The sequence below is a fragment of the Phenylobacterium sp. genome (assembly GCF_037189685.1).
In the GTDB taxonomy this organism is placed as follows: Bacteria; Pseudomonadota; Alphaproteobacteria; order Caulobacterales; family Caulobacteraceae; genus Phenylobacterium.
This window is the reverse complement of record NZ_JBBCIT010000029.1, coordinates 111,514-167,349: the sequence shown is the minus strand read 5'-3', so window position 1 is coordinate 167,349 and position 55,836 is coordinate 111,514. Positions and strand designations below refer to the sequence as shown.

52 protein-coding genes and 2 tRNA genes (2 of these 54 cut by a window edge) are annotated in these 55,836 nt (G+C 70.0%); 32 read left to right on the top strand and 22 right to left on the bottom strand.

Annotation, left to right across the window (positions count from 1 at the left end; all coding sequences use genetic code 11):
- Positions 1-335: the 3' portion of a response regulator transcription factor gene (locus tag WG212_RS17705; protein WP_337188430.1), read on the top strand. The gene continues 298 nt to the left of window position 1, outside the view; only the last 335 of its 633 coding nucleotides appear in the window; its start codon lies beyond the left edge, outside the window; the stop codon is at positions 333-335.
- A 19-nt stretch (positions 336-354) separates the two neighbouring features.
- Here WG212_RS17705 and WG212_RS17700 read toward each other — a convergent pair whose 3' ends face one another.
- Together WG212_RS17700 and WG212_RS17695 are read right to left on the bottom strand one after the other, a co-directional pair.
- Positions 355-768: a group III truncated hemoglobin gene (locus WG212_RS17700; protein ID WP_337188429.1), complete on the bottom strand. Its 414-nt coding sequence runs from the start codon at positions 766-768 to the stop codon at positions 355-357.
- Complete coding sequence (locus WG212_RS17695) at positions 768-1,460, bottom strand: alternative oxidase (protein ID WP_337188428.1); 693 nt, start codon at positions 1,458-1,460, stop codon at positions 768-770. Before WG212_RS17695 ends, WG212_RS17700 begins: the two co-directional genes overlap by 1 nt.
- Positions 1,461-1,704: 244 nt before the next feature.
- Between WG212_RS17695 and WG212_RS17690 the strand changes: the two genes are divergently transcribed.
- The gene (locus WG212_RS17690; protein ID WP_337188427.1) at positions 1,705-2,670 is read left to right on the top strand and encodes an alpha/beta hydrolase; all 966 of its coding nucleotides are present in this window, start codon (positions 1,705-1,707) and stop codon (positions 2,668-2,670) included.
- Positions 2,671-2,685: 15 nt separating this feature from the next.
- Here the strand turns inward: WG212_RS17690 and WG212_RS17685 are convergent, their stop codons facing one another.
- From WG212_RS17685 to WG212_RS17675, 3 genes are all read right to left on the bottom strand, one after another.
- Entirely contained in the window at positions 2,686-3,162 is a 477-nt protein-coding gene (locus WG212_RS17685) for a GNAT family N-acetyltransferase (protein ID WP_337188456.1), read from the bottom strand.
- 61 nt (positions 3,163-3,223) lie between these two features.
- Positions 3,224-6,460, bottom strand: a complete 3,237-nt coding sequence (locus tag WG212_RS17680; RefSeq protein WP_337188426.1) for an efflux RND transporter permease subunit — start codon at positions 6,458-6,460, stop codon at positions 3,224-3,226.
- A gap of 24 nt (positions 6,461-6,484) precedes the next feature.
- Positions 6,485-7,549, bottom strand: coding sequence for an efflux RND transporter periplasmic adaptor subunit (locus tag WG212_RS17675; protein WP_337188425.1), 1,065 nt, complete (start codon positions 7,547-7,549; stop codon positions 6,485-6,487).
- A 305-nt stretch (positions 7,550-7,854) separates the two neighbouring features.
- Between WG212_RS17675 and WG212_RS17670 the strand changes: the two genes are divergently transcribed.
- Positions 7,855-8,310 (top strand): VOC family protein, encoded by a 456-nt coding sequence (locus WG212_RS17670; protein WP_337188424.1) that lies wholly within the window; start codon positions 7,855-7,857, stop codon positions 8,308-8,310.
- Between the two features lie 2 nt (positions 8,311-8,312).
- Entirely contained in the window at positions 8,313-9,146 is an 834-nt protein-coding gene (locus tag WG212_RS17665) for an FkbM family methyltransferase (RefSeq protein WP_337188423.1), read from the top strand.
- A gap of 9 nt (positions 9,147-9,155) precedes the next feature.
- Here WG212_RS17665 and WG212_RS17660 read toward each other — a convergent pair whose 3' ends face one another.
- From WG212_RS17660 to WG212_RS17650, 3 genes are all read right to left on the bottom strand, one after another.
- Positions 9,156-10,163 carry a glutathione S-transferase family protein gene (locus tag WG212_RS17660; RefSeq protein WP_337188422.1) on the bottom strand — a complete coding sequence of 336 codons (1,008 nt, stop codon included), beginning with the start codon at positions 10,161-10,163 and terminating at the stop codon, positions 9,156-9,158.
- A gap of 69 nt (positions 10,164-10,232) precedes the next feature.
- A complete protein-coding gene (locus WG212_RS17655) occupies positions 10,233-12,566 on the bottom strand; it encodes a TonB-dependent receptor (protein WP_337188421.1) in 2,334 nt (777 codons plus the stop codon).
- 121 nt (positions 12,567-12,687) lie between these two features.
- Positions 12,688-14,094 carry a hypothetical protein gene (locus tag WG212_RS17650; protein ID WP_337188420.1) on the bottom strand — a complete coding sequence of 469 codons (1,407 nt, stop codon included), beginning with the start codon at positions 14,092-14,094 and terminating at the stop codon, positions 12,688-12,690.
- 112 nt (positions 14,095-14,206) lie between these two features.
- Here WG212_RS17650 and WG212_RS17645 point away from each other — a divergent pair, with 112 nt between their 5' ends.
- Complete coding sequence (locus WG212_RS17645; protein WP_337188419.1) at positions 14,207-14,836, top strand: TetR/AcrR family transcriptional regulator; 630 nt, start codon at positions 14,207-14,209, stop codon at positions 14,834-14,836.
- A gap of 39 nt (positions 14,837-14,875) precedes the next feature.
- Here the strand turns inward: WG212_RS17645 and WG212_RS17640 are convergent.
- A tRNA-Asn gene (locus WG212_RS17640) sits at positions 14,876-14,951 on the bottom strand.
- Between the two features lie 369 nt (positions 14,952-15,320).
- Between WG212_RS17640 and WG212_RS17635 the strand changes: the two genes are divergently transcribed.
- Positions 15,321-16,736 (top strand): Mur ligase family protein, encoded by a 1,416-nt coding sequence (locus WG212_RS17635; RefSeq protein WP_337188418.1) that lies wholly within the window; start codon positions 15,321-15,323, stop codon positions 16,734-16,736.
- A 140-nt stretch (positions 16,737-16,876) separates the two neighbouring features.
- On the opposite strand, the gene WG212_RS17630 is transcribed toward WG212_RS17635, so the two are convergent.
- On the bottom strand, positions 16,877-18,238 hold the full coding sequence (locus tag WG212_RS17630; protein ID WP_337188417.1) for an acyl-CoA dehydrogenase: 1,362 nt from the start codon (positions 18,236-18,238) through the stop codon (positions 16,877-16,879).
- Between the two features lie 128 nt (positions 18,239-18,366).
- Here WG212_RS17630 and WG212_RS17625 point away from each other — a divergent pair, with 128 nt between their 5' ends.
- On the top strand, positions 18,367-19,362 hold the full coding sequence (locus WG212_RS17625; protein WP_337188416.1) for a phosphotransferase family protein: 996 nt from the start codon (positions 18,367-18,369) through the stop codon (positions 19,360-19,362).
- Positions 19,359-19,718 carry a DUF6285 domain-containing protein gene (locus WG212_RS17620; protein ID WP_337188415.1) on the top strand — a complete coding sequence of 120 codons (360 nt, stop codon included), beginning with the start codon at positions 19,359-19,361 and terminating at the stop codon, positions 19,716-19,718. Before WG212_RS17625 ends, WG212_RS17620 begins: the two co-directional genes overlap by 4 nt.
- Here the strand turns inward: WG212_RS17620 and WG212_RS17615 are convergent.
- Positions 19,715-20,032 (bottom strand): hypothetical protein, encoded by a 318-nt coding sequence (locus tag WG212_RS17615; RefSeq protein ID WP_337188414.1) that lies wholly within the window; start codon positions 20,030-20,032, stop codon positions 19,715-19,717. The two genes, WG212_RS17620 and WG212_RS17615, sit on opposite strands and share 4 nt — an antisense overlap.
- A gap of 76 nt (positions 20,033-20,108) precedes the next feature.
- Here WG212_RS17615 and WG212_RS17610 point away from each other — a divergent pair, with 76 nt between their 5' ends.
- From WG212_RS17610 to WG212_RS17580, 7 genes are all read left to right on the top strand, one after another.
- Positions 20,109-21,095 (top strand): YafY family protein, encoded by a 987-nt coding sequence (locus WG212_RS17610; protein WP_337188413.1) that lies wholly within the window; start codon positions 20,109-20,111, stop codon positions 21,093-21,095.
- A gap of 45 nt (positions 21,096-21,140) precedes the next feature.
- Entirely contained in the window at positions 21,141-21,281 is a 141-nt protein-coding gene (locus WG212_RS17605) for a hypothetical protein (RefSeq protein ID WP_337188412.1), read from the top strand.
- Between the two features lie 59 nt (positions 21,282-21,340).
- Positions 21,341-21,613, top strand: coding sequence for an AbrB/MazE/SpoVT family DNA-binding domain-containing protein (locus tag WG212_RS17600; RefSeq protein WP_337188411.1), 273 nt, complete (start codon positions 21,341-21,343; stop codon positions 21,611-21,613).
- Positions 21,600-21,986 (top strand): type II toxin-antitoxin system VapC family toxin, encoded by a 387-nt coding sequence (locus WG212_RS17595; protein WP_337188410.1) that lies wholly within the window; start codon positions 21,600-21,602, stop codon positions 21,984-21,986. The genes WG212_RS17600 and WG212_RS17595 overlap by 14 nt, the downstream gene beginning before the upstream one ends.
- A gap of 91 nt (positions 21,987-22,077) precedes the next feature.
- Complete coding sequence (locus WG212_RS17590; protein ID WP_337188409.1) at positions 22,078-24,195, top strand: prolyl oligopeptidase family serine peptidase; 2,118 nt, start codon at positions 22,078-22,080, stop codon at positions 24,193-24,195.
- A 30-nt stretch (positions 24,196-24,225) separates the two neighbouring features.
- Positions 24,226-24,507 carry a BrnT family toxin gene (locus WG212_RS17585; RefSeq protein WP_337188408.1) on the top strand — a complete coding sequence of 94 codons (282 nt, stop codon included), beginning with the start codon at positions 24,226-24,228 and terminating at the stop codon, positions 24,505-24,507.
- The gene (locus WG212_RS17580; RefSeq protein WP_337188407.1) at positions 24,494-24,859 is read left to right on the top strand and encodes a helix-turn-helix domain-containing protein; all 366 of its coding nucleotides are present in this window, start codon (positions 24,494-24,496) and stop codon (positions 24,857-24,859) included. Before WG212_RS17585 ends, WG212_RS17580 begins: the two co-directional genes overlap by 14 nt.
- Positions 24,860-24,862: 3 nt before the next feature.
- On the opposite strand, the gene WG212_RS17575 is transcribed toward WG212_RS17580, so the two are convergent.
- The 3 genes from WG212_RS17575 to WG212_RS17565 form a co-directional block, all read right to left on the bottom strand.
- Positions 24,863-26,314 (bottom strand): VWA domain-containing protein, encoded by a 1,452-nt coding sequence (locus WG212_RS17575; RefSeq protein WP_337188406.1) that lies wholly within the window; start codon positions 26,312-26,314, stop codon positions 24,863-24,865.
- A 639-nt stretch (positions 26,315-26,953) separates the two neighbouring features.
- Positions 26,954-27,027 (bottom strand) — tRNA-Cys (locus WG212_RS17570).
- A 198-nt stretch (positions 27,028-27,225) separates the two neighbouring features.
- Positions 27,226-27,894 (bottom strand): calcium-binding protein, encoded by a 669-nt coding sequence (locus WG212_RS17565; protein WP_337188405.1) that lies wholly within the window; start codon positions 27,892-27,894, stop codon positions 27,226-27,228.
- Positions 27,895-28,081: 187 nt separating this feature from the next.
- On the opposite strand from WG212_RS17565, the gene WG212_RS17560 reads away from it, so the two are divergent.
- The 7 genes from WG212_RS17560 to WG212_RS17530 all read left to right on the top strand — a co-directional run bounded on the left by WG212_RS17560 (position 28,082) and on the right by WG212_RS17530 (position 35,239).
- Positions 28,082-28,645 (top strand): protein-L-isoaspartate O-methyltransferase, encoded by a 564-nt coding sequence (locus WG212_RS17560; RefSeq protein WP_337188404.1) that lies wholly within the window; start codon positions 28,082-28,084, stop codon positions 28,643-28,645.
- A gap of 174 nt (positions 28,646-28,819) precedes the next feature.
- Entirely contained in the window at positions 28,820-30,385 is a 1,566-nt protein-coding gene (locus WG212_RS17555; protein ID WP_337188403.1) for a TolC family outer membrane protein, read from the top strand.
- A gap of 82 nt (positions 30,386-30,467) precedes the next feature.
- Complete coding sequence (locus WG212_RS17550) at positions 30,468-31,055, top strand: DUF2497 domain-containing protein (protein ID WP_337188402.1); 588 nt, start codon at positions 30,468-30,470, stop codon at positions 31,053-31,055.
- A gap of 238 nt (positions 31,056-31,293) precedes the next feature.
- Positions 31,294-33,957, top strand: coding sequence for a valine--tRNA ligase (locus tag WG212_RS17545; RefSeq protein ID WP_337188401.1), 2,664 nt, complete (start codon positions 31,294-31,296; stop codon positions 33,955-33,957).
- Positions 33,958-34,074: 117 nt separating this feature from the next.
- Complete coding sequence (locus WG212_RS17540) at positions 34,075-34,491, top strand: DUF1801 domain-containing protein (protein WP_337188400.1); 417 nt, start codon at positions 34,075-34,077, stop codon at positions 34,489-34,491.
- A gap of 3 nt (positions 34,492-34,494) precedes the next feature.
- Positions 34,495-34,887, top strand: a complete 393-nt coding sequence (locus tag WG212_RS17535) for a DUF1801 domain-containing protein (protein ID WP_337188399.1) — start codon at positions 34,495-34,497, stop codon at positions 34,885-34,887.
- A gap of 79 nt (positions 34,888-34,966) precedes the next feature.
- Positions 34,967-35,239 (top strand): hypothetical protein, encoded by a 273-nt coding sequence (locus tag WG212_RS17530; protein ID WP_337188398.1) that lies wholly within the window; start codon positions 34,967-34,969, stop codon positions 35,237-35,239.
- 37 nt (positions 35,240-35,276) lie between these two features.
- Here the strand turns inward: WG212_RS17530 and WG212_RS17525 are convergent, their stop codons facing one another.
- Together WG212_RS17525 and coaD are read right to left on the bottom strand one after the other, a co-directional pair.
- Positions 35,277-36,050: a hypothetical protein gene (locus WG212_RS17525; RefSeq protein WP_337188397.1), complete on the bottom strand. Its 774-nt coding sequence runs from the start codon at positions 36,048-36,050 to the stop codon at positions 35,277-35,279.
- Positions 36,047-36,586 (bottom strand): pantetheine-phosphate adenylyltransferase, encoded by a 540-nt coding sequence (gene coaD, locus WG212_RS17520; protein WP_337188396.1) that lies wholly within the window; start codon positions 36,584-36,586, stop codon positions 36,047-36,049. Before coaD ends, WG212_RS17525 begins: the two co-directional genes overlap by 4 nt.
- Before the next feature lie 146 nt (positions 36,587-36,732).
- On the opposite strand from coaD, the gene WG212_RS17515 reads away from it, so the two are divergent.
- On the top strand, positions 36,733-38,166 hold the full coding sequence (locus WG212_RS17515; RefSeq protein WP_337188395.1) for a S41 family peptidase: 1,434 nt from the start codon (positions 36,733-36,735) through the stop codon (positions 38,164-38,166).
- Between the two features lie 33 nt (positions 38,167-38,199).
- Here WG212_RS17515 and WG212_RS17510 read toward each other — a convergent pair whose 3' ends face one another.
- A complete protein-coding gene (locus WG212_RS17510; protein ID WP_337188394.1) occupies positions 38,200-39,012 on the bottom strand; it encodes a PEPxxWA-CTERM sorting domain-containing protein in 813 nt (270 codons plus the stop codon).
- A 243-nt stretch (positions 39,013-39,255) separates the two neighbouring features.
- Here WG212_RS17510 and WG212_RS17505 point away from each other — a divergent pair, with 243 nt between their 5' ends.
- Positions 39,256-41,010 carry a class I adenylate-forming enzyme family protein gene (locus tag WG212_RS17505; protein ID WP_337188393.1) on the top strand — a complete coding sequence of 585 codons (1,755 nt, stop codon included), beginning with the start codon at positions 39,256-39,258 and terminating at the stop codon, positions 41,008-41,010.
- Positions 41,011-41,020: 10 nt separating this feature from the next.
- On the top strand, positions 41,021-41,755 hold the full coding sequence (locus WG212_RS17500; RefSeq protein WP_337188455.1) for a TlyA family RNA methyltransferase: 735 nt from the start codon (positions 41,021-41,023) through the stop codon (positions 41,753-41,755).
- A gap of 133 nt (positions 41,756-41,888) precedes the next feature.
- Here WG212_RS17500 and WG212_RS17495 read toward each other — a convergent pair whose 3' ends face one another.
- On the bottom strand, positions 41,889-42,521 hold the full coding sequence (locus WG212_RS17495) for a hypothetical protein (RefSeq protein WP_337188392.1): 633 nt from the start codon (positions 42,519-42,521) through the stop codon (positions 41,889-41,891).
- Between the two features lie 265 nt (positions 42,522-42,786).
- Between WG212_RS17495 and WG212_RS17490 the strand changes: the two genes are divergently transcribed.
- Positions 42,787-44,007 carry an RNA methyltransferase gene (locus WG212_RS17490; protein WP_337188454.1) on the top strand — a complete coding sequence of 407 codons (1,221 nt, stop codon included), beginning with the start codon at positions 42,787-42,789 and terminating at the stop codon, positions 44,005-44,007.
- Between the two features lie 24 nt (positions 44,008-44,031).
- Here the strand turns inward: WG212_RS17490 and WG212_RS17485 are convergent, their stop codons facing one another.
- Positions 44,032-45,108: a PA0069 family radical SAM protein gene (locus tag WG212_RS17485; protein ID WP_337188391.1), complete on the bottom strand. Its 1,077-nt coding sequence runs from the start codon at positions 45,106-45,108 to the stop codon at positions 44,032-44,034.
- A gap of 206 nt (positions 45,109-45,314) precedes the next feature.
- Here WG212_RS17485 and WG212_RS17480 point away from each other — a divergent pair, with 206 nt between their 5' ends.
- On the top strand, positions 45,315-45,674 hold the full coding sequence (locus WG212_RS17480; RefSeq protein WP_337188390.1) for an argininosuccinate lyase: 360 nt from the start codon (positions 45,315-45,317) through the stop codon (positions 45,672-45,674).
- A gap of 63 nt (positions 45,675-45,737) precedes the next feature.
- Positions 45,738-46,184 (top strand): cell wall biosynthesis glycosyltransferase, encoded by a 447-nt coding sequence (locus tag WG212_RS17475; protein WP_337188389.1) that lies wholly within the window; start codon positions 45,738-45,740, stop codon positions 46,182-46,184.
- Here the strand turns inward: WG212_RS17475 and WG212_RS17470 are convergent.
- Positions 46,092-47,708: a lytic transglycosylase domain-containing protein gene (locus tag WG212_RS17470; RefSeq protein WP_337188388.1), complete on the bottom strand. Its 1,617-nt coding sequence runs from the start codon at positions 47,706-47,708 to the stop codon at positions 46,092-46,094. The two genes, WG212_RS17475 and WG212_RS17470, sit on opposite strands and share 93 nt — an antisense overlap.
- 76 nt (positions 47,709-47,784) lie before the next feature.
- Positions 47,785-48,630 (bottom strand): uracil-DNA glycosylase, encoded by an 846-nt coding sequence (locus WG212_RS17465; protein ID WP_337188387.1) that lies wholly within the window; start codon positions 48,628-48,630, stop codon positions 47,785-47,787.
- Positions 48,631-48,715: 85 nt separating this feature from the next.
- Between WG212_RS17465 and WG212_RS17460 the strand changes: the two genes are divergently transcribed.
- The 4 genes from WG212_RS17460 to WG212_RS17445 all read left to right on the top strand — a co-directional run bounded on the left by WG212_RS17460 (position 48,716) and on the right by WG212_RS17445 (position 54,547).
- Positions 48,716-50,128: a M48 family metalloprotease gene (locus WG212_RS17460; RefSeq protein WP_337188386.1), complete on the top strand. Its 1,413-nt coding sequence runs from the start codon at positions 48,716-48,718 to the stop codon at positions 50,126-50,128.
- Positions 50,129-50,260: 132 nt separating this feature from the next.
- Positions 50,261-51,919 carry an electron transfer flavoprotein-ubiquinone oxidoreductase gene (locus WG212_RS17455; RefSeq protein WP_337188385.1) on the top strand — a complete coding sequence of 553 codons (1,659 nt, stop codon included), beginning with the start codon at positions 50,261-50,263 and terminating at the stop codon, positions 51,917-51,919.
- Positions 51,920-51,987: 68 nt separating this feature from the next.
- Complete coding sequence (locus tag WG212_RS17450; RefSeq protein WP_337188384.1) at positions 51,988-53,670, top strand: tetratricopeptide repeat protein; 1,683 nt, start codon at positions 51,988-51,990, stop codon at positions 53,668-53,670.
- 1 nt (position 53,671) lies between these two features.
- Positions 53,672-54,547 carry a 4-(cytidine 5'-diphospho)-2-C-methyl-D-erythritol kinase gene (locus WG212_RS17445; protein WP_337188383.1) on the top strand — a complete coding sequence of 292 codons (876 nt, stop codon included), beginning with the start codon at positions 53,672-53,674 and terminating at the stop codon, positions 54,545-54,547.
- A gap of 129 nt (positions 54,548-54,676) precedes the next feature.
- Here WG212_RS17445 and WG212_RS17440 read toward each other — a convergent pair whose 3' ends face one another.
- On the bottom strand, positions 54,677-55,836 hold the 3' portion of the coding sequence (locus WG212_RS17440) for an ammonium transporter (RefSeq protein WP_337188453.1). Its footprint extends 241 nt past the window's final position; 1,160 of the gene's 1,401 nt are visible here — the last part of the coding sequence; its start codon lies off the right edge, out of view; it ends in the stop codon at positions 54,677-54,679.

The window sequence follows — 55,836 nt, the reverse complement described above, 5'->3', positions numbered from 1 at the left end:
TCTGCCCCAAGACGTCTCGGAGCGCCGTCATCGAGGCGGCCGTGCGGCTCGTCCTGGCCGGGGGCCGCTACCTGCCGCCGGAGGTTCTCGCGCTGGCTGGCGCAAACTCACGCGGGACCCCAGCCGCCCGAAGGCGCCCGGATGTCCGGCTGACGGCGCGCCAGGACGAAATCCTGCGCCTGATGGCCGAGGGGGCCTCCAACAAGGACATCGCCCGCCTGCTCGATCTCTCGCCCGCCACGGTCAAGACGCACGCCGCGGCGGCGTTTGCGGCCCTGGGCGCCGCCAATCGCACGGAAGCCGTCATCCGGGCCCGAAGTCTCGGCCTGATCTGACCGCGCGGCCTGCCCGCCGTCAGATTCGCGGCAAGAGCTCGCCCCGCTGGACGGCCAGGCCCAGGCGCAGGCTGCGGCCGATCATGTGGGCCTTCTCGATGAACAGGTCGGCCGCCGCCGGCGGGCAGACCTCGAGCGCCGTCGCCTCGAACAGGTCCAGCCAGACGGCGAAGTGTTCGTCGCGGATGTCGGGTCGCCGCGCGTGCGCCGCCATGGGGGAACCCTTGAACCGGCCGGTCATCAGCAGCACCGACGACCAGAAGTCGCACAGCTTGGCCAGGTGCTCGTCCCAGTCGCCGATGGCGGAATTGAAGACGGGGCCGAGCACGGGATGGACCCGCACCCGGCCGTAGAAGGTGTGCACCTGCGTGCGGATCACCGCCTCGTCCACGCCGGCGGCGACGCCGGGGCCGACCCGCAGGTGAGGCTCCATCAGGCCGCCTCGCGCCAGTGGGGCTCCAGCGGCTCATGCGGCCACACGGCGGGGATCTTGGCCGCCGGCCGCACGCCGGCCAGCTCGTCGGCGAAGGCGTGGTTCACGTCGCGGTGGTGGGCCTCGTCGGCGCGGACCACCTCGACCACGTCGCGCAGGGTCGCGTCGGCCGGCAGGCTCCAGTACCGCCGGGCGATCGCGGGGGCGGCCACGTTGGGTGAGCGACCCTCGTCGATCTCGGCCAGATAGTGGGTGTAGCTGACCACCGCTTCTTCCTCGAAGTAGCCCACCACCCGGTGCGCCGTCCGCGGCGAGATCAGGTAGAGGCCGAAGAAGAACAGGTAGAACACCCACTGGGCCGCGACGACAACGAAGCGCTCGAAGGCCGTCGGCTTGGCCACCTCGATGAAGGTCATCAGGTGCATCCGCTCGTTCTCGGCCTCGTCCATCAGCGTCTTGATCCAGCCGCGGTCGTCTTCCATCCGGCGCAGGCACTTCAGGTGGTTGAGCGTGGCGCCCACCATGCCGGGCACCGCGGCGACGGTCTCGAGCACCACCGCGCGGTGGCCGTAGCGCCTGGCGAAGAAGGTGTCGGCGCAGAAGCGCAGCGCCTTGACGAAGCCGAACGCGACGCGATCGGACAGGCCGCGGGGCCGATGGGTGACGGTGAGGTCGATCGGAGGAGATGCCATGGCCAGTTCTCGTGATGTCGGCGTCGCCGCTCCATTGGTGGCGACAGCCCTGGACGTAGCCGGTCCCAGGGGTTCGCAGCTATCCGGGTCCGTCCCCTAGGTAGCGGTACGGAGGCTCGCAGCGCCGGCTCGAGAAGCGCCTTTCAAGGGGGCTGGTTCATAGGCAAGGTCGCCGTCCGCGAACCCCGGATCGGCGTGCGGGCCGGGGATGCACGAGAGAAGGCCAGAGGTGGGGAGGCGGGAGGTGGGCGATGTTCGCAGGGCACAGTCGGGCGGGGCCGGCTTCCGGGGGATCTTCGGGCTCCTGTCGCTCCTGTGCCTGGCGGCGGCCGTGACGACGGCCCACGCCCAGCCCCGCAGATGGGACATCGAGCCGCCGGCGCAGCCGCCGGGGGCGATCGTCCTGCGCGCGCCGCCCGCGCCCGCCGGCGCGCCGGCGGAGACGTGGACCATGTCGAGCCTCGACAACGTGCCCGTCGTCCAGAACGTCACGGTTCCGACGTTGACCCCGTTCCTGCCCGCCCCGGGGACCGCCACGGGCGCGGCGGTGATCATCGCGCCCGGCGGCGGCTTCGTCCTGCTGGCGATGGACCACGAGGGCTGGGCGGTGGCGCGCTGGTTGCAGTCGCAGGGCGTCGCGGCGTTCGTCCTCAAGTACCGGGTGCTGCCGACCGGGGCGGGCGCCGCCGGGCTCGACGAGGCGTTCGCCGGCTTCGCCGCCGCCGGTGCGGAGGGCCGCCTGCGCCGCCTCGCAGAGGGCGCGAAGATCGCCACCGAGGACGCGCAGGAGGCCATGCGCGTCGTCCGGGCCCGGGCGGGGGAATGGGGCGTCGATCCCGTCCGCGTCGGTTTCATGGGCTTCTCGGCGGGCGCCATCACCACGATGGGCCTGGTCTATGCCGGCGATCCGCAGACCCGGCCGGCGTTCATCGCGCCCGTCTACGGGGGGTTGGGCGCGCCTGCCGGGACGATCCCCGACCGACCGCCGCCCATGTGGGCGTCGATGGCCGCCGACGACCCGCTGTTCGGCCGGACCGATTTCGCCTTGATCCCCGCCTGGCAGGCCCGGGGCGGGGCCGTCGAGCTTCATCTCTACGAGACGGGCGGCCACGGCTATGGCTATCCCGGCCGCGAGGGCACCACGACGATGCAATGGCCGGCGGACTTTCTGGCCTGGATGCGCGCCCGCGGGTTCCTGGGGACGTGGTAGTCCGGAACCGACCGCTCAGAGCGCCTTGCCCATCCGGACCAGCGGCACCGGCGCCCCGCCGCGGGCGTCTTGGATGGCCTCGATGTCCTGGTATCCGCATTGGCTGTAGAGCGCGCGCCCGGACAGGGTCGCCATGAGTTCCACCCGCCGGAAGCCTTCGGCCCGCGCCGCCCGTTCGCACAGCGACAGGATGAGGCGGCCCACCCCGCGGCGCGCGAAATCGGGGTGGGTGTACATCGCCCGTACCCGTGCGGGTTCGATGGCCGGGTCCAGAAGGGCGGCGTCGCGCCCGGGCGTGTGGTCGCCGCCGTAGAGGGTGGCGCGCCGGCTCCAGCCGCCGCAGCCGGCGACGCGCGCGCCGTCCTCGACCACGAAATAGGTCCCGTCGGCGATGAGCTGGCGATCCAGGCCCATGATCGTGCGGCTGGCTTCGATCTGCTTCGGGTCGAGGAACCCCTGTTGCAGCTCGGCGATCGCCGCCTCCATCACCATGGCCAGGGCTGCGGCGTCTTCGGGTGTGGCCAGCCGATGCGTCAGCCCGTCGCTCAAGCCGTCACTCCGCTGCGCGGGGCAGGTCGTCGGAGTGGGGTGGCGTCCGCCGCGCCGCCGCCCGCCGCCGCCGCACCCACGGCAGATGGTCGCGCAGCCAGCCGAACCGGCGCGAGTAGACCTTGGGCGCGGCCAGCATGACGGGCGTGAGCACCAGCGTCAGCAGGGTGGCGAACGACAGGCCCCACACCACCGACGCCGAGAGCTGCACCCACCAGCCCGAGCCGGGCGCCTTGTATTCGATGTGACCCGTGTGGAAGTTGGGGTGGATCTGGAACATCAGCGGCAGCAGCCCCACCACCGTCACCAGGGTGGTCAGGAGCACCGGCCGGAACCGCTGGACGGCCGCCCGCATCGCCGCTTCGTCCGCCGCATAGCCCGCCTGCCGGAGGTGGTAGAAGGTGTCCACCAGCACGATGTTGTGGCCCACCACGACCCCGAAGAGGGCCACGACCCCCGTGCCCAGCATGATCACCGAGATGTACGGGAAGGTGCCGGCGAAGTTCACCTGGACGCCGAGCAGCACGCCCACGGTGGACAGGATCACCGCCGAGAGGGTCACGAACACCCCGTAGAAGCTGTTGAACTGGCACAGCAGGATCACGAACATCATGAACAGGGAAGCCAGCATCGCGGTGGCGAAGAACACCGCGGCCTCGGCGCCTTCCTCGTCGGCGCCGGTGAACTTCCAGGTCACCGCAGGATCGATCGGCGCCTGCTGAAGCCAAGGCCGGAGCTGGGCGATCTTCTGGTTCGCCGCGACGCCCTCGACCGCATTGGCCTGGAGGATGACGAGGCGCTGGCCGTCCCGGCGCTGGATCTGGGTCACCTGCTGGCCGGGCGCCTGCTTGATGAAGTAGCTGGCCGGCACGGGCCCCAGCGGCGTCGTGACCTTCAGCTCCTCCAGCGCGGCCACGTTGCGCGCGTCGGCGGTGAAGCGGACACGGATGTCCAGCTCGTCGTCGGCGTCGTCGGGCCGGAAGCGGCCCATCAGGACCCCGCCGGTCAGGAACTGGATGGTCTGGCCCACCGAGAGCACGTCGACGCCGTAGCGGCCGGCCGCCTCGCGGTCGACGATCAGGTTCCATTCGATGCCGGGCGAGGTGCGGTTGTCCTCCAGCTCCATGAGCTGCCGGTCCGACGCCAGCTTGTCGAACACCAGGTCGGCGGCCTGGTTCAGCGCGGCCGGATCGTTGCTGAGCAACTGGACCTGGACGTCCTTGCCCACCGGCGGCCCGTTCTGCGGCCCGCGCACCTCGATCTGAAGGCCGGGGATGTGCGTCACCCGCCGCCGGACCTCGTCTTCGATCGCCTTGCCCGTCAGGCCGAGGGCGGTGCGCTCCTCGAAGTCGAAGAAATCGACGCGGATGCGGCCCACGGTGTCGTTGGGCGCCGAGTTCGGCCCGCCGTTGGCGCTGAAGCCGCCGGCGCGGACGTAGAAGGACTCCACGCCCTTGATGCCGACCAGGCGCTCCTCCACCTGGCGCACCAGCCCGTCCTGCGCTTCGGGCGAGAGGTTGCCGCGGGCCTTCACATAGACCTGGGTGTACTCGGGGTCGTCCTCGAAGAAGAACTCGGTCCGATGCTTCGTCATGGCGAACGAGATGACGATCGCCAGCACGATGAGGCCGCCGGCCGCCATCGTACGGGTGGGGCGCTGGCCGAGGTAGCTGAGCGCCCGCGCGTACCAGCCCATGAAGCCGGACATCTCGCGCGGGTCCCCGTGCTCGGACTTCATGATCTCGGCGAGGTGCTCCTCGTCCACCGCGGTCTTCCGCGAGGCCAGCGAACCCAGCGCCGGGATGAAGAGCAGGGCCACGCAGATCGAGGCGCCCAGCACGAAGAACAGCGTCAGCGGCAGGTAGCTCATGAACTTGCCGGCGATCGAGTTCCAGAACATGAACGGCACGAAGGCGCACAGCGTGGTCAGGGTGCCGTTCACGACCGGCCAGAACATCCGCTTGCCGGCGGCGTTGAACGCCTCCTCCTTCGGCATGCCCTCGGCCATCTTGCGGTCGGCGTACTCGGTCACGACGATGCCGCCGTCCACGAGGATGCCCACGGCCAGGACCATGCCGAACATCACCATCATGTTCAGCGTCACACCCATGCCGTTGATCAGCAGGAAGGCGATGAGGAAGCAGAGGGGGATCGAGGTGCCGACGATCAGGCCCTGCCGGATGCCCAGGCTGGCCACGATGATCATCATCACCAGGATGGCGGCGATGATCAGGCCGCTCTCCAGAACCACCAGCGTGCGGGCGATGAACTCGCTCTCGTCGTAGATGTAGTCGAGGCGCACCGTCGACGGCCACCGCCGGGCGTCCTCCTCGGTCGCCTTGCGCACGGTCTCCACGGTGGCGAGCATGTTCGCGCCGCCGCGCTTGGTCACTTCCAGCACGAAGGCGGGATGGCCGTTGAACCGGCTGATGGAGGTGGGCTCCTTGAAGGTGCGCCGGACCTCGCCGATGTCGGCCACGGTCACCAGCCGGTCGCCGTTGCGCTTGATCGGCAGGGCCAGGATGTCGGCGGGCTCCTGGACGACGCCCGGCACCTTCACCGCGAACTGGCCCGAGCCCGACCGCAGGTTGCCGGCCGGGACGAGCTGGTTGTTGCGCCCGATCACCTGGGCCAGCTCGCTGGTGGTGACGTTGTAGGCCTCCATCCGCAAGGGATCGATGGCGACCTCGAGGACTTCCTCGCGCCCGCCGCTCATGAAGACTTCCAGGACGCCGTCGGTGCCCTCCAGGCGTTCCTTGAGCTGGCGGGCCACGCGGAACAGCTCGCGCTCGGGCGCGGCGCCTGAGATGACGATGCCGATGATCGGCTCGCCCGAGAAGTTCATCTCCTCGATGATCGGCTCTTCGGCGTCGGGCGGGAACTTGCCCCGCGCCATGTCGACCTTGGCGCGTACGTCCTCGAGCGCCTTGTCCTTGTTGAAGTCGGCCTCGAATTCCAGGGTCACGATCGCCGCGTTCTGACGCGCGACCGCGTTCATCGACTCGATGCCCTGGATGGTCTGGAGCTCCAGCTCCAGAGGCTTCACCAGCAGGCGCTCGGCGTCCTCGGGCGAGACGCCGGGGTAGGGGACCACCACCGAGATGTAGGGCAGGTCGATGTCGGGCTCGGATTCCCGAGGCATCGAGATGTAGGCGAAGAGGCCGAACAGCGCCGCGATCAGGGTGACCGCCAGCACGACCTTCCTTCGCTTGATGGCGCCGTCGATGAGCGGACCGATCATCTGCTGCTCCCCGGTGACGGCGCCCTAGCGGGCGGCCGTCACGCGAACCTTCTGCCCGTCGGCCACGAACGACTGCCCGACCGTGATGACGTTCGCCTGGCCGGTCAGGCCGCTGACCCACATCCCCTCCCGCGTCTCCTCCAGCACCGTCACCGGCGTGAAGGCCACGCGCCCGTCGGGCCGGACGTGGCGCAGCCCCTGGCGTCCGTCGGCGTCCAGCACCAGGGCCGACACCGGCACAAGGTGGGCGGCGCCCGCGCCCGCGCCCGCACGCAGCTCGGCGGAGAGGCCCGACCGCACCGTGTTGCCGGGGTTGGCCACCGCCACCTCCACCCGATAGGTCCGGGTCTGCGGATCGGCGTCGCGCGCGACATAGCGGATCTTGCCGGTCAGCACCTGGCCTGAAACCAGCCGCGCCTCGGCGGGCGCGCCCACCTGGAGCCTCACGGCCTGGGTTTCAGGGGCGTCCCCCACGACGATGAGGGGGTTCAGCTCGATCATCGTGCCGCACGGCTGGCCGGGCGACAGATAGGTCCCGATCTCGGCGTCGCGGCGGTCGAAGACGCCGGCGAACGGCGCCCGGATGTTCACCTGGCCCAGCGCGATCTCGGCCGCCCGCACCGAAGCGTTGGCGGCGTCGAGGTTGGCCTGCGCCTCCAGCACCTGGGTGGGCGAGCGGAAGCCCTTCTCGGCGAGCTGGGCGGCGGCCTCGCGCTGGAGCTGGCGCGACTTCAACTGCGCGCGCGCCTGATCCAGGCTGGCCTGGCGCGCGTCGACCGACAGCCGGCACAGCACCTGGCCCTCGCGGACGAAGCTGCCTTCCGGCGTCGGCGTCGCGGCCACCACGCCCGCGGTCTCGGAGCGAACGACGACGGCGCGCGCCGCCTCGGTGCGGCCGCGCATCAGCACCTGCACGGGCCGCATCGCCTCGGGTGTCATCCGGGTCTGCACGGTGGGCAGGGGATCGGCCTTGGCCTCGGCCCGTTCGCCCCCATGATTCAGCGGTCGGAAGATCAGGCTGCCGACGAAGTAGATCATCAGCACGCCGATCACCGCGAGGATGAAAATGTGCTGAGACTTCAGGCGCATGACACGTTTTCCCCCGTACCCGGAACCAGACCCGGCTCCGTAGCCGGCGACGTACGCTGTGGTCTCCACCATGCGCGGGCGCCGTCGTTTCGCGGCTTGGCCCGGTTGTGATGCCGCCGTTCTGTCAGCGCAAATGAAATTGCGGTCACGTGGCGGGAGGGGTCTAATCGGAACATCGGCAGATTCAGTCGCAGGTCTCGGTGGAGTCTCGCCGGGGCGGTGGCCCGCATCGGCGTCATTTTACGCGGTAAAGAGGCCTGCGCCAGCTCAACGCCATACCCGATGATCGAAGGACGCCCACTGTCGTGAGATACCTCCACACCATGGTCCGCGTGACCGACCTCGCCGAATCACTCGCGTTCTATTGTGACAGGCTGGGGCTTAAGGAAGTCTCGCGGATCGAGAACGAGGCCGGCCGCTTCACGCTTGTGTTCCTCTGCGCCCCGGACGACGAGGCCGTCGCCCGCGAGGCTGGCCCCCTCGAAAGCAGGGCGCCGATGGTCGAACTCACCTACAACTGGGATCCCGAGCCATACCAGGGCGGGCGCAATTTCGGCCACCTGGCCTACGCCGTCGACGACATCTATGCCGTTTGCCAGCGGCTGAAGGACGCGGGGGTGGTGATCAACCGGCCGCCGCGCGACGGTCGCATGGCCTTCGTCCGCTCTCCGGACAACATCTCGGTGGAACTGCTCCAGGCCGGCGGTGCCCTGCCGCCGGCCGAACCCTGGGCGTCGATGCCGAATGTGGGGACGTGGTGACGGTGTCGGACGTTCCGCTCGAGATCGCGCGAGCCTACGACCTCGAGTTCCGGTTCCCGGCCGGTGACACCGCCGTGGGCGCTTCGCTGCGCGACTATGGCGAGTTCGCCCGCGTGATCCTGGATTTCCTCGTCGACCACGCCGGCGACGCGGGGACCCTGCTGGACGTCGGCGCCAACATCGGGGCGATCGCCCTGCCGTTCGCCAGCCGCCGGCCCGGCTGGAAGGTCCTGGCGATCGAGGCCCACGCGGAACTGGCCGACATCCTCGACGCCAATGCGAAGGCCAACGGCCTGGCGAACCTCTCGGTCGTGCGGGCGGCGGCCGGGGCCGAGACGGGCGTGGCCGAGTTTCCGGCCGTCTCCCTGATGGGTGAGCGCAACTTCGGGGACATCGGCTTCGACAGCGCGGCCGAGGCGATGCGGCCGGTGCCGATGGTCACGCTCGACGAGGTCTCGAACCGGGATGTCCGGCTCGTGAAGATCGACGTGGAGGGGTTCGAGCCGCAGGTTCTGGCCGGCGCGGCGGCCCTGATCGCGGCCCGGCGCGCCGTCTGGCTCGTGGAGGCCACGATCCAGCATCCGGAAGCGACGGCCGAGGTGATCCGAACCTTCCGGTCCGCCGGCTACGAGGTCTGCTGGTTCTTCGCGCCGTTCGCGACGCCGGCGAACGGCCGCGCGGCGCCGGCGACGCCAGGACGGGGCGATTCCAACATCGTCGCCCTGCCGCCCGGAACCGGCGAGCAGTGGGGCCTCACCCGGGTGGCGGACCCCGACCAGCAGCGTCCCGGCGGGATCGACGCCTATCCCTACCTGCTCCGCTATGGCTACGCCTAGGAGGGCCCGTCAGGCCGCCCGCAGGAACGGCAGGCAGCCGGTCCGATCGAGGAGCGGGTCGATCCGCGCGCGCGCGGCCTCGTCGAGCGCGGCGTAGGCCGAGCGGAGGGTCTCCAGGCATTTCACCTGATATCGGAACACGCCCTGGGAATAGGTCTCGCCCAGCGCGGTGAACGACATCGTCTCCGCCCCCTGCGAATAGGCTCGCGCGTTGGCCACGAGGAACGGCAGATAGACCTCGCCGGTGAGCTTCAGCATCTCTTCGACGCTGGCCGACACGGGTTTCACGGCCCATTCGCCGTCGATCCCGCCTATGTCGTCCATGTTCATCACCCAGCGGGCGGTATAGGGCGCCGTGGCGCGCAGGATGTCGGTCGGCGTCGGGTCGACGATGAACTGCGAGAGCTGGCCGTACAGCCCGAACTCGGCGCGCGACGGACGGCTGCCGAAGAAGAACCAGCTGTCGGTCACGTGCCGCTCCAGCGCCGCCAGCGTGCGCCGGCAGGTCTCCTCGACCAGATACTGGTTCGCCTCGGTGCAGCCGACCAGGGCGAGCCGGCCCACCTGCCGGTCGCGGAACTCGCGGGCGAAGGCGCGGATCTTCTCCAGGCCCTGTCCCTGATAGAGGTCGAAGCCCAGCCAGTGGCCCATCTGGTCCTGGTCGCGCGCCCGGAACCAGCGGTAGTGGAACATGGCCTTCGTCACCCACTCGTCCGCGAAGTCCTCGAGCAGATAGGCCAGGAACGCATCGCCCGGATCGTCGGGCACGATCGACCGCTCGCCGGGGTGCAGCCGCTCCAGGTCGTCGATCATCGGCGTGGAGTCGTTGTGATACGAGCCGTCCAGGTACTGGATCACCGGGATCACCGCGACCTTCAGGCCCGTGCGGCCGGCCAGGCGGCTGTTGCCGTCGCGGATCCAGACGTGCGGCAGCCGCCGGTAGCGCATGACCGCCCGCATCTTCATCGTATAGGGCGAACCCAGGCTTCCGTGGACGAGGTAGTGGCTCTGCGCCATGCGGGGGCTCCGGTCTGCGGTGAGGAGAGAAGACGAGGGGCCGGGCGATCCGCCCGGCCCCTTGCCGCGTCAGTAGCGGTAGGTGAGTTCCAGCCCGTAGGTCCGGGGCTCGGCGTAGTAGCCGTGGAAGCCTTCGGCGCCGGCCGTGCCGCCGGTGCTGACCATCGGCGCCAGGGGGATGCCGCCGATCCGCTGATAGTAGTGCTCGTCGGTCAGGTTCTTGACCCACAGCCGGCCGGACCAGCCGCGCGCCTCGGCCCCGAGCGACAGGCTGCCGTTCAGCAGGGTGACCGCCTTCTGCCGCGACCGCGGGTCGAGCGCGGCGTCCAGCAGCATCGAGCTGGTGTGCTGCACCTCCAGGCGGGCGTTGAACATCAGGTCGTCGGCGACCTGGCGGCTGTAGTCGCCCGCCACGTTGAACTTCCACTTGGGCGAACTGACGGGCGTCAGGCCGTTGAACGAGCACGTGTTGGGCTGGCTGCCGTTGGGCGTGCGGCCCGCGTAGCAGGGACCGATGGTGTAGTCGGTGAACTCGGCGTCCAGATAGGTGAGGCCGCCCGAGAACCGCAGGTTCGGCCCGACGACGGCCGCGAAGTCGCCCTCCAGCCCGCGCACCCGCCGCTCGCCGGCGTTGCCCGTCAGGAAGCCCGAGCGGGTGACCGGGTTCAGGATCGATTCCTGGAAGTCGCTCAGCACCATGTTGAACAGCGTCAGGTTCAGCCGCAGCCGCCGGTCGAGGAGCTGCGACTTCAGGCCGAGCTGGTAGTCGATCGAGGATTCAGGCTCGAACTGCACCGGCGCGGTCGGCGCCTGCCGGCGCGCGTTGAAGCCGCCCGCCTTGTAGCCGGTCGACACGCTGGCGAAGGCCATGATGTCGGGGGTCAGGTCGTACTGGGTGCTGAGCAGCCAGGTGAACTTCTCCTCGCTGCGCTCGACCGCCCCGATCGGGTTGGGGCCGAACAGGGCCTGGAAGGCGGCGTTGGTGCCCGGCGAGTTGGTGTGGTTGATGACGCCGTCCTTCTTCTCCCAGACGTAGCGGGCGCCCAGCGAGGCCCGCCAGCGGTCGGTGAAGTTGAGCCGCGCGGTGCCGAACAGCGCCGTGCTCCGCGTCTTCAGGTCGGCCTCCGAGCGCATCTGGTCGCCCTCGCGGAAGCGCTGCGGCCCGCCGGCCGCGGCGGGGAGGGGAAACAGCCGGTTGGCGTCCGGCCCGACCGTCACCGTCGACCAGAAGTCGTAGGTCTGCCGGTAGAGGTAGAGCCCGGCGATGTATTCGAAGAACCCGCCCGTGGGTGAACTCACCCGCAGTTCCTCGCTGAACGACTCGATCTCGCCGCGCTCGATCAGCTTGGCCACGTTCTGGGGCAGGGCGTCGGCCGAGTAGGGATCGGCCCCGCCGACGTTCACGTCCCAGGCGGTGATCGAGGTCAGGGTGTGGCCGGCGGGCAGCTCGAACTCGCCGGTGAGCGAGGCCCCGTACGAGATGGCCTTGTCGTTGGTCACGTCGTCGGCCTGGACGACGAAATCGCCACTCGTGAAGTTCTGGAACGTGTAGCCCAGGGCCGCGGTCTCGGCGAGGAAGCCGGGCGTGGCGACGCCGCCCGGGCCCGTCGGGTTGATCGCGTCCGCGACGCCGCCCTTCGACCGTACGATCGAATAGTGGCCGACCAGGTTGAACTTGAGGTCGTCGTTCGGCGTCCACATGGTGCGGAGCCGGGCGCCGCCGCCCTTCATGTCGTTCACGCGCCCGCCGGTGGCCAGGTTGCGGGCGAAGCCGTCGCGGTCACGCAGCCAGAACGAGGCGCGGGCCGACAGGTCCTCGCCCAGCGCGCCGCCGACATAGCCCTTGGCGTAGCGCTGCTGATAGTTGCCGAAGCCGGCGGTCACCATCGCCTCGGGCTTGGCCTGAGGCTCGCGGGTGATGATGTTGATCGCGCCCACCGGGGTGTTGCGGCCGTACAGCGTGCCCTGGGGTCCGCGCAGCACCTCGACCGCCTGGATGTCCACGAGGTCGCCCTGCAGCACGCTGAGACCGGGCAGATACACGCCGTCCAGGAAGACGCCGACGCTGTATTCGATGCCCGGGTTGTTGCCCGAGTTGCCGATCCCGCGCAGCGACACGGTGGTGTTGCGGGTGTTGTTGGTGCCTTCCATCCGCAGGGCGGGCACCATCGCGGTCAGCTCGCGGAAGTTGGTGACGTTGGCCGCCTCCAGGTCCCGTCCGCTCACCGCCGTGATCGACAGGGGCACGTCCTGCACGTTCTCGGCCCGCTTCTGCGCCGTGACCACCAGTTCCTCGAGCTGAGCCTCTCCTCCCGCCTGGGCCCAGGCGCCCGTGGCGAGGCCTCCGGCCGCCAGAGTTGTGGCCGCCAGCAGCCATCGACGACGTCCAGCGTCTCTTTGCATCTCGCATCCCTCCCGGATCATTCCGCTAATTAGAATCGGAACTACTGTTCTGGTTAGGGTGCGTATTCGGGATTGCGGGCGCTGGCAACCTGTTGATTCGCGGGAAGGGGGAGCGGCGCTCTCAGCCGGCGGTGACGTGGAGCCGCGCGATCGCGCCCAGCGGAGAGCTGGTATAGGCGTCGCGGTCGAAGCCGGGCGTGTACCACATCCCGCCCGACAGCATGCAGCCGGTGTCCGTTCGACCGCGCTCCGCCCCGGTCTCGACATCCACCACGACGGCGTCCCAACGGCCCGGCGTGGTGCAGTCGTCGACGAACAGTTCGCCGGTGTCGGCGTAGAGGGTGAGCTGGTTGGTGGTCCGCCACGGATGCTGCCAGAGCGGCCGCAGGTCGCCCGGCCCGTGATAGCGCCATGCCCCCAGCCGCCGGTTCGCGGTGTCGAACGCCACCAGGATGCGGCGGTCCTGGTCGTAGAGGGGCGGGGCGATGATGTTGCCCTGCGGCTGATCGAACAGCACGAAGGCGTCCCGGTCGGTGGCGTCGCGGAGCGAGACGCGGAACAGGCGCTGCGGAGCCGCATGGATCGGCGCACCGTTCGGATAGCGCTGCATCGTCGTTTGCCGCAAGGCTGGGCGCAGCGCCTCCGGCGCCTCCAGCGCCGCCGGGGGCAGCACCTCGACCGCCTGCGTTCCGATCGGGTGCGCGGCCAGCACCGCCCGGACCACGGCATTCTCGCCCATGTCCATGAACCAGGCGCAGTCGTCGCCCAGCGTGCTGTCCCAGGCGAAGGCCTGATCCTCGCCGGCGATGCGGTAGCCGGCGGCCCAGTCGGGGTCCAGCGAGAGCCGGCCGGCCCGGTAGATCAGCCGACGGATCTCGGTTCCGCTGGTGACATAGAGGTGGTCCTCCCCGTCCTGCGCGTCGGCCGAGAAGCGCCCGACGCTGTTCCACGGGAATTCGTAGCGGTCGATGATCTCCAGCTCCGGGCTCAACACCGTGAAGACCGAGCGCCTGGCGGGGTCGTTCTGGATGTCCTTGGCCACCAGGGCCCCGTCGCTCAGCACGAGGTGGCCGTTGTGGGCGTTGTCCACCGACAGCCGTCGCTCGGCCACGACCTCGAGGTCCGGCGTCAGCCGGTGGGCGTAGGCGCCGTTGACCACATAGATGTCGCCGTTGGCGTGGACGCAGGCCGCCCCGCACCAGTTGTGCCCGCCCGACGGCAGGTCGGGCGAACGTTTCAGGGGCTCCAGGCTCTCAGGGTCGAGCTGCTCCACCCAGCCGTACGACGTCCGGCTCTGGCCCGCCCGCGTTCCGCCCTGCAGGTACAGCTCGCCGGCGTCGCGCAGCACGAACATCACCGGCCAGCGGTCGTCGTCCAGACGCCGCGTACGTGCGGCCAGGGTCTCGCCGGCCTGCAGCCGCAGGCCTGGGGCCCGCGTCACCTTCTGCCGCCGCGGGCCGCCGCATTCGCCCGGCCAGGCCGAGGGATAGTAGCCGGGGGGCGGGGAGAGGTGGTCTCGCGCGGTCATGGTTCGCCTCCTGCGACGGCGGCCTTGCGGTTCGTCGCGGGCCGGGCGAGTCTAGGTCGTATAGCCTAATTCTGAGCGGGACAAGGCAGGCGGCGACGTGCAGGAAGGGGCGATGAAGACGAGGGCGCGCATTCTTGAAGTGGCCCGGCGGCTGTTCAACGAACAGGGCGAGGCGCACACGACCAACCAGCAGGTGGCCGCAGCCGCCGGCATCGCCGTGGGCAACCTCTGGTACCATTTCCGCACCCGCGACGACCTGCGCGCGGCCCTGTCGCTCGCGGCGGCCCGGGACTACCGCGCCGCCCTGGCCCAGGCCGACGGCCCGGCGCCGGCGACCGAGCGCTACGTCCGCTACACCCTGGGGACGATGCGGGCGATGTGGGACCACAGGTTCCTCACCGAGGACGCGGCGGCCCGGCGCGCCTCGGCCGGCTCCGGCCTCATGCGCGAGCAGTACGGTCGGCTACGCGCTCTTCTGGACGAGTTGGCGGGGGAGGGCGCGTTCGCCTCGGGTCCTGCAGATGTCGACGACCTGGCTCCGGCGCTGTGGATGGTCGTCCGCCATTGGCCCGATCATCTGCGGGAGATCGAGGGCGTGGCGGCGCCTACGCCCGGTCAATGGCGCAGGGGATTCGACCTGAAGCTGGCCATCCTGAATCGCATCATGACCCCGGCGTCCTTCGCCGAACTCCAGGCGTGCGTCGCGGCGCTCGACGTGGCCAGGCTAGACGCGACGTCGTGATGCGATTGTTCGTGGAAATCCGCCTTCGGGCGGTATCGGTGGCTCCCCGAGCAGGACTCGAACCTGCGACAAGCCGGTTAACAGCCGGCTGCTCTACCAACTGAGCTATCGGGGATCAGCACCGAGAGGGCGGGCGTATACGCCGCACCGGCGGCTTGCGCAAGGGTCGCGGGAACGTGTCGCAGGTCCCTTTTGCGGCCCTTCGCGCGGTCGGGGCCGCCTGCACGGAACCTCCATGAAAAAACGGCCCGACGCGGACGCCGGGCCGGAAAAAGTCGGTGATGGTGGGGTGTCTTCGAAGAAGACGTCCCCAGGGTCGAAGGTTGTGGTTAAGCGTGCGTAAATTTCCGCGGTCGGGCTGCAAGCTTTCCTTAAGCGCACGGCCCGGCTTGCCGCACAGGTGGGCCCGAAACCTTCGCGGGGCTGGACGAACATCGCCAATCGGCTGATCACCGGACGGCAGACTGTGGGACACGGACGGAAGATGCGCATCCATTTCACGGGGATCGCGGGCGCGGGCATGGCGGCGGCGGCGCTGATGATGCGCGAGGCGGGCCATGCGGTGTCGGGCTCGGACGCAGACGCCTTCCCGCCGATGTCCACCTACGTCGAGGGCCTGGGCTTTCCGGTGAGCTGGCGATTCGACCCGGCGAACCTGCCGCCCGATCTCGACCTCCTGGTTCTGGGCGCCAGCGCGAAGCTGGGCGGGGAGGAGAACGTCGAGGTGCGCGCCGCCCGCGCCCGCGGCGTGCGGGTCACCACCTTCCCCGAACTGGTGGGCGAGGCGACGGCCGTGCGCCGCAACACCGTGGTGGCCGGCTCGTTCGGCAAGTCCACCTGCGCGGCGCTGATGGCCCATGTTCTGCGCGAGAGCGGGCGCGACGCCGGCTGGATGATCGGCGCCATCTCGCCGTCTCTGCCCGACACCGGCCACTGGGGGACCGCGCGCGAGGTGATTCTCGAAGGCGACGAGTACATCGTCGGCCCGGAGGACCGCCGGTCGAAGTTCGTCCTCTATCATCCGCGCGACGTCCTGCTGACCTCGCTGGTCCACGACCACGTCAACGTCTTCCCGACCTTCGACGACTACGCCCGGCCCTTCGGCGAACTCCTGCGCCTCTTGCCGGCCGGCGGCCTGCTGGTGGCGCGCGATCATCCGGCTATCCGCGAGATCGCGCCCCAGGCCGCCTCGCGCATCGTCTGGTACGACACCCGGCCCTGCGACGGCTGGTTCAGCCAGGACGTCGTCTTCAGCGATGTCACACACTTCACGCTCGTCGGTCCCGGCGGCCGGCGCCTGCCTCTCGCCACCACCTTGCTGGGCGCCCACAACGTCGAGAACATCGTGGGCGTGGCCGCCTATCTGCTGGAGCGCGGCCTCGTGGACGCGGCGGCCCTGGCCCGCGCGGTGCTGAGTTTCGCCGGCATCCGCCGCCGCCTCGACCGGCTGACCGCCCGCTCGCGCGTGCCGCTCGTGGAGGGCTTCGGCTCGTCGTACGAGAAGGCCCATTCCGCCATCGCGGCCATGCGGCTGCACTATCCCGACCGGCCGCTCGTGGTGGTGTTCGAGCCGCACACCTTCTCCTGGCGCAACCGCGCGGCCCTGGCCTGGTACGACACGGTGTTCCAGGGCGCCGCGCGCGTCCTGCTCATCCCACCGCCCACACACGGCGCCGGTTCGCACCCGCAGTCGACCTTCGCCGAGATCCAGGATCGCATCGCCGCCGCCGGCGTCCCCGTCCAGGGCGTCGAGACCGCCGAGGCCGCCACCGCCGCCCTCAGCCGCCTCTCGGGCGACGAGGCCGTCCTGCTCCTCTCCTCCGGCCCGCTCCTGGGCCTGCCGGACTCGCTCCCGCCGCTCTTCGACAGGCTGTATGGGGCGCAGGAGGCGGCGGCCTGAACCCCTACCTGATCGTCATCCCCGGCTTGTCCGACCCATTGAGCTCCGAGTCCGGGTCGCCGCCGCATTCCTTCAGCGAGGCAAAGCCCGATGGGTCCCCCGGACAAGCCGGGGGATGACGACCAGGTGGGGGCGGCTCGCTACCGGATGCCCGTGTGCGCCGGGACCGGCTGGACGTAATCGCCCCGCTTGGCCGCCTTCTCGGCCTCGTTCATTTCGCGGAACTGCTCCCGCTTCGGGCCGAGGTAGCCGAACAGGTAGGCGGCCACCTTGCGCATCTGGATCTCCTCCGAGCCCTCGGTGATCCGGTAGCGGCGGTGGTGGCGGTAGATATGCTCGAAGGGCTTGTGGCGGGAATAGCCGATGCCGCCGTGGACCTGCATCGCCCGGTCGGCCGCCTCGCAGACCAGCCGGTTGCCCCAGTAGTTGCACATCGAGACCTTGTCCGAGATCGTGCGCTCGATCTCCTTGTGCTCCATGTGGTCCATCTGCCAGGCCGTCTTGCGGATCAGCAGGCGGAGCATCTCGCACTGGGTCTGGAGCTCCACCAGCGGGAACTGGATCGCCTGGTTGTCGGACAGGGGCTTGCCGAACGGCTTGCGGTTGCGCGCGTACTTCACGCTCTCGTCGATGCAGAACTGCGCCGCGCCCAGCGACGAGGCCGCCTGGCGGATGCGGTTCTGGTGGACGAAGCTCTGGCCGATCCCCAGCCCCCGGTCGATCTGGCCCCAGTAGCTGTCCTCGGGGATCCAGACGTCGGTGAAGCTGATCCGGGGGTGATCGGTCGGCATGTTGAACGTCCACAGGTACTCCTCGATCTTGAGGCCTGGGGAGTCGGCGGGGACGATGAAGCAGGTGATGCCCGTGGCGTCCCCGTCCTTGCCGCTGGTGCGGGCGAAGCACATCACGTGGGTGGCGACGTGCATGCCCGTCGTCCACATTTTTTCGCCGTTGATGAGCCAGCCCGGCTTGCCGTCCTTCTCGTGGGGGACCGCGCGGGTTTCCATCCAGGTGGCGTCGCTGCCGTGGTTGGGCTCGGTCAGGCCGAAGCCGGTGCGCATGCCGCCGTTCAGCAGCTTGTCCGCATAGCGGTCGTACTGCTCGTTGGTCGCGAACTCCTTGAACATCAGGATGAAGGGGTTGTTGCCGACGATCGAGTGCTCGGTCTGGAGATCGTTGAACAGGCCCAGGCCCTTGGCGGCCAGGTGCTCGCGGATGATGGCCATGGCGAGCTGGGAGCCGCCCTTGCCGCCCATCTCCACGGGCCAGGCGAAGCGCAGGTGCCCGGCCTCGTCGGCCAGCCTGCGGGCCTTGGCCAGCAGCGTCTCCCACTCCTTGCGGGGCAGGCCGTCGTTGTCCCAGTCGGTTCGGGCGTGCTCGCGGCGGTGATCGAAGAAGCGGTCGTTGTCGTCCGACCGCTGGAGCGGCAGGATCACGTCCTCGATGAACCGGTCAAGCTCGCCCAGGTAGTCCTGGATGTCCTTGGGGATGTCGAAGTCCATGGCCGTTTCTCCCAGCGCTCTCGTGGCGGTCTCGAGGCGGGATTGACGCTGGGGGACCGGTTTACAACCGCCCCGCGGGCCCGCCACATCAGGCCCAGTCTAGACCAGCAGGGAGGTTCCGCCGGGTCATGGAAGTCGATGTGCGGGCGGGCCTCGAGAAGCTCGCCGAACGTCTGGGCGGCGTGGGCGCGACATTGACGGGCGCCCAGCGGCTGTCTGGCGGAGCCAGCATGGAGACCTGGGCCTTCGGGATCGAGGGCGCGCGCGGCCGCGAGGACCTGATCCTGCGCCGGCGCAGCGTGCCGTTCGACGAAGAGACCGCACGGTCGATCAGCCTGGCCAGCGAGGCTGCGCTGATCCGGGCCACCGGCGCCAACGGCGCGCGCGTGCCCGACGTGCGCCACGTCTGCGATGCGGCCGACGGCCTGGGCGAGGCCTATGTCATGGTCCGCGTCGACGGCGAGACCCTGGGGCGGAAGATCACCAGCGACGCGCGCTTCGACGCCATCCGGCCGCAGCTCGCGCGTCAGTGCGGGGAATCCCTGGTGGCCATCCACCGCACGGCCCCCCCGCCGGGCGCAAGGCTCAAGTCCGTGGACGGCCTTCAGGAACTGGATCGCTACGAGGAGGTCTACCGGGCCACCGGGGCCGAGCGGCCGATCCTGGAACTGGCGTTCCAGTACCTGCGGCGCCACACGCCCGAGCCCGTCGCGCCTGTCCTGCTGCACGGCGACTTCCGGAACGGCAACATCATGTTCGACCCCGAGAAGGGAGTCGCCGCCATCCTCGACTGGGAACTGGCCCACCTGGGCGATCCGGCCGAGGACATGGGCTGGATCTGCACCAACTCCTGGCGCTTCGGACGGCCCGACCGCCCTGTCGGCGGCTTCGGAGGCTACGAGGACCTCCTGGCCGGCTACGCCTCGGCCGGCGGCCGGAAGATCGAGCTCTCGCGCGTGCGGTTCTGGCAGATGCTGGGCTCGCTGCGCTGGGGCGTCATGTGCCTCACCATGTACCTCTCCTGGCGCGACGGCATGGTGAAGTCGGTGGAGCGCCCCATGATCGGCCGCCGGGTCTCCGAGACCGAGGCGGACCTGGTCGCGCTGCTGGAGGAAGGCCTTTGATCACCCATCCCCGCACCGAGGAACTGGTCGAATCCGTCCGTCTCTGGATCGACGAGATCCGGCCCGCGCTCGACCCTCGCAACGCCTTCCTGGCCCGTGTGGCGGCGAACGCCCTGGCCACCGTCCACCGCGAACTGACCCAGGGGCCCGACGCGGAGGCCGACGCCGTGCGCCTCATGGCCGGCCTCCTCGACCGCGAGGGCGGGCATGCGGAACTGAACAGCGAGCTGTGCGACCGCATCCGGTCGGGGGACTTCACGGTCGAGACGCCGGGCCTCCTGGCCGCGCTGACGGTGATGGCGAAGAACCAGCTCGCCATTGACCAGCCGAACTACAAGGCCGAGGGCAGCCTCTAGGCCGCCTCCAGCACCCGGATGATCTCGCTCTCGCGCTCGTTCCAGAGGATGGCGACGCGACGGGCGCGGTCGGTGTGGCCCCCCAGGGCGCGCACCACCTCGGCGTCGGACAGGCGATCGTCGGAGAGCCGGAGCAGGCTCCGCTGGCCGCCCTGGTCCAGGGCCACATCGTGATAGCGCAGCACGGCGTCGACCACGGCGGCCGGCGGGGGCGGGGGGCGGACCGGCTGCGGCGCCTGGACCGGCCGGGTCGTGAAGCGGGCGGGGCTGAAGCGGTCACCGGCCTTGCGGCGGGGCTGGAAGCGGGATGCCATCGTTCGAACGCCTTGCAGGTTGTCGATGGTTCTGGTTTTGTCTGAGGGGTACGACAAAAACGGACGTAGGCTGGTCATGCGCCATGAAAAAAGTGCGCGGCTCCTCGAGCTGGCGCGGATGCTGGCGGGCACGGCCGAGGGCCTGACCCTGGACGAGATGAGCGCGAAGCTCGGCCTGGGCCGGCGCACGGTGGAGCGCATGCGCGACGCGCTCTGGGACGTCTTCCCCCAGATGGAGGTGCTGGAAGACCCGCCCGGCAAGCGGTTCCGCATCCCCTCCGGCCTCGACGGCCTCTTCCAGGCCCCGACGCCCGAGGAGATGGCGGCGCTCTCGGCCTCGGCCGAGGCGATGGACCGCCAGGGCGCCCACGCGCGCGCCACGGCCCTGCGGTCCCTGGAGCAGAAGGTGCTCTCCGCCACCCGCGCCTCGGCGCGGCGCCGCCTCGCGCCCGATCTTGAAGCCCTGCTCCAGGCCGAGACCATCGCCGTCCAGGCCGGCCCACGGCCGTTCGAGGAGGACACGGTGCTGGCCGCCGTGCGCGGGGCGCTGAAGGCGGTCTCCACGCTCCGCTTCCGCTACGAGGGCGGCTCCACGCCCGGCCGGGTGCGGGAGGTGGCGCCGCTGGGCATCCTGTTCGGCCGCTCCAACTACCTCGTGGCCGAGGAGGTCGGGGCGGGGACCGGCCCCCGGAACTGGCGCCTGGACCGCATCGCCGATCTCGAGATCACGGGCGTTCCGGCCCAGCGGCCCGAGGATTTCTCGCTGCAGGCCTACGCCGACGAGAGCTTCGGCATCTACCAGGACGACACCCACGACGTGGTCCTGCGCATCTTGCCCGAGGGTCGCGAGGACGCCCTGCGCTGGCGCTTCCATGCCCGGCAGAAGGTCGAGGACGAGCCGGACGGCTCTGTGGTGGTCCGCTTCCGCGCCAGCGGGATGCGCGAACTGGCCTGGCACCTCTTCACCTGGGGCGACAGGGTCAGGATCGTGGAGCCCAAGGCGCTGAAGGACATGATGGCGGCGGAAATCGACACGGCCTGGCGTGCCCACGTCCGATTCTGACGTACCCCCTGTTCAGGCTTGGTCCGTCCAACGACGGAGAGCCCGATGAACACCCTCGACTACGCCACCTTCTTCGAGACCCACGTCCGCCCGCGCCAGCGCCGCTGGGCGCTGTTCCGCGCGATTGGCGTCGCGGCCCTCATCCTGTCGCCGGTGCTGTCGCTTATGCTGCTGGGGCCAGGATAGGCGAGGTTGACGTGGCGGCGGCAAGTCATCATCTTACCTTGGTCTTACCGGAGTTCGCCATGGCCCAGTCTCGCCAGACCACCGTGCTGTCCACCAAGGGGCAGGTCATCCTGCCCAAGGCGATCCGCGAGCACCGCCGCTGGTCGCCGGGTACGCGGCTGGTCGTCGAGGAGACAGCCGACGGCGTCTTGCTGCGGCGCGAGCCGGTGCTGGAACCCACGACACTGGACCAAGTCTCGGGCATGCTGAAGTACAACGGGCCGCCGGTCACAGTGGAGGAAATGGACGAGGCCGTCGCCGAGATGTTCCGGCGCGAATATGATCGCGATTGACACCAATGTCGTCGTCCGTTTCCTGATCCGCGACGACGAGGCGCAGTGGGCCAGGGCGCATGCGCTGGTGCGGGACAATGAGGTGTTCGTAGCCTCGACCGTCGTCCTCGAGGCCGCCTGGGTCCTGAGGAGCGTCCATCGGTACTCTCGCGAGGAGATCGTTCGCGCGCTGGAGATGTTCAGCCGGTTGCCGCGCGTGCGCGTCCAGGAGCCGGAGAGGGTGGCCGCCGCCTTGCGGATGGCCGGGGAAGGCGCCGATCTTGCCGATGCGCTCCACCTGACGGCTGCGGAGGGCTGCGAGGCTTTCGTCACCTTCGACAGAAGGTTCGCCCGGCTTGTGGCAGGCGTCCAGCCGCCTGTGCGCCCGCTCTGACCAACTCCGCCGAACGCCGCTCGGCCAGCGGGTGGTGACGCCGGGCGCCGCGCGGGCTAGCAATCGCGCACATGCCTTCGAGAGGTACCTCATGCGCCTTGCCGCCGTTGCGACCGCGCTCGCCGGAGTATTGCTGATGGGCGCCGCGCCCCCCGATCCCAACGCCGACCCCAACGCCGACCACGACCCGTACGCCTGGATGGAGGAGATCGAGGGCGCCCGCGCCATCGAATGGGCCAAGGCCGAGAACGCCCGTTCCCTGCCGCAGCTCCAGGACGATCCCCGCTACGCCGGCCTCTACGCCGACGCCCTGAAGATCGCCACCGCCAAGGACCGCATCCCGGGCGTGAGCTTCTCGGGCGACGGCGGCCTCTGGGACTACTGGCAGGACGCCGACCACGTGCGCGGCGTCTGGCGCAAGACCTCCGTCGACAGCTACCGGGCCGGGACGCCGGAGTGGCGGACGATCCTGGACCTCGACGCCCTGGCCAGGTCCGAGCAGGCCAACTGGGTCTGGAAGGGCGCCCGCTGCCTGCCGCCGGACGACCGGCTCTGCCTCGTCAGCCTGTCGGACGGGGGCAAGGACGCCGTCGAGGTGCGCGAGTTCGACACTGTGACCGGCCAGTTCGTGGAAGGCGGCTTCCATCTGCCCGAAGGGAAACACCGCTTCGACTGGATCGACCGCGACACGCTGCTGGTGGTGACCGAGTGGGCGAAGGGCGAGGTCACGACCTCGGGCTACCCCTACATCGCCAAGCTGCTCAAGCGGGGCCGGCCGCTGTCCGAGGCGAAGCAGGTGTTCTCGGGCCAGAAGGCCGACGGGGGCTACGGCGTCCAGTCTATCGTCCTGCGTGACCCCGCCGGACGGATGCAGGCGGTCGTCATCATGCGGCCCTTGGACACCTTCAACGCCGAGTACTACCTGCTGGCCGGCGATCGCCCCCTGCGTCTGGACCTGCCGAAGAAGGTCTCGATCCAGGGCTATCTCGACGGTCGGGTGATCGTGAGCCTCGAGGAGGATTGGGCCGCCAGGAGGATGAGGGAAGGCGACCTCGTCGACTTCGATCTGGCCGCCGTCAAGAAGGCGCCCGGCGCGCTGAAGCCGGCGCTCGTCCTGCGGCCCAGCGAGTCGCAGGCGGTGGAGCAGGTGGCGACCACGAAGGGCCGCCTCGTGGTGGCCCTGCTCGACAACGTGAAGGGCCAGGTCCTGAGCTTCCGCCGCAACGGCGGCGCGTGGACGTCCCAGGCCCTGGACCTGCCCGAGGACTCGACCGTCTCCGTCGCTTCGGCGTCCGAGACCGACGACCGGCTGATCCTCAACATCGCCAGTTTCCTGACCCCCTCCAGCCAGTGGCTGGCCGATGCCGCCGGCGGCCAGGCCGAGCAGCTCCGCGCGCTCCCGGCCCGCTTCGACGCCTCGAGGTTCGTCACCGAGCAGCACTGGGCCACGTCGAAGGACGGCGTGAAGGTCCCGTACTTCGTGGTCCGGGCGAAGGACATCCAATACGACGGCTCGAACCCGACGCTGCTCTACGCCTACGGCGGCTTCCTGGTCAGCCAGACCCCGGCCTATGCGGCGACGGTCGGCAAGCTGTGGCTGGAGAAGGGCGGCGTCTACGTCGTGGCCAACATCCGCGGCGGCGGCGAGTTCGGCCCCCGCTGGCACAACGCCGGCCTGAAGCTGAACCGGATGCGGGTCTACGACGACTTCTTCGCGGTCTCCGAGGACCTGATCGCGCGCAAGATCACCAGCCCGAAGAAACTGGGGATCATGGGCGGCTCGAACGGCGGCCTCCTCATGGGCGTGGCGCTCACGAAGCGGCCCGAGCTCTACAACGCCGTGGTCATCCAGGTGCCGCTGTTCGACATGATCGGCTACGCCCATATCGGCGCCGGCTCGTCCTGGATCGGCGAGTACGGCGACCCGGCGGTCCCCGAGGAGCGGACCATGCTGATGAGCTACTCACCGTACCAGAACCTGAAGCCCGGCCAGCCCTATCCCAAGGTGTTCATCGAGACGTCCACCAAGGACGACCGCGTCCACCCCGCCCACGCCCGCAAGGCCGCCGCGCGGCTGAAGGAATACGGCTACGACTACCTCTACTACGAGAACATGGATGGCGGTCACGCCGCGGCCGCCAACCTGAACGAACGCGCCCTCCGCCAGGCTCTGGAGTTCACCTACCTCGCGCAACGGCTGATGGATTGACTGAAGTACGGGTATCCCGCATATAGAGCCGTGTTCACGCCGCGCCGCGTCGCCTGGCACGACGCCAACGCCGAAGCCCACCACGGCAAACACGGCGTTCTGTTCGCCTACGCTGCCCGGGTGTTCCGCGACCCCGCTCGTGTGGACCTTGATGTCTCGCGGCCAGAAGACGGCGAGGCGCGCCGCAAGTCGGTCGGCACGATCGAGGGGAAGTTGTTCGTGGTCGTCTACGCGCCGCAAGGCGAGACAGCCTGGATCATCTCGGCCCGCCGGGCCAACGCCAAGGAGACCCGCGCCTATGGCTACGGATAAGGCCACCAGCTTCGAACTCGAAGACCTTCCGGCGATCCCGGACAGGGCTCGGGCGCGGATGGACGCTCTGACGGACTCCGAGATCACCGCCGCGGCCGAAGCCGACCCGGACAATCCGCCGCTGACCCCGGCCGAGCTGGCCAAGCTGGAGCTGCGCGCCCTCGCGCGGCGCGCCCGGGCCCGGACCGGGCTCACCCAACGCGAGTTCGCGCGGGCCTACAGGATCAGTTTCGGCCGGCTGCGCGACATCGAGCAGGGCCGCTACCCGGGCGGCGATAGCGTGGTCGCCGCCTATCTGGCGGTCATCGCCCGGGAGCCCGAGGCCGTGCGGCGGGCCCTGTCTGAGGTCTAGCCTCTACTCGCCCGCCGTCCCCCGCTCGCCGGCCGCCCGCGCCAACTGCACGAACTCGGCGCGTTCGCCGTGGGGATCCTGGCCGCGGCTGCCCTGGGCCAGGGCGACCACGTCCGGCCAGCCGAAGCCGTCCGACACCCGCGGGTCGCGGCGCAGCTTCTGGCCGAAGGCGGCCACCGCCACCGCCCACCGGGTCGCTTCGGGCGCTGCGGCCAGCGTGGCCGATCCGTCGCCCGCCGTGACCGGCCGCTCCATCAGCTTCGATCGCGACTGGCCCGGCAGCTTGTAGCGGATCTTGAGATAAGCCAGTTCTCCCGCCGGGCCCGCCTTCGGCGCCGGTCGCCCGTAGCGCAACGGATCGGCCGAGCCCGGCGCGCCGGCCGGGGTGATCTCGTAGAGCGCCGTCACCGAGGCGCCGGCGCCCACCTCGCCCGCATCGACCTGGTCGTTGTTGAAGTCCTCGCGCGCCAGCATACGGGTCTCGTAGCCGATCAGCCGGTATTCCGAGACCTGGGCCGGGTTGAACTCGACCTGGATCTTCACGTCGTCGGCGATGGGGAACATCGTGCTGGTGAAGTCGGTGCGGAACAGCTTGCGCGCCTCCTGCAGGCTGTCGACATAGGCGGCCGTCCCGTTCCCGTTCTGCGCCAGCGCCTGCATCATGGCGTCGTTGTAGTTGCCGCGGCCGAAGCCGTAGACCGAGAGGTAGACGCCGGTCTTGCGCTGATCGGTCACGAAGTCCTTCAGCCGGGCGGGATCGGCGATGCCCACGTTGAAGTCGCCGTCCGTGACCAGGATCACCCGGTTCACCGCCTTGGCGTCGAAGTTCTGCCGCGCCAGGTCGTAGGCCAGCTTCAGCCCCTGGCCGCCCGCGGTCGAGCCGCCGGCCTGCAGGGCGTCCAGGGCGCATCGCACCTTGAGCTTGCTGCGCCCGTCCGTGGGCGCCAGCACCGCCCCTGCCGAGCCGGCATAGGCCACGATCGACACGCGATCCTGGGGCCGCATCTGGTCGACCAGCAGGTTCAGCGACTTCTGCGCCAGCGGCAGGCGGTCCGGGCCCCACATCGAGCCGGAGGTGTCGACCAGGAACACGAGGTTCAGCGCCGGCGCCTCGGCCCGCGGCAGGTCGAAGCCCTGGATGCCGATATGCAGGATCTGCTTCTGCGCAGACCAGGGCGAGGGGGCCAGCGCCACATAGGTGGAGAACGGGTTGGACCGGTCGGCGGGTCGCGCGTAGCCGTAGTCGAAGTAGTTGATCAACTCCTCCACCCGCACGGCGTCGGTGGGGGGCGTCGCGCCCTCGTTCAGGAACCGGCGGACGTTGGAATAGGCCGCGGTGTCCACATCGACCGAAAAGGTCGAGACCGGCTCCTGCGCCGTCTGGCGGATGGGGTTGGAAGCCGCTCCGGGGTACCGTTCGGTGTCGCGCGTCGGCAGGCGCGGGGCGACGGCCACGCCATCTCTCCGGGCCTGCGCGGTCACGACCAGGGACTCCTGAACGAGGGCGGGGGCGGTGGGAACGGGCGCGGGTGGCGGGGGAGGGGGCGCCGGCGTCCCCGGGGCGACGCGATGGCGCATGATGGGACTGCCCAGGCCCACGCTCCCCGGCCTGGACATAGGCGCCGCGCGGAAGCCCAGCGCTTCGCAGGCCTCGGCCGTCGGTGTCCCGTCGCCAGCCCGGTCGGGTCGGGCGACGGCGGCGGGCGGCGCCGAGGTCGCGGCTGTCAGGCAGGCCAGGACGGCGGCCCCGGCGCGGACGGCGGGACTTTGGCCGGCGCCTGTGCGGATCGGGGGCGTGCGAGCTTCACGCGTGCGAACTTCTGGCGGACGTTGCGGCATGGTGGGCGATCCTCCGGCGGGCGCCGTCACGAGCGCCCATGCGGCGGAGCTTCGCGCCGGGATCGTGGCTGTGAAATGGCGAACCCCCGACGATTGAATGACGATCGTAAAATTTCAGGATGGCCATTCCCGCGCCTCCCCACGCCGTGACGGCCGGAACCACGGCCTCGGCGCCACATCCACCCGACGGTGTCGGAACTCATTCCGACGGTTCTGGGGGACCGGGCGTCAGAGGCGATTGTCGAGGAGCAGCTTTGGAGGCCTGACCGGGAATCGAACCCGGGTTCACGGATTTGCAGTCCGGTGCGTCACCACTCCGCCATCAGGCCGCCACAAGCACTTAAGGCTTCAACCTTAAGATCGGACCGAAATGTCCAAAGAGGGTGCATAGCCGTTAGCCATCCCCCTACTCGCGGAGGGATGGCTAACAGAAGGCCTAACCTCCTGCAATGATCTTCTTGACGAGATGATTGATAATGTAAAATTCGAGTTAATCAGAATTATATCGTAGAATTTCTCGGTAAAATCTAGGTATGTATCCATCCAGAATCTAAAGAGGCGTATGATGTATTTAGAATAGTGAGCGCCGATCCGTCGCTCATTAGAACAATGGTATTTGATCCAACTTGAGATAATGTATATGATCCAGATTCTATTCGAACGCTATCACCTGAATTTCTATCAAAATCAGCTATAGTGTCGTTTCCAAATCCAAGAGAAAAGTTGAAAGTGTCAGCGCCGGTATTTCCATACAGAAGATCGTCGCCTGCATCTCCTGAAATGAAATCATTCCCGTCAGACCCAGATATGGTGTCGTTTCCTTGACCACCTCTAACGGTATCGTTTCCATTCCCTCCAATTACCTGATCGTTACCTGAATTTCCATGTACAAAATCATCTCCATCGCCACCAGAGACGGTATCATTTCCATCGCCTCCTGAGATGCTATCCGAGGCGCCAACGCCATCAATATAGTCGTTTCCAGATCCTCCATTTAAAGTATCAGTTCCATATTGTATGTCAGTTAGCCAGTTTCCAGATACAAATCTAACCTGAGTTTGATAGTCGCTTCCTCCTATAACTTCATCTGAAGAAGTTCCATTGAACGTCCATCCATTAATTATGATGGGAGTTGGGCTGCTATATCCGTATGCAAATGCAATAATAGTTTCTTGATTTCCATCAAAACCGCTCATCTTTATCTCCGAAAAGGATGCGGGTCTCTCAACATATGAACGATGCCGTGGAGGCAAAGGGGAGTCAATTTAAAGTAGAAATTTTTCATTCGAAAATCTGAGGAGGAATTCTCTTTAAGTGAGCGGCTGGAATTGCGTTTGCACTGCCTCGGCGATAATCCGCTCGCTCAGTATCGTGAGGAGCTACATGCCCGATTTCACCGCCGCCCGTCTCAACATGGTGGAGAGTCAGGTGCGCACCCAGGACGTCACCGACGTGCGCATCCACGACGCCATGCGGAAGGTCGCGCGCGAACGGTTCCTGGCCGCCGACAAGGGGGCGCTGGCCTATGCCGACATCGAGGCGGAGTACGCGCCCGGCCGCTGGCTGCTGAAGCCGCGCGACGTCTCCAAGCTGCTCCAGGCGTTGCGTCCCATGCCGGGCGAGCGCGCCCTGGCCATCTCCGCCCCCTATGCGGCGGCGGTGCTCGAGGATCTGGGGTGCGCCGTCGTCCAGGCCGACGCCGGCGAGCCGGTTCCCGCCGGCCCGTTCGACATCGTGGTCTGCGAGGGGGCGGTGGCGCGCGCGCCCGAGGCGTGGACCGCGGTCCTGGGGGCGGGCGGTCGCCTGGGCGTGGTCGAGCGCGGCGGGGCGGTCGGCCAGGCGGTGCTCTATGTGAAGGCCGCCGACGGTGTGGGGCGCCGCGACCTGTTCGATGCGTTTCCGCCGGTGCTGGCCGGTTTCGAGCCGACGCCCGGCTTTGCGTTCTAATTTCGCTTTCCGGCCCCGGTCCTGAAACACCCTCGAAACGCCCGGATGAGAAGGTCGGGGTGAAAAAAGCTTAAGGTGACGCGGCTTGGAGTGGACGGCAGAGCACGGCATACAAGGTTGAACACTGCACGGGTTCCAAGAGGACTGCGTCTCTCGCGAGTTCGGGGATAAAGAATGTCGATGACCTTCCGTGGCCGACTCCTGGCCGCGAGTGTGTGTGTGGGCGCCCTGTCCGCCGCGGCTCTGGCGGCCGCGCCGGCGCAGGCCGAGACCCTGGCCGACGCCATTGCGCTGGCCTACCAGAACAATCCCACCCTCCAGGCCCAGCGCGCCACCCAGCGCGCGCTCGACGAGAGCTACGTCCAGGCCCGCAGCGGCTGGCGGCCGACGTTGGGTGTGAGCGCCAGCGCCACCTATACCGAAAGCCGTATTCCAAGAGCGGCGGCGGGCGTCGACTCAGACGGTGACGGGCAGCCCGACACCTTCGGCAACTCGGGGATCTTTGAGACCAACAGCGGCCGGGCGGGCCTGAGCTTCACCCAGCCGATCTGGAGCGGCGGGCGTGTGGCCGCCGCCGTCAACGCGGCAAACGCCGACGTCCTGGCCGGTCGCGAGAACCTGCGCCGGGTCGAGGCCCAGGTGATCCTGTCGGTGATCCAGGCCTATTCCGACACACGCCGCGATCAGGAAGCCCTGCGCATCCGCCAGGAGAACGTCAACGTCCTGACTCGGCAGCTCGAGGAATCGCAGGCGCGCTTCGATGTGGGTGAGGTGACCCGCACCGACGTGGCTCAGTCCCAGGCGCGGCTTTCCCAGGCCCAGGCGCTCTACCAGCAGGCGGTCGCCCAGCTCGCCATCACCCGCGCCGGCTATGCGGCCCTGGTGGGCCAGAACCCTGGTGAGTTGGCTCCCGAGCCGTCACTGGCGTTCATCCTGCCGACCGATCCCGACGAGGCCTTCAAAGCCGCCGAGGAGTACAACCCGCAGCTTCGCGCCCAACAGTATGCGGAAATGGCCAGCCGGGCCCGCGTGGCCGGGGCGCGCGCCGAGCGGATGCCCATCGTCAGCGGCCAGGTGACATTGGGCTTTGATCGCGGCCCGGTGCGGCCGTTTGATTCCGACCTCTACGTTCGTGGAACCAGCGCCACAGTCACGGCCACCATGCCCCTGTTCAACGGCGGCCTGACCACTTCGCGCGTGCGCGCCGCCGTCGAACGCAACAACGCCGATCGGATCACGGTGGAGGGCGTGCGCCGCAACGTGCTCCAGGCCGCGACCCAGTGGTGGAGCCAGCTCATCGCCGCCCGCGCCAACATTTCCTCCAGCGAGGAGCAGGTGCGCGCCGCCCGGATCGCCGCCGAAGGCACCCGCCAGGAACAGCAGGTGGGCCTGCGCACCACCATCGACGTGCTCAACGCCGAGCAGGAGCTGCGGCAGGCCGAGCTGAACCAGGTCAGTTCGCGCCGCGACGAATATGTGGCCGCCGCCAACATACTGGCCACCATGGGGCGCCTCGAGGCGAAGCATCTCATCCCCGGCGAGCCGCAGTACGACGCCGCCAGGAACTTCCGGAAGCTGCGCATCACCTGGGGCTGGGTCCCGTGGGAAGAGCCGATCGGCGTGATCGACCGCCTCCTGACGCCGTTCCCGTCCAGCGCTCCGCCCGAGCCGAGGGATGAGGCGCCCGTCGCACCCGGCCTCCAGCCGGCGCCGGCCGTCGCGCCATCTGCGTCCCGTTGACGGCCAGGCGCCCTCAGAAATTGCACGATCGGCCGCTGGCGCTTAGGTTCGGGTTCCGAGATTCAACCGTGGCGGCAGGCTGATGTCCGAGCAGAGCTCCCAAGAACCGACCATGGAGGAGATTCTCGCCTCCATCCGCCGGATCATCTCCGAGGACGAGGCTCCGGCCGAAGGCGGCCCGGCGCTGCCTGCGGCCGAATCGGAGCCCGAGCCGCTGAAGGACGACGCCGGGCCGCTGCCGATTCCCGAACCGGAGCCTGAACCGGCCGTGGCCGGGGGATTCGAGCCGGCGCCCGATCTCGACGACGATGAAGATGACGATGACGATCTGGAGCTGACCCAGCGGGTCGAAAGCCACGGTGACCTGGATGTGGTGGCCGTCGCGCCGCCCCCGGCGCCGGAGCCGGAGCCCGCGCCCCAACCGGTCGCCGCGCCGCCGCCGGCCGCGGACGGCCTGGTCAGCGCCTCGGTGGCGGCCGCCACGGCGGCCACCTTCGGTCGCCTGTCGTCCAGCCTCCTGATGCCCGCGGAGGGCCGCACCCTGGAAGACGTGGTCCGCGAACTGCTGCGGCCGCTGCTTCAGCAATGGCTCGACGACAACCTGCCCGGTATCGTGCAGCAGGCCGTCGAGGCCGAGGTCGAACGCATCGCCCGCGGCCGAGTACGCTAGCCCCTTTCCTTTCCCGCGTAGCGGGAGAGGGGGACCGCCCGCCGAAGAGGGCGTGGTGGAGAGGGCAAGCCCCAAGGCGTTGAATAGCGGTCCGATCTGTTGCGCCAATCCGGCGGATCGACCCGCCCTGCCGGCCGCTTGCCCTTCCCACCACGCCCTCTTCGGGGCGCGGTCCCCCTTCCCATTGCATGGGAAGGGAAGCATTCCACGCCTTTGCCCCTCAGCCAGAACCCCCGCCATGCTCGACAAGACCTTCGACCCCAAGTCCGCCGAACCGCGCCTCTACGCCGCCTGGGAGGCTTCGGGCGGCTTTGCGCCGACCGACGATCCGGCCGCCGAGCCGTTCTCCATCGTCATCCCCCCGCCGAACGTGACGGGCTCGCTGCACATCGGGCATGCGCTGAACAACACCCTGCAGGACGTGCTGATCCGCTTCGAGCGGATGCGGGGCAAGGCCGCGCTCTGGCTTCCCGGCACCGACCACGCCGGCATCGCCACCCAGATGGTGGTCGAGCGCCAGCTCGCCGAGCAGGGCAACCGCAGCCGCCGGGACATGGGCCGCGACGAGTTCGTGGCCAAGGTCTGGGCGTGGAAGGCCGAATCCGGCGGGACCATCGTCAACCAGCTCCGCCGCCTGGGCGCTTCCTGTGACTGGTCCCGCGAGCGCTTCACTCTGGACGACGGCCTCAGCGCCGCAGTCCGCAAGGTGTTCGTGAAGCTCCACAAGGAAAAGCTGATCTACCGCGACAAGCGGCTGGTGAACTGGGACCCGCACTTCCAGACCGCCATCTCGGACCTGGAGGTCGAGGCGCGCGAGGTGGATGGCCACTACTGGCACTTCGCGTATCCGCTGGAGGACGGCTCGGGCGAGATCGTCGTGGCCACCACCCGGCCCGAGACCATGCTGGGCGACACCGCCGTCGCGGTCCACCCCTCGGACGAGCGCTACAAGGCCCTGATCGGCAAGGCGGTGCGCCTGCCGATCGTGAACCGGCCGATCCCGATCATCGCCGACGAGTACCCCGATCCCGAGAAGGGCTCGGGCGCGGTCAAGATCACGCCGGCCCACGACTTCAACGACTTCGCCGTCGGCAAGCGCCACAACCTGCCGATGATCAACATCCTCGACGACTTCGCGCGGATCAACGAAAACGCCCCGCCCGAATATCGGGGCCTGGACCGTTTCGAGGCCCGCAAGAAGGTAATCGAGCAGTTCGAGGCCCTGGGCCTGCTGCGCGAGGTGGAGAAGACCCGCCACACCGTCCCGCACGGCGACCGCTCGGGCGTGGTGGTCGAGCCCTACCTGACCGACCAGTGGTACGTCGCGGCCGACGTCCTGGCCCAGCCCGCCATCAAGGCGGTGGAAGAGGGCGACACCGTCTTCGTGCCGAAGAACTGGGAGAAGACCTACTTCGAGTGGATGCGGAACATCCAGCCCTGGTGCGTCAGCCGCCAGCTCTGGTGGGGCCACCGCATCCCGGCCTGGTACGGCCCCGACGGTCGGCCCTTCGTCGAGGAGACCGAGGCCGAGGCGCTGAGGAAGGCCGAGGAGCACTATGGCCGCCCCACCGAGCTGAAGCAGGACGAGGACGTCCTAGACACCTGGTTCTCGTCGGGCCTGTGGCCGTTCTCCACGCTGGGTTGGCCGGAGAAGACGTCGGATCTCGCGCGGTTCTATCCCACCCACACGCTGATCACCGGCTTCGACATCATCTTCTTCTGGGTCGCCCGGATGATGATGCAGGGGCTCCACTTCACGGGCGAGGTCCCGTTCAAGCGGGTGTTCATCAACGCCCTGGTCCGCGACGCCACGGGCGCGAAGATGTCCAAGTCCAAGGGCAACGTCATGGATCCGCTGGAGCTCGTGGACGAGTTCGGCGCCGACGCCCTGCGCTTCACGCTCACCGCCATGTCGGGCCAGGCGCGCGACATCAAGCTGTCGAAGCCGCGGATCGAGGGCTACCGCAACTTCGGCACCAAGCTGTGGAACGCCACGCGGTTCTGCCAGATGAACGGCTGCGCGCGCGCCGAGGGCTTCGACCCGGCCTCGGTGAAGGCGCCGCTCAACCGCTGGATCGTGGGCGAGACGCAACGCACGGCCGCCGCCGTCACCGCCGCGCTGGCCGGCTGCGGCTTCGACGAAACGGCGAACGCCCTCTACCGCTTCATCTGGAACCAGTTCTGCGATTGGTACGTGGAGCTGGCCAAGCCGCTGCTCACCGGCGATGACGCCGCCGCGAAGGCCGAGACGCAAGCTACGGCCGCCTGGGTTCTGGACGTGATCCTCGCCCTGCTGCACCCGGTCATGCCCTTCATCACCGAGGAGCTGTGGGAACAGACCGCCGACCTGGGCGCGACGCGCACCCACGCCGGCTTCCTGATGACCGCGCCCTGGCCCGATCTGCCGGCCAGCCTGGTCGATCCGGCCGCCGACGGCGAGATCGGTCTGATCATCGAGGCGATCACCGAGGGGCGCTCGGTGCGCCAGGGCCTGAACGTGCCCCCGTCGGCCCAGCCGCCCTTGCTGGTGGTCGAGGCGTCCGGCGCCCAGCGGGCCGTCCTGGAACGCAGCGCCGCCCTGATCGGCCGCCTGCTGCGGGTCTCGGAAGTCCGCGTCGTGGACTCCGCTCCGGCTGGCGCCATCCCGTACGTGGTCGGGGGCGCGACCCTGGCCCTGCCCGTGGCCGGGTTCATCGACATCGCCGCCGAGCGCGCCCGCCTCGGCAAGGAGGTCGCCAACCTCGCCGCCGACATCGACCGCACCGCGAAGAAGCTGGCCAATCCCGACTTCGTCGCCCGCGCGCCCGAAGAGGTGGTCGAGGAGAACCGCGAGCGCCTGGCCGACGCCGAGGCGGCCCGCGACAAGCTCCAGGGGGCGCTCTCGCGGCTGGAGGGCGTCTAGACCATCCTTCCCCGCGACGCGGGGGAGGCGGGCCCGGGCCAGGACGGAGGGGCGTGGAGGCTTCCTGTTCCGCTCGCTCGAGGTTGCCGCTCCGCGCCATCGCGGCCAATGTGCGGCATGGCCCCCAAGTCTGACGCGCCCAGGCTGCTCTCCGGCGGCAATCCCCAGATCGCCAAGGGTTATGGCGACGCATCGGTCCAGGCCTACATCGACGCCATGCCCGACTGGAAGCGGGACGTCGGCCGCGGCCTCGATCTCATCATCGCGACCGAGGTTCCCGGCGTTTGCAAGGCGGTGAAATGGAATTCGCCCCTCTACGGCCTGGAGAAGGACGTCTGGTTCCTCAGCTTCCACGTCTTCGCCCGATACGTGAAGGTGGCCTTCTTCCGCGGCCGGTCGCTGACGCCCATGCCCCCGGTCGCCTCCAAGAGCCAGGACACCCGCTATCTCCACATCCACGAGGTGGGTTTCGACGCGGTCCAGGTCGCCGATTGGGTGCGGCAGGCCAGCCGGCTGCCCGGCGAGAGGATGTGACGGGTGGCCGACCCTGAAGCCCATGCGCCGGCGGCCCTTATCGACGCCCGCATCGGGGCTCTGGCGGACTGGCGCGGCGAGACCCTGGCCCGCGTTCGCGCCCTGATTCACGAGACGGTTCCGAACGTGGTCGAAGAATGGAAGTGGCGGGGCGTGCCCGTCTGGTCCAGCGGCGGAATTCTCTGCACGGGCGAGACCTACAGGGCGGTGGTGAAGCTCACCTTCGCGCACGGCGCGGCGCTCCCGGATCCCTCGGGCCTGTTCAACGCCAGCCTGGAAGGAAAGGTGCGCCGCGCCATCGACCTGCGCCAAGGCGACGTCCTCGATGCCGGGGCCTTCCGCGCTCTGGTCCAGGCGGCCGCGGGGTTCAACACAGCGAAGTCGCGCCCGCGCTGAACGGGCGAGGCGGTCCGCCATTGCAACGACCGTTTGACGGCCGCGTTATGACGGCCACCCCACGGAAGGACGCCTGCCTATGGCCCAGACCGATACGGAGCGCCTCACGGCGATGGTCCACGCCAACGACAAGCTGCTGAAGGGCCTCACCGTCCTGCTGGCGCTGCGCGACGAGCACCTGCTTGAGGATCTCAAGGCCGTATTCGCCGGCATCCTGAGCGAGAGCCGCGAGATGGCCAGCGGAAGCAACGCGACCTGGGATCATCTGCGCCACGAGCTTTCACTCATCACAGCCCTTGTCGAGGGCGACGACCCCGACGTCGTGGAGGAAGGCGAAGGGCGGGTGAACTGACCGATCGGCCCCTTTGTTCGGGGGACTCCCGCACCAATCAGGGCGCCTGTTCGAAGAGCGGGAAAGCGGCGGCGGGGATCTGCGCCGTATGCAGGCCGTTGGTGATCCAGGCCTCGGCCATCCCTGTCTGGGCATGGAAACGCAGGTTGAACTGCGCGTCGGGCAGGCTCGGACCCACCGCACCGTTCATCGTCGGATCGCCCGGATGGAAATTGTGGTTGTGGACTCCGGCCAGGACAGTCCAACCCGCGGCATGGTCCCGGGCCGTCGGCTCGGACGCCGGGCCGACCCGCCCGATCCCGTCGAAATTGGCGGTGTAGAAGTAGACCCGCAACCGCGCCCCGTCCGGGCTGCGCAACACGAAGGCCAGGAATTCGGTGGGCGACGCGAAGGTGTCGATCCGCTCGTGCTGGGCCTGTTGCAACAACTTCTGCAGGCAGGTGGCCGGCCGCACCCAGGCGTCGGCCTGCTCGGCCACGAGGTCATTGTTGCGGCCGGGGCTCGCCCGCAGCAGACGCACGGGGTCGATGTCGCCCACGGCCGCCGCCGCCGCTCGCCGGAAGGCCTCGTAGCCCCCCGGGTCGGCCGTGGACGCGAACACCGGCGCCTCCTCGAACTCCCACATCTGCAGCCGCCTCGATCCCGCCGCTTGCGGCTCGCCTTCGGACATCAGCACCGTCGGCGGGGAGGGAAAGGCGCAGGCCTGAAGCTCGTCGGCCCGCGCCCCGCCCGTCGCGCACAGGACGGCCAGGGCGGCGACCAGACCGGGCAGGCCTGGCGCGCGCCCAGCCGCGGGCCGCCCCTCGCTCACCGCCCCTCCCGCCGCGCCCGGAAGGCCGCCGCCACCGAGGGCAGGACCAGCCAGCCGATGTCCTCGCCCACCGCGTCCAGCTCCTTCGCGGTGCTGGACGAGACATGCAGGAACTGGGTGTCGCAGATGAAGTGAACCATCGGGATCGTGGGGTCGATCCGCTCGGCCAGGCCGTGCAGGTTGAACTCCTCGTTGAAGTTGGTCGCCTCGCGCAGTCCGCGCACGATGTGCGTCGCCCCGATCGTCCGGGCGTACCGGATCAGGCTCTGGTTGGCGTATTCGCCCACGTCCAGCGCCCCCTCGAACAACGCGCCGTCCGCGCTGGCCGCCTCTGGCCACAGTTCCACGACCGAGCGCCGGATCAGGTCCAGGCTCTGCTCAAGTCCGAACGCCCGCTGTTTGCGCACATTGGTTCCCACGGCCACGTGCACGGCGTCGAACGTGGCCAGCGCCTTGCGCACGATGTCCAGATGTCCGCGCGTCACCGGATCGAACGATCCGGCGTAGAGCGCCTTGGTCCGCACAGCCTTCCGCATCGCCGCTTCACCTCTGATTGGGGAAGAGGGTTGATCTTGTCGGGTCCCGACGCAAGTCGCGGCGGGTCCCGCGGGGGCCCTCAAACGGCCTCTTCGCGTGCGGCCGTCGCCGCGGTAGTCGTGGCGCTTCGGATTTCGGGAGATGCATGAAAAAGCTCGTCACTCTCATGCTCGCGCTGGCGGCCGGTGTCGCCGCCCACGGCGTCGCGGCCGGCGAACCGGCGGTACAGCCGCGCGCTGTCCAGGCGGACCTCGACGCCCTCTACCTCGGCCTCCAGGCGGCGCACTATGATCTCTTCGCCCATCGTACCCGGGCCGAGTACGACCAGTTCCACAAGGTGCTGTCGGAGGGGGCGGCGAAACCGATGGACCGGCTGGAGGCCGAGGTCCTGCTCCAGCGCTTCACGGCCTTCGGGCGGGTGGGCCATGCCCGCATCGATGCGCCCATGACGACGTTCGTGCGGCGCCTGGGGGAGGGCGGCCGTTTCCTGCCGCTCTTCATCCGGGTGGACGAGGGGCGGGTGCGGCTCACCGCCCACGCCGACGCCGAGGGGCGTCTGGCCCCAGGGTTCGAACTTCTGACGCTGGAGGGCGAGCCGATCGCGGTTTGGCTGGAGCGGGCGGGCGCGCTCATCTCCGCGGAGCGGCCCTACATGACCCACGCCCTGCTCGAGCAGGCGTTCCCGCCGGCGCTCTGGCTCCTGCTGGGGGAGGTGGGCCAGGTCGAGGTGACGGGCCGTGACCCGGAGGGGCGGCTCGTCCGCGCAAAGGTCCGGTCGATCACCGCGGCCGAACGGCGCGAACTGACCGCGCGCGCCCCGCGCTTGGCGGTCGATTTCGCCGCGCGCGAGTTCCGGATGCTGGAGGGCGGCGTCGGCTACCTGCGACCCGGACCCTTCGGCCAGACGTCGGGCGAGGCGCCGGACGGCTTCCACCGGTTCATCGACGAGAGCTTCGGCCGCCTCCTCGACGCGGGCGCGAAAGACCTGATCCTCGACCTGCGGAACAATCCCGGGGGCGACAACGGGTTCAGCGATCCCATGGTGGCCTGGTTCGCGGACGGGCCGTTCCGGTTCGCCTCCAGCTTCCGCCTCAGGGCCAGCCCCCAGGCCAAGGCCTGGTATCGCCAGAGGCTTGCGGGCGGCGCCGGCGATCCGATGTTGCTGGCCCTGGCCCGCGCCGAGGCGGCGCAGCCGGACGGCGCTCGCTACGACTTCGACCTGCCGCTCAATCCGCCCCGCCCGGCGCCGAGGTTCGAGGGGAAGGTCCACGTCCTCGTGAACCGCCACAGCTATTCGAACGCCGCCTCGGTCGCCGCCCTGATCCAGGACTACGGCTTCGGCGAGGTCATGGGCGAGGAGACCGCCGACGTGCCCACGACCTATGCGTCCGTCCTGTCGTTCACGCTGCCGTCGGGCGTCGACGTCACCTATCCGAAGAGTCGGATCGTGCGCCCCAACGGGGACGAGCGGCTCCGGGGCGTGCGGCCCGACCATCCTCTCGCGCGCGAGCCGATCGCGACCGCGACGGACACTGTGCTGGAGGAAGCCCTCCTGCGGGTCCGCGGGCCGCGGGACTGAACGCCTGGGCTTGACGCGGGGCCCGGGTTTTCCTCAGCCGAACGCCAGGCGGCCCCGGCGCCGCAGCATGGCGCCCGCGGCGCCGAAGCCGACGATCATGAGCGCCCACGTGGCGGGTTCCGGCACGCCCGCGACGACCCCCAGGGTCTGGCTCGAACCGACGAGGCCGATGTCGGTCGGGCCGCCGGCGAAGCTCCCGCGCAGGTAGGACACGCCGGAGCTGTCGGGCAGCCGGTCGATCGATTGGCCGTAGCCCCAGATGAGGTTGGTGGCGCCCGGCGGGCCCGAGGTCACCGTCACGTTGACGAAGCCCGGCGCGGAGAACCAGGTTCCGCCGGCCACCAGGCCATAGTTGGCGAAGAAGGGATTCCACGCCGCGGCCTCGCCGGCCGCGGTTCCGTACCAGCCCGAGCCCAGGCTGACGTACGCGTTGCCGCCGGCGTCCATATAGGCCCCGAGAGCCGCGAATTGCGGCGCGCTGAAGCCTTGCCCGAAGTGGAACACGGCGTCGTAGGCGCTGGCGGTGGCCAGGTCGAACGTGGTCGAGGTCGCCACCGTCTTCCCCAGGTCGTTGAGTTGCGCCGTAAGCTGGCTCAGTTGGCCCGCGGGCACGTTGCCGTTGCCCGTCAGCAGCAGGTAGTTCGAGCCGCCGAAGGTGGTGACCAGATCCTGCACGAAGGCCTCGGTGCCCGCCTTGTAGGTGTCGTCATAGGCGTAGTCGCTCAGCGTCCACTCGTCGCCCGACGCCACTAGGACGCCCGCGTTCGCGGCGCTCGCAAAACCGCCGCCCAGGCCGATCGCGCAGGCGCCCGCCAGCCCGCACATGAAAGCGTTGAACGTCCGCATCCCGACGACTCCGAAACTTGCCGCGCTTTTGAAGCGTTGCGCAGTCTAGGCCGTCGCCCGGCCGGCTTGATCCCCCACTTGGGGGTCTCGGTCAGGCTTGTGCGGGTGCGGGAGGCGGCCGGAGGCGACGCCGCGCGCTTCGCAGAACGCCGTCCGCAGTTTGCCACTGACGCTGGGTTATGCTTGATCACTTGACGTGACGTCCGGGATTACTCCGGGCGCGTGTTCGGGAGATACGCTCATATGACCGAGGCCGTGTTGCCGTCCGGCTGGCCCGCCATGACCATCCAGCAGGCCCACGCCCTTATGGGGCAACCGGGGCTGCCGACCGAAGTCGCCGAGGAGACGATCCGGGGCGTCACCGTCAAGGTGTGGAAGAACCAGCCGCCGACGCTGCGTACGGTGGCCGAGCTGGCGAAGGGTTACGGCGACAGGGTCTTCCTGGTCTACGAGGACGAGCGGGTGACCTTCGAGGCCTTCCACCGCGCCGTCGCCGCCTTCGCCGCCGAACTGGCCGGCCAGGGCGTGGCGAAGGGGGATCGGGTCGCCGTCATCATGCGCAACCTGCCCGAGTGGGTCGTGGCCTTCTATGCCGCCGCCGCCCTGGGCGCGATCGTCACCCCGCTGAACGCCTGGTGGACGGGTCCGGAGCTGGAGTACGGCCTGACCGACTCGGGGGCCAAGGTCGCGGTGATGGACGCCGAGCGCTATGAGCGTCTCAACGAGCATTTCGCCAATTGCCCCGATCTCAGGCGCGTCTACGTCAGCCGCGAGCCGGACGAGATCGCCCATCCCTACGTCGTCAAGCTGGAGAGCATCCTGGGCGGCGCGAACGACTGGGCGGGCCTGCCGGACGCCGCCCTGCCGCCGGCCGACGTCGCGCCCGACGACGACGCCACCATCTTCTACACCTCGGGCACCACGGGGCGGCCAAAGGGCGCCCTGGCCACCAACCGCGCGGTCAACACCAACATCATCACGGCGGGGGCGGCCGGCGCCCGCGTTTTCCTGCGCAAGGGCGAAATGCCGCCCCAGCCCGATCCCGACGCGCCCCAGCGCTCGGCCCTGCTGTCGGTGCCGTTCTTCCACGTCACCGGCTGCTTCGCGGTGCTGAACCCCACGCTGTTCAGCGGCGGCAAGCTGGTCCTGATGTACAAGTGGGAGCCGATCCGCGCCTTCGAACTGATCGAGCGCGAGAAGGTGACCCTGGCCGGCGGCGTGCCCACCATCGCCTGGCAGCTTCTGGAGCATCCGGCGCGGAGCGACTACGACCTGTCGTCGCTGGAGAGCGTGTCGTACGGCGGCGCCCCCTCGGCGCCCGAGCTGGTGCGCCGCCTCAAGGAGGTGTTCCCCAAGTCCCAGCCGGGGCAGGGGTGGGGCATGACCGAGACCTGCGCGACGGTCACCTCGAACGGCGGCGAGGACTACCAGAACCGGCCCGACAGCTGCGGCCCCGCCGCCGCCGTGGCCGAGCTGCAGATCCGCGATCCGGCGGACGGCGTGACCGTGCTGGCGGCCGGCGAGGTGGGCGAGCTGTGGTCGAAGGGGCCGATGAACGCCCGCGCCTACTGGAACAAGCCCGAGGCGACCGCTCAGACCTTCGTGGACGGCTGGGTGCGGACCGGCGATCTCGCGAAGCTGGACGAGGAGGGCTTCTGCTACATCATCGACCGGGCCAAGGACATGCTGATCCGCGGCGGCGAGAACATCTACTGCGTCGAGGTCGAGAACGTCCTCTATGACCACCCTGCGGTGATGGATGCGGCCGTCGTGGGCGTGCCGCACCGCATCCTGGGCGAGGAGCCGGCCGCGGTGGTCACCCTGAAGCCGGGCGCCGAGGCGACCGAGGCCGAGCTTCGCGCCCATGTGGCCGAGCGGCTGGCCGCCTTCAAGGTGCCGATCGCGGTGAAGTTCTGGCACGAGACCCTGCCGCGCAACCCGAACGGCAAGATCCTGAAGAGCGAGCTCAAGAAGCTCTTCGAAGCCGAGACCGCCTGAGGGTCCGCGGCTGCGACGGAGGGCCGATGTCCTGCTGGTCGAGCGCGGCCTCTTCGAGAGCCGCGCCAAGGCCCGCGCCGCCATCGAGGCCGGCGGCGTCACGGCGGGAGGCCGACCGGTGGTCCGGGCGTCGGAGCTGCTCGACGGGGACGTCGAGGTCACCGCCCGGCCAGCCCATCCGTGGGTGGGCCGCGGCGCGCTGAAGCTGGCCCATGCGCTCGACCTCTGGCCGGTCGGCGTGGCCGGGCGCGTCGTCCTGGACGTCGGCGCCTCGACAGGCGGCTTCACCGAGGTGTGCCTGGCCCGCGGCGCGGCGCGGGTCTACGCCGTGGACGTCGGCCGGGGCCAGCTCCATCCGCGGCTCTCGGGCGACGCGCGCGTGGTCCGGCTGGAGGCCACCGACGCCCGGGACCTCACGCCGGCGCTGGTTCCCCAGCCGCCGGCCTTGATCGTCACCGACGTCAGCTTCATCTCGCTCGCCAAGGCGCTGCCCGCGGCCCTGGCGCTGGCCGCCCCGGGGGCCGACCTCGTGGCCCTGGTGAAACCCCAGTTCGAGGTCGGGCCGGCGAAGGTGGGCAAGGGCGGTCTCGTGACCGATCCGGACGATCGGCGCGCCGCGCTGGAGGGCGTGAAGGCGTTCCTGGCCGTCTCGGGCTGGACCGTGCGCGGAACCGCCGACAGCCCGATCGCCGGAGGCGACGGCGCCCACGAGTTCCTGCTCTGGGCCATGCAGCCGGCCCGCTGATCTCGACGCCGCCCGGATTCAAGCCGCGGCGTCATTCGACGGCGCCCGCAGCCCGTCCGCCCCGCAAGAAGAAGGGGCCGCCCGCTGTGTGCGACGGCCCCGGGTTTGCTCGACCAGGAACGGACCGCGAGTGTCAGTCGACGACCGCGTAGCGGCCCGATGCGTCGCGGCACACGCGCACGAAGCGCGACTGGGTGCGGCCGTCGGGCATGTAGATCGGGCTTTCGGCCAGGGTGCAGCCGTCGGCGTCCGGACCGCGGCTGTCGGTGCGGTAGGGGGCCTCGCGGTGGCGCCAGGCGTCATCGCGCGCGTCGGCGGCCCGGTCGGCGTAGGCGTCGCGGTCGTAGTAGCCCGACGAGGCGGCCGGCGGCGGGAGCGGCGGCAGGGGGGCCGGCTCGTAGCGCGACGAGGCCGGGTAGCCGCCGCCGTACTCCGAGGTGCAGGCTGCGGTCTTGTTGCCGACCACGCCGCCGGCGATGGCGCCCAGGAGGCCGCCCAGGAGGGCGCCTTCGGTCCGGGCGTTGCGGGCGGCGGCGTTCGAGCCGATGACCGCCCCCATGCCGCCGCCGATCAGGGCGCCGGCCGTGCCGCGCTGGTTCGCGTCGCGGCGGCAGGGGTCGTAGTTGTAACCGGGCGAGCCGGGGCCGTAGGCGCCCCCGTACGGCTGGGCGCTGGCCACGCCGGCGGGCAGGACGATCGCGGCCGCGAGCGCGAACGCCCCCACTTTGATGACAGCGGCCTTGGCGATGGCGGCTTGGACGGACATCCGGTATCCCTCTCTCGAAGCTCTCGGGTCGCTTACGGCGACGCTACGGGCGAAGATGCGCCGCCGAACCTGAACGGCCGTTGAGAAACTCGTTCATGTTCGTTCATCCCGACTTAACCACACCTTACCGCACCACACCTTGCCGGCGGGGCCGTTCGTGAAATCCTCGAAGGCGCCGCAGCGCCGCCGTTCCGGCCAGAAACCGAGCCACGGGTCCGCCCGCCGCCCCGATCCGCGTCCGCCGCCCGGCCCGCCGCAGGACGTCCTGATCCAGGCTGTCGGCGGCGAGGGCGACGGGGTGGCCGCGGGGCCGATCTATGTTCCCTTCGCCCTGCCGGGCGAACGCGTGCGGGTGACGGGCGGCGGCGATCGCCGGGAACTGGCCGAGGTGCTGGCCGCCAGCCCCGAGCGCGTCGAGCCGCCATGCCCCCATTTCGGCCTCTGCGGGGGCTGCGCGCTCCAGCATTGGGCGCACGCACCCTACCTCGCCTGGAAGACCCATCGGATCGTCCGCACCCTGGCCCGAGAGCGCATCGAGACCGAGGTGCTGCCCGCCTACGCCGCCGGGCCGGGCGCCCGTCGGCGCCTCGCCCTTCACGCCCGCCGGGGCGGCCCGGACGCCGCGCGCCTGGGCTACAAGGCCCGCCGCTCGTGGGATCTGGTGGAGGTGGACGTCTGCCCCATCGCCGATCCCGCGCTCCAGGCCGCGATCCCGGCGCTGGCCCGGCTGGCCGCGCCGCTGTTCGAGCATCCGAAGTCGGCGCCCACCCTGCACGTGACCCTGACGGCCACGGGCCTCGACGTGGAGATCACCGGGGTGGAGGCTCGCAGCGGCGGCCTCTCGGCCGACGCCCGCATGCGGATCGCCGAACACGCCGCCGCGGCCGACTTCGCGCGTGTCACGCTGGCCGGCGAGGTCGCCTACATGGCGCGCGCGCCCCAGGTGCGGCTGGGGCCGGCGACGGTGGCCCTGCCGCCGGGCGCATTCCTCCAGGCCACGCCGGGCGCCGAGGCGGCGATGGCGGAATTCGCCGGCGAGGCGGCGGCGGGCGCCGCGCGGATCGCCGACCTGCACTGCGGCGTGGGGACCTTCACTTTCCGCCTGGCTGCGATCGCCCCTGTCCACGCCGTCGACATGTCGGCCGGGGCGGTGGCGGCGTTGCGCGCGGCGCTTTCCACCGCGCCGGGCCTCAAGGGTGTCGCCGCCGAGGCCCGGGACCTCGTCCGCCGCCCGGTCCTGGCCGAGGAACTGAGGAAGACGGACGTGGTGGTCTTCGACCCGCCCCGCGCCGGCGCGGCCGAGCAGGCGGCCGAGATCGCGCGTTCGGCCGTGCCGCGCGTGGTGGGTGTCTCGTGCAATCCCGCCACCTTCGCCCGCGACGCCCGCATCCTGATCGACGCGGGATTCCGCCTCGATCGCCTGCTGCCCGTGGACCAGTTCCTCTGGTCGCCCCACGTGGAACTGGTCGGCGTGTTCAGCCGGTAGGGTCCCGCCGAGCGGGCAAGGCGTTCAGCCGAACAGGTCGAGCTGTCCGCCGGCCTGGAGCGGAACGCGGAAGCGCGACAGGTCCGCAGGCGGCCAGCCCCGGTCCAGGCCGCAGCGGCGCCGGGCGGCCTTGAAGCGGGCCGAGAGCAGGTCGGCGATGGGGCCTTCGCCGCGCATCCTTCGCCCCCAGGCCATGTCGTAGTCCTTTCCGCCACGCATCTGGCGCACCAGCGACATCACGCGCCGCGCCCGGTCGGGCTGGTCCGTCTCGAGCCACTCGCGGAACAGGTCCTTGATCTCCAGCGGCAGCCGCAGGAGCACATAGCCCGCGCCCGAGGCCCCGGCGGCGGCGGCGCGTTCCAGCACGGCCTCCATCTCGTGGTCGTTCAGGCCCGGGATGGCCGGCGCGAACATGACCGTCACCGGGACGCCGGCGGTGGCGAGCCGCGTGATGGCGTCCAGGCGCTTCGCAGGCGTCGCCGCGCGCGGCTCCATCGAGCGCGCCAGCCTGCGGTCCAGGGTGGTCAGCGAGACCGCCACCCGCGCCAGGTTCAGTGCGGCCGCCTCGGAGAGCAGGTCGAGGTCGCGCACCACCAGGGCCGACTTGGTGATCACCGAGAACGGATGGCGGAAGCGCACCAGCACCTCGAGGAGCCCCCGGGTGATCCTCCGAGTCCGTTCCTGCGGCTGGTAGGGATCGGTGTTGCCGCCGATGTGGATCGGTTCGGGCCTGTAGGACGGCTTGGAGAGTTCCTTCTCCAGCAGGTGCGCCGCCTCGGGCTTCACGAAGATGCGGGATTCGAAGTCCAGGCCGGGCGAGAGGCCCATGTAGGCGTGGGACGGCCGGGCGTAGCAGTAGATGCAGCCGTGCTCGCAGCCCCGGTAGGGGTTGATGGAGGCCGAGAAACCGACGTCGGGGCTGTCGTTGTGGCTGATGATCCGGCGGGCGCGTTCGACGCTGACCTCGGTGCGCAGCGGCGGCGGCGCTTCATCGTCACAGGTCCAGTCGTCGTCGAAGGCTTCGCGGGTCTGGGCTTCGTATCGGCCCGTGGCGTTCGAGCGGGCGCCGCGGCCGCGCGGCTGGGGAGCGGTGGGGGACATTCCCCGCAACCTAGGACCCACGATGGAACATAACAAGAACATATCGGAGGGTGCGTCGCCGGAGCGCTTGGGTGGATCGGTGCGGCGCGTATTCGCAGGTATAGATTCCGTTATCCACACTCCGATCGACCTGCTGTTCCTGGCATTTACGCGATGGTTACGCGCCTGGTGAATACTGATCCGATCACACAGAAGGTGGGACGAAAATGCTGAAACGTGTCATGGCGCTCGCGGCGCCCGTCGTACTCCTGGCCAGCCCCGCGATGGCGGGCGATCAGGACTTCCAAGTCTACAACAAGACCGGCTACACGATCTCGGAAGTCTATGTGTCGGCCTCGAACACCAACGACTGGGAAGAAGACGTGATGGAAGCCGACGTCCTGTCCGACGGCGAGACGGTGGATATCGAGTTCGCCCGCGGCACGAAGGGCTGCCGGTTCGACCTGAAGGTGGTCTATGACGACGGCACGCCGGCCGTGTGGAACCGCCTGGACCTCTGCAGCGTCTCGAAGGTCACGCTGCGCTACGATCGCAACGCCGACCGCACTTGGGCCACGACCGACTGATCCGGCCGCGTCTCGGCCCCGCCGAGGCTTGACCGCCCCCAAGGAAGCACGGTCTTTCGGGTCATGCTTTCCGTGATCATCGACGCGCGGCGCGGGGCCGAGGCGCTGCCCGTCCTGCTGGCTCAGCTCACGGCCGGGGCGGTGGACGGGCTGGTGCGGCAGGTGCTCCTCGTCGCCGCGCCGGGCCAGGCCGGGATCGATCTCCTGTGCGAGGAGACGGGCGCCGAGGCGCATGCCGGCCTGGAAACCGCCGCTGCGGCGGCCCGGGCCCGGTGGCTGGTCGTGGCGCCCGCCGACTTCCGTCTGCGCGACGGCTGGATCAAGGCGCTGGAGACCCACCTCGCCGGCGGGGGCGGACCGGCGCTGGTGCTGGGCCTGGCGCCGGGCGGCCTGTTCCGTCGGCCGCCCTGGGCGGTTCTAGTCGAACGACGCCGTCTGGAAGATCGCCGCGGCGCCGACCTGAAGGGGCTGCGGCGCGAGCTGGGGCTGCGTCCCGTCCGGGTCGGCTAGGGCGGGCGGGCTCAGGTCGAGCCGGGCGTCCACGCGGCGTGCGCCGGCGGCCAGGGCGTCGAGCGTCCGCGTCTCCTCGCCGAACATGCGCTTGTAGGTCCAGTAGCCGGCCATGACCTTCTCGACGTAGTTGCGCGTCTCCAGCGCCGGCAGGCACTCGATGAGCAGCAGGGTGTCGTCATCGCCCACCTTCTGGATGGTGCTGAGCACCGCGCCCGGCCCGCCGTTGTACGCGGCGACCATCTTGAGCAGGTCGGGGCCGACGCCCCGGTCCATGAGATAGGCGAGGTAGTCCTGGCCGGCGCGAAGGTTGAGCGCCGGATCGAACAGGGTCCTGGGCCGCTTGACGAAGTTGCGGTCGCCGGTGGCCAGCGCCGCCGAGGTCGGCAGGAGCTGCATCAGGCCGCGCGCGCCGGCGTGCGACAGGGCCATCGGGTTGAAGGCGCTCTCCTGGCGGACGATGGCGTAGACCAGCGCCTTGTCCATCGTGAAGCCGTTCCGGGGCGACAGCGGCGGCGCCTGGTAGTCGCCCAGGGTCAGATAGCCGCGGCCCGAGCCGCCGTAGACGCCCGAGAGGCCGAAGTCCGTCAGCAGGGCTGTCCAGGCGTCGCGTTCCTCGCCCGTGCGGGCCAGGGCCAGGCCGGCGCGGATCTCCTGCCGGGCTTCCTCATAGCGGCCGATCTGGGCCAGGGCGGCGGCGCGGTGCGCGCGCAGTTCGCCGCCCAGCACCTCGGCGGCGGGTCGCGCCGGCGGGCGGAAGGCGGCCAGGGTGAGCTGGCCCGTGGGCGCCTCGGCGATGCGGAGCAGGGCGGTCTGCCGCTCGGCGATCATGCCATAGAAGGTGTGCGGCGCCTGGGCGGCCAGGCGCAGGAAGCCGTGGGCCGAGGCCGTGTCGCCCACCATCGAGGCGGCGCGGTGGGCCCAGTAGGCCCCGGCGGCCCGCTGCCACGGGTCTTCGTCGGTGTCGCGGGCCACCTGGGCGAAATAGTCCTGGGCCTGGGCGTAGTCCTGGAGCCGCCAGGCCGCGAGGCCCGCGATCCAGCGCTCGCCCACGCTGACCGCCAGGCGGAAGGCGGTCGGGGCGTCGCCCGAATAGAACGCCTCGCGGGCGGGCTTGGTCACCTCGCTGCGCGCGGTGTCGACCAGGGCGACCTCGGGCGTGGGAAGCTGGGCGGCCTCGCCGGGCTTGCGCTTGTGGGCCAGGGAGAAGACGCGGTCGGCCAGAGGCAGATCGCGGAATCGCTCCAGCCATCCGGCCAGCTCCTCGAAGCTGGCCTTGTGCGCCGTAGGGTGCATGAGCGCGCGGAACGACAGATAGCCGTCCAACGACCGGTCCTGGATCTCGGAGGCCTGGAGCTGGGCGCCCACGAAGTCGCCCTGTTCCACGGCCTGGAAGGCGGCGGCGTAGGCGCGCGCGTCGGTGTCAGAGAGAGGCCTGGGCTGGGCCGCGGCCGCAGTTGCGGCGAACGAGGCAGCGGCGAACAGGGTCAAAGCCCCGACGCGCAGGCGCTTTTTGAGCGTCATGCCGTCCTATTCGCGTATGAGGACTAACGTCCCCTGAACGCGAACCCCTTTTTCTCGAGTCCCACCGTGGTGCAGGCTAGTGGGGCCGCTCCGGGCGATCAAGCCTTTCGGTCAGGGTCAGCAGATCGATCCACGCCCTTTTCTTCGCGCCCGGCTGTCGGAGCAGGAAAGCCGGATGAAGTGTCGGCATTGCGGGCAGTTCCAGGGCGCCGTCGGCCGAACGCCACTCGAACCAGCGACCGCGCAGGGTCAGGATGCCTTCTTCGCGCTTCAGCAGCGATTTGGCCGACGCGCCCCCCGCCAGCAGCAGCATCCGCGGCTGGACGAGCTGTATGATGCGTTCGAGGAACGGAGCGCAGATCGCCTGTTCGGCCGGGCTGGGCGTACGGTTGCCGGGCGGCCGCCAGAAGACGGTGTTGGTGATCAGCACCCGGCCCTCCAGCCCGGCCGCGAGCAGCATGCGGTCCAGCAGCCGGCCGGCGCGGCCGACGAACGGCTCCCCGCGGGCGTCCTCCTCGGCGCCGGGGCCTTCGCCGACCACCATGAGCGGGGCCTTCGGATCGCCGCGGAAGACCACGGCCTTGGTCGCCGCGCCCTCGTGGCGCAGCGGACAGCCCTCGAAGGCGGAGATGGCGGCGACCAGGGCCTCCAGGTTCCCGGCCGCCGCCGCGGCGGCCTGCGCCTGTGCGATGGCGGCCGCGACGTCGGGTCCGACGGGCCGGCCGCCGGGCGCGGCCCGGCCCACGGGCGCGGGGGCCGCGGCCATGACGGGAGGCGGGGACCGTGGCGGCGGCGCGATGCGCCCGGCCTCGATCCGGTCGACCGCCTCGTCGGCCAGAACCGAGTCGACCCCGGCTTCGGCCCAGAAGGCCAGCAGGCTTTCCGCCAGGCGGGTGTTGGAGGGTTCGGCGGCCGCCGACATTGGGCTGTTCACTCTCCGGCAAGTCTGCGCCACTCTTGGCGCGAAGCGGGCGGCTTGTCAGCCCGCATGGGGAGCGAAGGGCGGAATGCGTCGGTTGGAAGCTCTGGCGGTGGCGGTTCTTCTGGCGGCGCTTCCGCTGGGCGGGACGCCCGCGGCGGCCCAGCCGGCGCGCGAGCACCTGGGCCTGGTGGCCAGCCTGGGCGGCGAGTTCACGGGCCCGCAGGCCGATTATGTGCAGCGGGTGGGCGACCGCATGGCTCAGGCCGCGGGCATGCGCCAGCGCTGCATCTTCACCGTGCTGAACTCCGAGGTGGTGAACGCCTTCACCGCGCCGCCGGGCTGCTACGTCTACATCACCCGCGGGCTGCTCTCGATCATGAACTCCGAAGCCGAGCTGGCGGCGGTGCTGGGCCACGAACTGGGTCATGTGACCGCCAAGCACGCCCAGCGCCAGGAACAGGCCGAGGCGCTCAGCGGCCTGGCCGCGGCGTTGATCGGAGCGGCGACGAAGTCTGACCTCGCCGGCGGCATCGCCGGTCGCGTGGGAAAACTGGGGACGCTCAGCTATTCGCGGAACCAGGAGTACGAGGCCGACAGCCTGGCGCTTCGCTTCCTGCCGATGGCGGGCTATGCGCCCGAGGGGTTGACGCGGGTGCTGGACGGCCTGCGGCGCGAGGACGCCTTCAACGCCCAGACCACGGGGCAGGGCGGAGCGTCGACCCCGGCCTGGGCCCGCACCCATCCGCTGACGGGCGACCGTATCCAGCGGGCCGAGGCCCAGGCGGCGCGGATCGCCTTCGCCGAGGACCTGGCCCTGGGCGACCGCGCCTTCCTGGCGGCGCTGGACGGGATGCCGTTCGGCGACGATCCCGGCCAGGGCCTCGTGCGCGGCGGATCGTTCGTGCATCCGGCGCTGCGCATCCGCTTCGACGCGCCACAGGGGTTCGCGTTGAGCAACACGCCGCAGGCGGTGCGCGTCGCCGGGCCGCAGGGGATGCTGGCCGAATTCGCTCCGGGCCAGGCGCCGGCCTCGCAGCTCGAGGCCTACGCCGCCGCGGTGATGCGCGGGATCATCCGCCAGGGTCGCCACGAGCTGGGTCAGGCCCAGCGGACGACCATCAACGGCATGCCGGCGGTGGTGCTGCCGGCGCGGGCGCTTTCGTCCGGCCGGCCGGTGGACCTCACGGTCGTGGCCTATGCCGCGGGCGGAAACCAGGTCTACCACTTCGTCTCGATGGCTCCGGCGGGACAGGCAGGGGTGTTCGACGGCATGTACGAATCGTTCCGCCGCCTCTCGGACCGTGACGCCGAGGCGGTGGGCGGGCGGCGCATCGCCGTGGTGACGGTGCGCCCCGGCGACACGGCCGAGACCATGGCCGCCCGCATGCCGCCCGAGCGCGATCGGGCGGCCCGCTTCCTCATGTTGAACAACCTGCGACCGGACGAACCCCTGGCGCCCGGCGCGCAGGTGAAGATCGTGACCGAAGGGCGACGGTAGCCGGCCGGCGCCGCAGACGCGAAGCGTTCGCGCTTGACCATCGCGCCATGACCTCCCGATAAGACCCGGAATACTGGGGACTCCAGAGACCGGGCGGCGCGCGTTCGCCCGGACGAGGCCGAGGGGAACACGATGAGCGAAGCCGTCCAGCGCGAAGCCATGGAGTACGACGTCGTCATCGTGGGCGCCGGGCCGTCGGGCCTCGCCGCCGCGATCCGGCTGAAGCAGCTCTCGGCCGACCTGACGGTGGCGGTGGTCGAGAAGGGCGCCGAGGTGGGCGCGCACATCCTCTCGGGCGCGGTGATCGATCCCAAGGGCATCAGCGAACTGTTCCCGAACTGGAAGGAACTGGGCGCGCCGCTCGAGACGCCGGTGACCCAGGACAAGTTCGTGGTCCTGGGGCAGCAGGGCAGCCTGGACCTGCCGGTCTGGGCGATGCCGCCCTTCATGAACAACCACGGCAACTACATCGCCAGCCTCGGCAACGTCTGCCGCTGGCTGGGCCAGCAGGCCGAGGGCCTGGGCGTCGAGATCTACCCGGGCATGGCCGCCTCGGCGCCGGTGTTCGAGGACGACAGGCTGGTCGGCGTGGTCGTCGGCGAGTTCGGCATCGGCAAGGACGGGCAACCCGGCCCCAACTACGAGCCCGGCATGGAGCTGCGCGGGAAGTACGTCTTCATCGGCGAGGGTGTCCGCGGCTCGCTCGCCAAGGTGCTGAAGGCGAAGTACGGCCTGTGCCGGGACGCGAGCCCCGAGAAATACGGCATCGGCATCAAGGAGCTGTGGCAGGTTCCGGACGAGGTGTTCCAGCCGGGCCTGGCGATCCACACCCTGGGCTGGCCGCTGGACGACAAGACCGGCGGCGGCAGCTTCATGTACCACTTCGGGGACAACTACGTGGCCACGGGCTTCGTCGTTCACCTGAACTACAAGAACCCCTGGCTGTCGCCCTTCGACGAGTTCCAGCGCTGGAAGCATCACCCCGAGGTCGCCAAGTACCTGGAGGGCGGCAAGCGCATCGCCTATGGGGCCCGCGCCATCAGCGAGGGGGGCATCCAGTCGGTTCCGCAGCTCTACTTCCCCGGCGGCGTGCTGTTGGGCGACAGCGCGGGCTTCGTGAACGTGCCCCGGATCAAGGGCAGCCATAACGCCATCAAGAGCGGCATCATGGCCGCCGAGGCCGCCGCGGCGGCCATCGCCGCCGGCCGCGCGGGCGACGACCTGGTCGAGTACAAGCAGGCCTTCGACGCATCGTGGGTGAAGAAGGAGCTGAACATCGTCCGCAACGCCAAGCCGATGCTGTCGAAGTTCGGCACCGCGCTCGGTACGGCGTTCTCGGGCTTCGACATGTGGTCGACCCATCTGCTGGGCGGCTTCTCGATCTTCGGAACGATGAAGCACACCAAGGGCGACGCCGAATCCACCGGCAAGGCCTCGGACTACAAGCCGATCGTCTACCCCAAGCCCGATGGCGTGCTGAGCTTCGACAAGCTCTCCAGCGTGTTCCTGTCCTCGACCAACCACGACGAGAACCAGCCGGCGCACCTGAAGCTGCGGGATCCCTCGATCCCGATCGACGTCAACCTGCCGAAGTTCGGCGAGCCGGCGCGGCTGTACTGCCCGGCGGGCGTCTACGAGGTCCTCTACGACGACGCCGGCCAGAATCCGAAGTTCCAGATCAACTTCCAGAACTGCGTCCACTGCAAGACTTGCGACATCAAGGACCCGTCGCAGAACATCGACTGGACCACGCCGCAGGGTGGAGACGGGCCGAACTATCCCAACATGTAGGCCACCGCCGGTTCGCGTGTGGCGACTGGGCGCTTGCGGGCGACGCCGCGGACGCCCAGAGTCGGGCCATGCGTCGCTTCCTGTTCGCCCTCGCCGCGCCCGCCGCCCTCTTGGCCGGGTGCGCCACCACATCGTCTTCCGGGATCGAGCCGGCCGGCCCGCCCGCGGCGGACAGCGCCTACGGCCTGTTCCTGGCGGGCAACGCCGCCCTGAACGCGGGGCGGAACGCCGACGCCGCCCGTTTCCTGGAGTACGCCCGCGCGCACGGCGGCGACGATCCGGCCGTGTCCGAGCAGGCCTTCACCGCCGCCCTGATGGCCGGCCAGGTCGCCAAGGCCGCGACGCTCGCGCCGACCGGGCCCACCGCCTCCGAGCCGTCGAAGCGGATGGGACGACTGGTGCGCACCGTCGCGCTCCTGGGCGACGGCAAGGGCAAGGCCGCCCAGGCTGAACTGGGCGGCGATCCCATCGGCTTCCCGCACCGCGCCGCTGCGGCCCTGCTGGCGCCCTGGGTCGCCGCGGCGGCCGGCGACGCCGAGGGAACGGTCGTGCGACCCCAGCTTCGCGGCGACGCCGCGGTGGACTATTTCGGTCAGATCGGCCAGGCGCACCTGTTCGAGCGCGCCCGGCGCTTCGACGAGGCCGAGACGAACTTCAAGGCCGTGACGTCCGGTGAAAATCCCAACGAGCTGGCGGTCCTGGCTTATGGCGGCTTCCTGGAGAGGCGGGGCCGCAAAGCCGACGCGCTGGCGCTCTACGACGGGGCGCTGCGACGCAATCCCTCGAGTCTGGCGGCCAGGACGGCGAAGGCCAGGGCGGGCGGCGGCCGGGCGCCGGCGGCGCCGACGCTGAAGGAAGGCGCGGCCTTCGCGCTGCTCGCCCCGGCGGCCACGATGATCAGCGCCCGGCAGGAGGCGACGGCGTTGGCCTACCTGCGGCTGTCGCTGAGCCTCGACCCTCAACGAAACGATGCGTGGCTGATGCTGGGCGATCTCCTGCAGACGCGCGGCGACCTGGACGGCGCCCGCGCCGCGTACGGACGGCCGAAGCCCGGCAGCCCCGAGTTCCCTGCCGCCCAGGCCAAGCTCGCCTGGAGCTATCAGAGCGCGGGCGACAAGGAGGGCGCGCTCAGGCGCGCGCGCGCCGCGGCCGAGGCGGGCGACTTCGAAGGCCGGATCACCCTCTCGGACCTGCTGCGCGCCAACGACCGCAACGACGAGGCGGCGGCGGTGCTGGATACGCTCATCGCCGAGGCGAAGACGCCGGACTGGCAGCTCTACTACGCGCGCGGCCAGGCGCATGAGCGGGCGGGGCGCTGGCCGCAGGCCGAGGCCGACCTGTCGAAGGCCCTCAGCCTTCGGCCCGACGAGCCGGAACTGCTGAACTACCTGGGCTACGGGCTGATCGATCGTGGCGAGCGTCTCAAGGAGGCCCTGGCGATGGTCGAGAAGGCGGTGGCCGCCAATCCCCGGTCGGGCGCCATGATCGACAGCCTGGGATGGGCGCACTATCGCCTGGGCGACTACCCGAAGGCCATCGAGCTCTTGGAGCAGGCGGTGGAACTGGAGGCGGGCGATCCCGAGATCAACAGCCATCTGGGCGACGCCTACTGGATGGTCGGCCGCAAGGACGAGGCGGTGTTCCAGTGGCGTCGGGTGCTGACCCTGGACCCGGACGACAAGATCCGCGCCGACGCCGAGCGTAAACTCGAGTCGGGCCTGGGCCCCGCGCCGCGCGTCGCGGGCCCCTGAGATGCCCGCGCGGCTGGCGCCCGCCAAGGTCAACCTGTTCCTTCACGTCGGCCCTCCGGGCGCGGATGGCTTCCATCCCCTGAGCAGCCTGGTGGCGTTCGCGGACGTCGGCGACCGGGTGGCGATCGAGCTGGGGGAGGGGAGCCTGACCGTGTCGGGCCCGTTCGGGCGCGCGCTGGGGTCGGAACGGGACAATCTGATCTGGACGGCCGTCCGCGCCTTCGTTGAGGAGCTGGGCCGGCCAATGGCCGAACTGGCCATGTCCCTGGAGAAAGCGCTGCCGGTGGCCAGCGGGCTGGGCGGCGGCTCGAGTGACGCTGCGGCCGTGCTGCGCCTCATCCGGGACGTGTTCGCCCCGCAGATCGACGATCAGCGGCTGGAGCGGGTGGCCGCGCGCATCGGGTCTGATGGTCCAGCCTGCCTCTGGGCGCGCCCGGTCGTGACCGAGGGGCGCGGCGAGCGATTGTCGCCGGCGCCGCGCTTCCCCGCGCTCGATGCCGTGCTGGTCAACCCGGGTGTGCCGGTGTCGACTCCGGCCGTCTACCGCCGCCTGGATGCTCGCGGCGACTTCGGCGCCGTGGCGCCGCCGCCCATGCCCGACGCCTTCGAGTCGCCGCAGGAGATGGCGGCCTGGCTCGCCCTCCAACGCAACGACCTGGAGGCGGCGGCCATCGACGTCGCCCCCGAGGTCGGAACGGTCCTGGACATGCTGCGCGCAGAGCCCGAGACGCTGCTGGCCCGGGTGTCGGGATCGGGCGGGACCTGTTTCGCGCTCTGCGCCGACGACATCGCCGCCGGGACCCTGGCGGGGCGCATCGAGGCCCTGGCGCCTCGGTGGTGGGTGCGCTGCTGCCGTCTCGGCGGTCCGTGGGACTGAGCCGCGCGCCCCGACGCGCGGCGGCGCCAGGATCACCCAAGGAAAACGGGGGCCCCGAAGGACCCCCGTCTCCACCCCAGATGGCGTCCGGCCCGACCAAGCTGGACCGGACGCCCTCTCCCCCGAGCTCTAGTGGTGCAGGGACTCGCCGTGCTGCGAGAGGTCGAGGCCTTCGACCTCTTCGTCCTCGCTGACACGCAGGCCGACCGTGAACTTGCAGATCATCAGGATGACGAAGGTGGCGATGGCGCACCACGCGATCGTGCCGATGATGCCCACGAACTGGGTCACCACATTGGCGCCTTCGGCGGCTTCGCCGGCCACCGCCGAGCTGGCCAGGACGCCCGTCAGCAGGGCCCCCGCGATGCCGGCGACGCCGTGGACGCCGAAGACGTCCAGGCTGTCGTCGTACTTGAGGGCCTTCTTGAGCCAGACCGCGCCGGCGTAGGCCGCCGCGCCGCCGACGAAGCCGACGATCAGCGCGCCCTGCGGGGTCACGAAGCCGGCGGCCGGCGTGATGGCCACGAGCCCGGCCACGGCGCCCGAGGCGAGCCCCAGCATGCCGGGCTTCTTGCGCTCGAACCACTCGATGGCCATCCAGGCCACGACCGCCGCGGCGGTGGCCACCTGGGTGTTCAGCATGGCCACGGCGGCCAGCCCGTTGGCGCCCACGGCCGAGCCGGCGTTGAAGCCGAACCAGCCCACCCACAGCAGGCTGGCGCCGATCATGGTCAGCACCAGGTTGTGCGGCGCCATGTTCTCGGCGCCGAAGCCCTTGCGCTTGCCCAGGACCAGGGCGCAGACGAGACCCGCGATACCGGCGTTGATGTGGACCACGGTGCCGCCGGCGAAGTCGAGGACGCCCATTTCGCTGAGGAAGCCACCGCCCCACACCCAGTGGCAGATCGGCGAGTAGACGATCAGCGACCACAGGACCATGAACAGCAGGATGGCCGAGAACTTCATGCGCTCGGCGAAGGCGCCGACGATCAGGGCCGGCGTGATCACCGCGAAGGTCATCTGGAACACGACGAACAGGAACTGCGGGATGGTGCCCGACAGGTCGTCCATCGAGATCCCGTTCAGCAGGAAGGCGCTGAGGCCGCCCACGTACGGGTTGAGCGCCGCCGAGCTGTTCTCGCTGAAGGCCAGCGAGTAGCCGGCGACCATCCAGACGACGCTGATCACGGCCGTGATCGCGAAGCACTGGGCGACCGTCGAGATGACGTTCTTGCCGCGGACCATGCCGCCGTAGAACAGCGCCAGGCCCGGGATGGTCATGGCGAGCA

Coding starts and splice junctions, on each gene's coding strand:
- WG212_RS17515 (WP_337188395.1), top strand. CDS start 36,733: ATGAAAAAGCTCGTCACTCTCATGCTCGCGCTGGCGGCCGGTGTCGCC.
- WG212_RS17610 (WP_337188413.1), top strand. CDS start 20,109: ATGCGCCATGAAAAAAGTGCGCGGCTCCTCGAGCTGGCGCGGATGCTG.
- WG212_RS17700 (WP_337188429.1), bottom strand. CDS start 768: ATGGAGCCTCACCTGCGGGTCGGCCCCGGCGTCGCCGCCGGCGTGGAC.
- WG212_RS17655 (WP_337188421.1), bottom strand. CDS start 12,566: ATGCAAAGAGACGCTGGACGTCGTCGATGGCTGCTGGCGGCCACAACT.
- WG212_RS17645 (WP_337188419.1), top strand. CDS start 14,207: ATGAAGACGAGGGCGCGCATTCTTGAAGTGGCCCGGCGGCTGTTCAAC.
- WG212_RS17495 (WP_337188392.1), bottom strand. CDS start 42,521: ATGTCCGTCCAAGCCGCCATCGCCAAGGCCGCTGTCATCAAAGTGGGG.
- WG212_RS17545 (WP_337188401.1), top strand. CDS start 31,294: ATGCTCGACAAGACCTTCGACCCCAAGTCCGCCGAACCGCGCCTCTAC.
- WG212_RS17565 (WP_337188405.1), bottom strand. CDS start 27,894: ATGAGCGGTTTTGATGGAAATCAAGAAACTATTATTGCATTTGCATAC.
- WG212_RS17450 (WP_337188384.1), top strand. CDS start 51,988: ATGCGTCGCTTCCTGTTCGCCCTCGCCGCGCCCGCCGCCCTCTTGGCC.
- WG212_RS17630 (WP_337188417.1), bottom strand. CDS start 18,238: ATGGACTTCGACATCCCCAAGGACATCCAGGACTACCTGGGCGAGCTT.
- WG212_RS17475 (WP_337188389.1), top strand. CDS start 45,738: ATGCTTTCCGTGATCATCGACGCGCGGCGCGGGGCCGAGGCGCTGCCC.
- WG212_RS17680 (WP_337188426.1), bottom strand. CDS start 6,460: ATGATCGGTCCGCTCATCGACGGCGCCATCAAGCGAAGGAAGGTCGTG.
- WG212_RS17460 (WP_337188386.1), top strand. CDS start 48,716: ATGCGTCGGTTGGAAGCTCTGGCGGTGGCGGTTCTTCTGGCGGCGCTT.
- WG212_RS17675 (WP_337188425.1), bottom strand. CDS start 7,549: ATGCGCCTGAAGTCTCAGCACATTTTCATCCTCGCGGTGATCGGCGTG.
- WG212_RS17695 (WP_337188428.1), bottom strand. CDS start 1,460: ATGGCATCTCCTCCGATCGACCTCACCGTCACCCATCGGCCCCGCGGC.
- WG212_RS17480 (WP_337188390.1), top strand. CDS start 45,315: ATGCTGAAACGTGTCATGGCGCTCGCGGCGCCCGTCGTACTCCTGGCC.
- WG212_RS17650 (WP_337188420.1), bottom strand. CDS start 14,094: ATGACCGCGCGAGACCACCTCTCCCCGCCCCCCGGCTACTATCCCTCG.
- WG212_RS17615 (WP_337188414.1), bottom strand. CDS start 20,032: ATGGCATCCCGCTTCCAGCCCCGCCGCAAGGCCGGTGACCGCTTCAGC.
- WG212_RS17580 (WP_337188407.1), top strand. CDS start 24,494: ATGGCTACGGATAAGGCCACCAGCTTCGAACTCGAAGACCTTCCGGCG.
- WG212_RS17635 (WP_337188418.1), top strand. CDS start 15,321: ATGCGCATCCATTTCACGGGGATCGCGGGCGCGGGCATGGCGGCGGCG.
- WG212_RS17560 (WP_337188404.1), top strand. CDS start 28,082: ATGCCCGATTTCACCGCCGCCCGTCTCAACATGGTGGAGAGTCAGGTG.
- WG212_RS17550 (WP_337188402.1), top strand. CDS start 30,468: ATGTCCGAGCAGAGCTCCCAAGAACCGACCATGGAGGAGATTCTCGCC.
- WG212_RS17685 (WP_337188456.1), bottom strand. CDS start 3,162: ATGGTGATGGAGGCGGCGATCGCCGAGCTGCAACAGGGGTTCCTCGAC.
- WG212_RS17485 (WP_337188391.1), bottom strand. CDS start 45,108: ATGTCCCCCACCGCTCCCCAGCCGCGCGGCCGCGGCGCCCGCTCGAAC.
- WG212_RS17505 (WP_337188393.1), top strand. CDS start 39,256: ATGACCGAGGCCGTGTTGCCGTCCGGCTGGCCCGCCATGACCATCCAG.
- WG212_RS17600 (WP_337188411.1), top strand. CDS start 21,341: ATGGCCCAGTCTCGCCAGACCACCGTGCTGTCCACCAAGGGGCAGGTC.
- WG212_RS17455 (WP_337188385.1), top strand. CDS start 50,261: ATGAGCGAAGCCGTCCAGCGCGAAGCCATGGAGTACGACGTCGTCATC.
- WG212_RS17540 (WP_337188400.1), top strand. CDS start 34,075: ATGGCCCCCAAGTCTGACGCGCCCAGGCTGCTCTCCGGCGGCAATCCC.
- WG212_RS17445 (WP_337188383.1), top strand. CDS start 53,672: ATGCCCGCGCGGCTGGCGCCCGCCAAGGTCAACCTGTTCCTTCACGTC.
- WG212_RS17595 (WP_337188410.1), top strand. CDS start 21,600: ATGATCGCGATTGACACCAATGTCGTCGTCCGTTTCCTGATCCGCGAC.
- coaD (WP_337188396.1), bottom strand. CDS start 36,586: ATGCGGAAGGCTGTGCGGACCAAGGCGCTCTACGCCGGATCGTTCGAT.
- WG212_RS17590 (WP_337188409.1), top strand. CDS start 22,078: ATGCGCCTTGCCGCCGTTGCGACCGCGCTCGCCGGAGTATTGCTGATG.
- WG212_RS17555 (WP_337188403.1), top strand. CDS start 28,820: ATGTCGATGACCTTCCGTGGCCGACTCCTGGCCGCGAGTGTGTGTGTG.
- WG212_RS17530 (WP_337188398.1), top strand. CDS start 34,967: ATGGCCCAGACCGATACGGAGCGCCTCACGGCGATGGTCCACGCCAAC.
- WG212_RS17625 (WP_337188416.1), top strand. CDS start 18,367: ATGGAAGTCGATGTGCGGGCGGGCCTCGAGAAGCTCGCCGAACGTCTG.
- WG212_RS17510 (WP_337188394.1), bottom strand. CDS start 39,012: ATGCGGACGTTCAACGCTTTCATGTGCGGGCTGGCGGGCGCCTGCGCG.
- WG212_RS17470 (WP_337188388.1), bottom strand. CDS start 47,708: ATGACGCTCAAAAAGCGCCTGCGCGTCGGGGCTTTGACCCTGTTCGCC.
- WG212_RS17605 (WP_337188412.1), top strand. CDS start 21,141: ATGAACACCCTCGACTACGCCACCTTCTTCGAGACCCACGTCCGCCCG.
- WG212_RS17465 (WP_337188387.1), bottom strand. CDS start 48,630: ATGTCGGCGGCCGCCGAACCCTCCAACACCCGCCTGGCGGAAAGCCTG.
- WG212_RS17660 (WP_337188422.1), bottom strand. CDS start 10,163: ATGGCGCAGAGCCACTACCTCGTCCACGGAAGCCTGGGTTCGCCCTAT.